The organism is Cyanobium sp. PCC 7001 (assembly GCF_000155635.1).
Classification (GTDB): domain Bacteria; phylum Cyanobacteriota; class Cyanobacteriia; order PCC-6307; family Cyanobiaceae; genus NIES-981.
Genome location: NZ_DS990556.1, coordinates 1 through 56,570, shown reverse-complemented (window position 1 = coordinate 56,570; position 56,570 = coordinate 1). Strand labels below are relative to the sequence as shown.

Genomic DNA, 56,570 nt, shown 5'->3' with positions numbered 1-56,570 from the left:
GCGCCATGCTTCACCCCGCCGAAGGAGCGGAACAGGGCATCGTCGTAATAGGCCGTGGAGGTCACGGCCTGGTTGTGGAAGGCCACCAGCGGTGGCGCGGCCTCCGGATTGGAGCAGGAGAACAGCAACGCCTTGCTGGTGCTGGCGATGGCGGTGAAGTTGGGCCCCGGGCCGCCACGGGCCGTGGCCCACTGGTCCGGTGGCACGAGCCGGTCGGCGGCGCCATGCAGGATCGCCACCGGCACGCTGAGAGCGGCTCCGGTGCTGGTGATCCGCAGCGGATCGGCGGTGAAGGGAGCCCCGAACAGCTTCAGCAGCCAGATCGCCAGGCGGGGGATGCCCATCTCGGAGCTGGCGGCCGGATCCGCCACCAGCACCTGGCTGGGCGCAAAGCGCTGATCGGCGCGGTGGCGGTAGGCACTGGGCAGGCTCAGGGCCAGCAGTCCGCCCAGGGAATGGCCGAAGGCCACGGGCTGCACGCACTGCCCAGCCCAGTGGCGGAAGTCGTCCAGGCCGCTGAGATCGGCCCAGGCCCCATCCACCCGATCGATCGCCATCTCGAGCCACTGACGCGGGGCAACGGCCAGGCTCAGGGCCACGGTGGACAGCAAGTGGATCAGGTTGCGGCCGTAGCGGCGGCGGAACCAGCTGAGCGCCTCCAGCAGGGCCAGCACCACCAGCAGGGGCCAGAGGGTGCGCCGCAGGGCAGCGGCCGGAATGCCGGCGCCACCGGAGTCGTCGGACTCAACGCCGAGAGCCTTCCGCAGGGTGGCGGGGAACACCTCCTCCTCGGCGTCGATGTCCGCGGTCTGCTGAAGCACGCCGCGCCAGAGGGCGGCATCCCGGCGCTCCTGCCGCACCGCCGCTGGGGCGCCGGGCGGGGTGTCCGGGTAGAGGCTGCGCTGGAAATCCGGGAAGAACACCAGGTTCCCCTGGCGCACCAGCTCCACCAGGTGGGCCTCGTAGAAGCTGGGCATGCAGAGGGCAAAGCCATGCAGGTAGGTGATGGCGCGCAGGGGCTCGGGCCTGGGGCTGCGGGCCTGTTCGGGCACGTACACCCGGATGTAGGTGCCGTCGGCGTGGCTGCCCCGCTGGTACACCGCGTAACCCGGGCCGGTGTGGTCGGCGGGGTGGTGAGCCACCTGCCAGTCCTGAGGCGCCGGCATGGGGGAACTGGCCGTCATGGCAGCACGTTCCGCGCTGGTGTCGCCACAGTCTGGGGTGTCCTCAACGCCCAGGGAGGCCGGGGTAGGGGTTCACAACGGATGTCCCGATCCTCCCGCCGCCGGGCAATCCGCTGGAGTGGGAAGCGATCGCAGGCGGGCGGGACCGCGACGGCCCTTCCCTTGCCGAGCGCCTGAGCCGAGCGCCTGAGCGTGTCAGAGCTCCCGCACCCCGCCCACCGGCCAGGGGCGCAGCGGCCAGCATGGGCCCGATCGGCACGCTCTCAGTCACCGCAGTGGATCTACGCATCGGCTGCCGACTGGAGATCGCCTGCGAGGCGCCCACGCCGATGCTCGCCCTCGTGCACCCCCACACCAGCCTGAGGGCCAACCTGCTGGACCCGGAGCAGGTGTTCCTGCAGCCGGATCGCCCGGTGGAGGTGCTCACCGACGGCAAGGGGAACCGCTGGTGCCGCTTCATCGCCGCCTCCGGCAGCACCCGCTTCGGCTACGACGCCAGCATCGAGCGGCCGGATGCAGGGGATCTCGTGGTGCCGGCGGCGGCACTGTGCCCGGTTCAGTTTCTGCCGATCGACACCTACCCCTTCCTGAACGCCAGCACCTACTGCGACACCGCGGCGCTGATGGGTCTGGCCTGGGCCACCTTCTCCCAGGTGCCCGCAGGCTGGGCTCGGGTGCAGGCCATCTGCGATTGGATTCACGCCCAGATCCGCTTCGACTACGACGCGGTGACGCCTGAGAAGACGGCCAGCCAGACCCTCGCCGATGGAGCCGGTGTGTGCCGCGACTTCGCCCACCTGGCGATCAGCCTGTGCCGCTGCCTCAACATCCCCGCCCGCTACTGCACCGGCTACCTGGGCTACACGGGCATTCCGGTGACGGAGGCGCCGGTGGACTTCTCAGCCTGGTTCGATGTGTTTCTGGGCGACCGCTGGTACACCTTCGATGCCCGGCACAACATGCCCCGCTGCGGCCGGGTGCTGATCGCCCAGGGTCGTGATGCCGGCGATGTTCCGTTCCTGCGGTCCTTCGGTGAGCACCGTCTGGTGAGGCTGGAGGTGATCACCGAGGCGATCGCCTCCACGATGGCGGTCTGAGGGTGGCTGACGCGAAGGCGTCCTCAGCTCTGGGAATAGAGGCCGATGGGGTTGCCTTCGGTGTCCATGCAGACGGCGATGAAGCCGTACGCGCCGATCTTCATCTTCGGCTGCAGCACCTTGCCGCCGGCGGGTTCCACCCGGGCCTGTTCCACGGCGCAGTCGTCGCAGGCGAAATAGATCAGGGTGCCGCCCGGGCCGGGCTTCATGCCCTCCATGGTGGTGAGAGCACCGCCGGCTCCCATGAGGGTGTCGCTCATGGGGAAGGTCCAGTAGTCCTCGCCCTCGGGCGTGGGCATGTTGGTGAGGGTGAGCGCGAACACGGCCTCATAGAAGCGCTTGGCACGCTCCAGGTCGGTCACGGCGATCTCGAACCAGGTGACGGGGTTGCTGGCCATGGCGGGCCTCGGGCGCGGATGGATTCACGCTAGGGACGGCTTCCGGAGCGGGCACCTACCCGTTCAGGGCAGCTCCAGCCAGCCCCGCAGGGCCAGATCCAGGTCCACCAGCACCTGGGGCTCCAGCTGCCCTACCACCTCACCCACCGCCTGGATCGGAACGGTGAACAGCTTGTCCACCATCAGCTGGGACGGTTTGCGCAGGCCATTGCGCGGCGAGGGCTCCACGGCAAGCCGCACCAGGGGAGCCTGCACCAGGGTGCTGGTGAGAGGACAGAGGGTGACGCTGGGATGGGCCTGGAGCCAGCGGTCCGCCTGAACCACCACTGCCGGCCGTGGTTTGCCGGAATAGGCACCGGGGCTGGCCACGGTCACCAACGTGCCGCGGCGTAGAGCGGCCGGCGTCATGCCGTCCAGTCGCTCCAGTCGGGCACCTGTTCTGTCCAGTGGGGCTGCTCCAACCGGGCCAGGTGTTCGGACTGCCGGCGTGCCTCCTCGGCATCGCCGTGACGGAGGAGGTACTGACGAATGGCCTCGCGGATGCAGGCACTGCGGCTCTTGCCGAGCTGCCGCGCCAGCTGATCGAGCTGCCGCTCCAACTCCGGTTCCACGCGCACGCCGATCACCATGGCGACACCTGTGAAACGTTTCGTAGAACAGCCTAGGTCAGGGTCCGCTGGCCGGCTGGCAAACCAGCCTCAGCACAATGCCCATGGCCCTGCCGCCCTCACCCTCCCCGATGCCCAGTCTCTTCTCGCCGATGGTCCTGGGTGCGCTGGAGCTCCCGAACCGGATCTGGATGGCGCCGCTCACCCGCTGCCGGGCTGAGGACGGACATGTGCCCGGGGCGCTGATGGCCGAGTACTACGCGCAGCGGGCCAGCGCCGGACTGATCATCGCCGAGGCCACCATGGCGATGGAGGGCCATTCGGCTTTCTGGCATGAGCCCGGCATCCACAGCCAGGCCCAGGTGGATGGCTGGCGGCTCACCACCGATGCGGTGCACCGCGCCGGCGGGCGCATCGTGCTGCAGATCTGGCACGGCGGCCGCGCCTGCCATCCGCTGCTCAACGGCGGCCGGGTGCCGGTGGCGCCCAGCCCGATCGCCATCACCGGCGATACGGTGCGCACGCCCGAGGGCAAGCAGCCCTATGTGGTGCCGCGCGAACTGGACGACGACGAGATTCCGGCGATCGTGGAGGGCTTCCGCCTGGCGGCGCGCAACGCCATGGCCGCCGGCTTCGACGGGGTGGAGGTGCATGGCGCCAACGGCTACCTGCTCGATGAATTCCTGCGCGACGGCAGCAACCACCGCAGCGGCCCCTACGGCGGGCCGATCGCGCAGCGGGCCCGGCTGCTGCTGGAGGTTCTGGAGGCGGTGGCCGGCGAGACGCCGCTGATGGGCCTGCGCCTGTCGCCCCTCAACAGCTACAACGCCATGGCCGACAGCGATCCGATCGGCCTGATCACCTGGCTGGCCCGGCGCCTCAACGATCTGCCCCTGGCCTATCTGCATCTGATGCGCGGCGATTTCCTCGGCCGCCAGCAGGGTGATGTGCTCAGCCCGGCCCGCGAGCACTACCGCGGCGTGCTGGTGAGCAACATGGGCTACGACGCCACCGAGGCCGAGGCGGCCATCGCCGCCGGCGCCGTGGATGCGGTGGCCTTCGGCACGGCCTTCCTGGCCAATCCCGATCTGCCCGCGCGCATCCGCCGCGGCGCTCCGCTCAACGAACCCGATCCGGCCACCTTCTACAGCCCCGGGCCGGCGGGGTACACCGATTACCCCACGCTCGCTTCGGTCTGAGGGAGGGTGGGTTCGATGGGTGGAGCAGCGCTCGTTGCTGGGCTAGGCCCTGTAGATCCGCCTCCACCAGGGCCTCGAAGCGTCCTGGCTCGGCCGCTTCCAGCAGGGCATGGTGATCCTTGACAGGCTGATCGGGATAAGCCGGCAACCACTTAGGCAGGCAATTCAGAAAGTAGTCACTGTTTATCTAACGCTTGCCATCACCTGGCCGCAGAGAGAGGCAAATCTGTTGAATAACTCTCAGGTGGCGGCTCAGGTGCATGGCCGTGTTAGGCCCCGTATACATCCGAGATAGAGTGTGATTCCTCATGTTCGAGCAAGACAGCATGCATCCGTAAATGCCAGGCAGCTCCGAATGGTCTGACGCACTCGAGCAAATCAGGAGCGTATCGGATCGAATCAAAATGCTTCTTCTTGGCGAGTCTGGATGTCCTCGAAAAGTCAGTAAAGGAACTATGTGATCTATCAGCTCATTTACAAGTAGGATCGCATCGGGATCACCATTGGCCGGATACGCTATCTCCTAATGCTCCTCAACTGTCGGTCAGGAAATGGAGGCGTATTTGGCTCGCTCTAGCCTATTGCCTGACCTGACGGCGCCTAGCTCTCCGCAGACTTTCGATTCACCTAGCTACATTTCGATCAACGAATACAACAAAGAAAAGCTTAGGCCAAATCCGAACCAACGCTATAATGCTCAGCTCTCCGTGAACAGCCCGATCATCATTTCATGCCGGTGGAGCACCTCAATCCAGCTGAGCACCTACAGCCAAGGAAGCTCCATATATGCTGAGATTGATCGCGTCCATTTCTGGGGCTGAGTCGACGCACGATTGTACTTAGCGACGACAATCCAGGCCGTCAATCTCGTGGGCCGCTCTTTGGGCTGGTTCTGACGTCGAGCTTTAGGTGCAAACCCGCACGCTCAAGGCCTTAGAGTGGCTAGAACAAACCTACGGGCTACTCGCACGTAAGCGATGGAGATGGCCAGTTTTCCAACTCTCTATGCCATTGCTGCAGCTGCAGCCGCAGCACCATCACCGTATGGAACGAAGATAAGATCCAGCCGGCTGTGTGGTCCGGCTTATCGACGCACTAGTCAACAGCCGAGCCGTTCGATACGCGTTAAGTAACTCTATTGTCTATGGCGAAAAACAACTCCGAGCAGTAAACGGCACTCTTCTAGTAGAATGAACAGAGCTTTGACTGAAAACTCGATTTCACGAGGCGTAACCAACGTGTCCCAAAGCAATCCAATCATCAGTGACGAATTCGAGGCGCCCGATAATCTGCGCCTTGATCTCCAGAATCCGCGGATTCCTGACGAGTCATTCGAATCCGAAGAAGAGGTTCTAGAGTATCTGCTCGACCACGCGGATATTCAGGAGCTTATTCAATCGATTTTGACCTCTGGCTGGCTGGATTACGAACCACTGATTGTCCTTGAGCAAGACAACGTCGTTCTTGAGGGCAATCGTCGTCTCGCCGCACTTCGAATCTTGGCGGACGAGGCAACTCGTGAGCGCTTTGGCATTGAGCTTCCAGAAGAACCTGGGCCTAAGTCACAGCCTCAGATGGTGCGCGTGCGCCGCGTGAATTCGCGAAGCGACGCTCGTGACTTCATTGGATTCAAGCACATCAATGGCCCATTTAAGTGGGATGCGTTGGCCAAAGCAAAGTATGCTGCGGAGTGGCTAAGTGACGGTGCAACTATCGATCACGTTAGCCGGCGCCTAGGAGACAATCATAACACAATCCGGCGACTTGTAAACGGATGGAATGTCCTTCAACAGGCACTTGCAGAGGGCTTCAACCGTGAGGATACCACTAAAAAGTCGTTCCCCTTTTCGCACCTTTATACAGCTGTCGCAAGGCCAAATGTAAGGTCATACCTTGGCTTGTCAGATGACAATTTGTCTGAGGTGTTGCCAGTGCAGCCAGTACCAACAGAGCGAAGCGATGAGCTTCGTCAGCTAATGTCTTGGTTATATGGGCAGAGGAACGAGCCCGCAGTTGTAGCGAGTCAGAATCCGGATCTGAACCGTTTGGTGGAGGTGCTTGGTAACGACAATGCGACAACAATGCTGGAGGCGACTCGTGACCTGCATATCGCGTACGATCAAGTAGAGGACAAGAGCTTGCAATTCAGCCGCTCTCTAATGCTGACTATCAAGCAGGCGGAGGATACTCTGCGATTGGTTGGCAATTTCGATGGACGCCCTGACTTGATGACGGCGGGTGACAACCTTAGGAGGACTGTGCAATCCCTGCATGGGGCTATGAAAACCACCACGGAGCGACTTGAACAGGGAGAGGATGACAATGCCAATTAGAGGTCCTCTGCCACAGGACACGCGAAGCCGGCTGGCAGATTGGCTCGAGGTTATGGCTCTTACAGCAAGTCGTGGAGTAGCAACGCGAGCGGATGTTGTTCGTCTGTATGATCGTTTGGCCGACGACGGACATGATGTCCGATATGACCCATCGAACGGGGACAGTTTAGAAAGTGAAATATTGGAGGACGACCGGCACGAGGCAGCAGATGTTGTACTCGACGAGCTGGAGCATCGCAGCGCTGTTGTCGGAAGTTATTACCCGTTTCAGATCAGGAGCCGAGGCGCCAACTGGAGCATTCGATGCGTTTCGACCCGTGACAGGCAATCCAATGAATCATCTACGGGCCAGGAATGCTATATCTTCTGCCTTCTGACAAGCGCCATCCGTGATCGGCGTATTCAGGGCCAAGGCATTCCGGATTTGGAACGTGCGATGGCTCGTCACTTTCAGGAGATTGCCTCCGAGGCTGCAGCTGATGTGATTGGCGGTGTTTCGGTTTCCTTTGGGTGGCCAAGGAAGGAAGGGACTGCTTTCCGCCCTGCTTTGCAGGACTTGAACCGGCAGCTTCGGCTTGGTACGGTTCACGACAGCGTTCCCATTTGGTCGAATGGCAGAGAAAAGGATTCCGGAATTGATGTTGTGGCTTGGCGTGAGTTTGACGACAAACGGCCGGGTAAGCTGGTGTTATTCGGGCAAGTCGCCTCTGGCAACGACTGGACCAAAAAGTCAGTAAAAGCAGATACACCTAGGTTCTTGAGCTGGTTCTCACAACAGCCTACCCACCACTACATCCCAGCAATATTCATTCCTTTCCCACAGCATCATGAATGTGCTGGGAGCAGTGAAGCCGCCTTCGAAGACGTCGCATCAGCCCAAGCCTGGCTCCGCGAACAGGAGTTTGGTCTCGTGATCGACCGACTGCGAATTGTCGGTGCAGCTGCAAGGCGCTTGACGAGCTCGGCATCGCAATCAGGTGGTAATACGCTTACCTCTGTAAGGGAGTGGATTGACAGTGCACTCAACGAAGCAAAATCTGCCGCATGAGCAATAGACATCCTTTTCATTCGCTTTGTCCCTACTTCGCCATGTTCCCAGAGGAATTTGTGGAACATCAAGTTCTTACATATACAACCCCGGGAGACGTTGTATTTGATCCCTTTTGTGGACGTGGGACAACAGTCTTCGAGAGTTTGCTTCATGGCCGTCCTTCGTACGGGGTGGACATCAACCCCGTAGCCGCTTGCATTGCAGGTGCCAAAGCGGAAGCTCCATCACTACAATCGATCTTCAGAAGAATAAATGAATTGGAGGAGAGCTTCACCAGCGACCCGATTTTATCAGTAGCGCCTAGTCCATTTTTTGAGGCGTGTTATGAACGCAATACTTTGGCAGAGATTCTATTTCTTCGTGAACATCTCCAGTGGCGTCACGATCAAGTGGATCGGTTTATCGCTGCCCTAACCTTGGGCGTACTCCACGGAGAGTCGCACCGTTCTGATTATTGCTTGAGCAACCGCATGCCCCGCACAATAAGCACTAAACCAGATTACTCCATACGTTGGTGGGCTGAGCGTGGGCTCCAACCGCCACGACGGAGGGTGTTTGATGTTCTCCGTAACACCGCGACGTTTCGATTCAGAGCCCCCTCAGCCGAGATAAGGGGGATGGTCCGCCAAGCAGATGCGAGAGACTCAGCAGCTTCGTTCCCGGAAATATGCGGGAAGGTGCGCCTGGTTGTGACGTCACCTCCATACCTGGACACTACCGATTATGCCGAAGACCAATGGCTAAGATTATGGTTTCTAGGTGGTGCACCATTTCCTGAGCTGCGCAAGAACCCTGATGACAGACACACCCGAATCGATCGATACTGGCAGTTCCTGTGTGAAGCGTGGGCAGGTGTGATTCCTTTGCTAAGCGATCATGCTGTTATCGTAGTTCGGATTGGAGGGGCAAAACTTACCAAAGATGATCTTTTTCGTGGGGTAACTCAGAGCTTGCGCGATGCCGCCGAAAGTGATCACGGTCGAAGTGTTCAGCCGGTTCACGAGGGGGTGACCTCCTCTATAAGGCCACGTGAAGTTCGTGCGTTTCGGCCAGCGACTTCGCGGGCTAACGTTGAACACGACTTTGCCTACGAGTTGTCGTACTGTCCAGCAGCGTAGTAAATCTAACTAGTCATTGGTCGGTTCCGTGAACCAAGGCAGAGCGATGCGCCCTTTCCGATAACCACACTGGAGCAATAGCTGGTGAGACGCAAAACCCAGGTGCGGCATTGCTTCTAGCTTCGACACTCCACAGGGTAGGCGTGGTTATCGGACCCAAGAACCACTGGTTCAGCCAGCTACAGAACAGCTGTGCAGGATCTTTCAAGAAGGGGAACAAACCTCACCCCAACACCCACCGCACTTCCTCCGCCACCCGCAACGCATTGGCGATCACCGTCAGCCCAGGCCCCACCGCCGGGCAGCTGGGGAACACGCTGGCATCGGCGATCCACAGGTTCTCCAGTTCGTGGCAGCGGCCCTGCAGGTTCACCACGGACGTAGCCGGATCGGGGCCCATGCGGCAGGTGCCGCAGGCCAGGCCCATCACGCTCAGCGGGGCCTCGCCGCGGGGGTAGATCGGGGCCCGCTGCACCACCGTGGTGGCGGGGTCGGCCTCGGTTTTCTGGATCGTGTCCAGCCAGCGGTACACCAGCCGGTCGTGGGCTTCGCGGTTGTTGGCGATGTAGGCCACATCGATGCGCTCGCCCCGCACCGTCACCCGGTTCTCCGGGTCGGGCAGCACCGCCGTCATCGCCCACCAGGTGATCGAGCGGTCGGCCAGCCACTCCAGCGCCGGATCCGGCAGCAGCCGGCTCACCAGCGACAGCAGCGGCGGCGACTCGGCGAACAGCGGATCCTGCAGCACGCCACCGCCGTTGCGGATCGAGCCCAGCGCGTAGCTCACGTTCTTGTCGCCCCAGTAGTAGTCGGTGAGACCCAGAGCAGGTGAGTAGCGCCCCGAGTTGGGGCTGCTGGCCCGCTGCAGCAGGGCCGTGAGCTGGGGCTTCATCAGGTTGCGGCCCACCTGATCCGAGCCGTTGGCCAACCCGCTTGGATGCCGCTCCCCGGCCGAGCGCAGCAGGATCGCCGCCGTGTTCACCGCCCCCGCCGCCAGCACCACCTGCTGTCCCTGGAACAGCCAACGGTCCTCCCCGATCCGCGCCTCCACCCCCTTCACCTGGCGGCCGGAGGGGTCCACATGCAGCGCCTCCACCTCCGCGCCGCTGCGAACCGCCGCCGGCGTGGCGGCCGCCAGGGCCCGCTCCACGCCGAACTGCTCCGCATCGCCGGTGGGATCCGCCGCGTTCTCGCTCCAGCTCAGCGGCAGGTGATACGGCCGCAGCCCCTGGCGCGCCAGGTCGGCATGCAGCTGCTCCAGCACCGGCTCCATCGGCCGCGGCTCAAAGGGATAGGCGCCTGAGCGGGGCGGCGCCGTGGGGTCTTCGCCGGCCTGGCCGTGCACCCGGTAGAGCGCCTCGGCCCGGTCATACCAGGGCTCCAGATCGCCGTAGTGCAGGCCCCAGGCCGGCGAGCGGCCGTCCTGCATCGCAACCCCCTCGAACTCCGCCTCCCGCAGCCGCTCCAGCACCGCCGCCCAGATCTTGGTGTTGCCCCCCAGCGCATACACCATCTGGGGATTGAAGGGATCGCCGTCGCTGCCGAACCAGGGCTGCTCGGGGTGGTAGCGCTGCTTGCGGAACAGGTCCACATCCACCACGTTCTGATCCACCAGCGGCAGCCGCTCGCCCCGCTCCAGCAGCAGCACCTTCCTCCCCGCCTCGGCGAGTTCAGCCGCCAGCGTGCCGCCGGCCGCGCCGCTGCCGATCACCACCACGTCGTAGAGGGTGTCGTCGATGATCATCGCGGGGGCCTCCTCAGCGCTGCCACACGTAGATCAGGGCGAACAGCACCACCCAGATCACATCCACGAAGTGCCAGAACAGCGACACGGCCGTCACCCCCACCGAGCCGGCGTCGTAGTTGCCGGGGCGGAACGAGCGGGCCAGCATCAGCCCCATCAGCAGCACGCCGGTGAGCACGTGCAGGCCGTGGAAGCCGGTGAGCAGGTAGAAGCTGGCGCCATACACGCCATCCCCCAGACCGAAGGGCAGCGCCGCCCACTCCAGCCCCTGCCCCACCAGGAACACGGCGCCCATGGCCATCGTGAGCAGCCACCAGGCGCGGAACTGTCGCAGCCGGCCCCGGTGCAGGGCCCGCTCGGCGAGGTAGATCACGCCGCTGCTGCTCACCAGCACCACGGTGAAGCGCAGGGGCATCGCCACCTCCAGCCCCTCCACCCCCGGCGGCAGCCACAGAGGGGAAGACGTTTTATAGATGGCATAGCCGGCGAACAGCGCCAGGAAGATCACGCTCTCAGAGAGCAGGAAGATCACGAAGCCGGTGAGGGTGTGATCGCCGTGGCCAGCGTGCTCGCCGTGCACGGGGACCTCCGTCGGTGCTGGGTTGAGGCTGGTCATGGGGTTGCTCCGGCCTTGGCGGCCTTGGCCACGTAGCGCTCCTCGTGTTCCACCAGCGGCCGCCCCAGGCCGTAGCCGTAGGGGCCGCTCACCACGGTGGGCACGTCGTGCTCGAAGTTCTCCGCCGGCGGCGGCGAGGGCAGCAGCCACTCCAGGCCGATGGCGTGCCAGGGATTCGGCGGCGCCTTCTCGCCCCGCACCCAGGAGCTCACCAGGTTGAGCAGGAACGGGATCGTGGCCACCCCCAGCAGGAAGGCGCCGAGGCTGGCGAGCACGTTGGCGAAGGCGAACTCCGGGTCGTACGACGCCACCCGCCGCGGCATGCCCAGCAGCCCGGCCGCATGCATCGGCAGGAAGGTGAGCTGGCTGCCGATGAAGGTGAGCAGGAAGTGCAGCTTGCCCAGGCCCTCATACATCATCCGGCCGGTGAACTTCGGGAACCAGTGGTAGATGCCCGCGAACACGCCGTAGGTGATGGTGGAGAAGATCACCGTGTGGAAGTGGCCCACCACGAAGTAGGTGTTGCCCACGTGGATGTCCACCGGCACCGTGGCCAGCATGATGCCGGTGATGCCGGCGAAGATGAAGTTGAACACCCCGCCCAGGCAGAACAGCATCGCCGTGGTGAGGCGCAGCTTGCCGCCCCAGAGGGTGCCGATCCAGGCGAACACCTTGATACCGGTGGGCACCGCGATCAGCATCGTGGTGACCATGAACAGGTTGCGCATCCACTGCGGCGTGCCGCTGTAGAACATGTGGTGCACCCACACGATCAGGCTGAGGAAGGTGATCGCGAACGAGGCGATCGCCACCACGTGGTAGCCGAACAGGGGCTTGCGGGCATACACCGGAAACAGTTCCGAGAAGATGCCGAACACCGGCAGCACCATCACGTACACCGCCGGATGGGAATAGAACCAGAAGAAGTGCTGATACAGCATCGGATCACCGCCGCCCTCGGGCCGGTAGAAGCTGGTGCCGAAGCTCAGGTCGAACAGCAGCAGCACCGCCCCGGCGGTGAGCACCGGCAGGCCGATCAGCTGGATCGCCTGGGCGGCCACCGCCGTCCAGCAGAAGATCGGCATCCGGAACCAGCCCATGCCGGGCGCCCGCATGCGGATGATCGTGGTGATGAAGTTCACCGCCCCCATGATCGAGGAGATGCCCGAGAGCGCCACCGCCAGGATCCACAGGAACTGGCCGTTGAGGAAGTGCCCCAGCGGGTTCTGGATGCTCTGGGGCGGATAGGCCCACCAGCCCGCTCCCGAGGGGCCCCCCGGCACCAGGAAGCTGGCCATCAGGATCACCCCGAACACCGGCACCATCCAGAAGGCGGCCGCGTTCAGGCGCGGAAAGGCCATGTCCGGCGCGCCGATCATCGGTGGGATCAGCAGGTTGTTGAAGCCGTTGAGGATGGGGAACAGAAACAGGAACAGCATCACCGTTCCGTGCATCGTGTAGAGCCCGTTGTACACGCTGGGATCCACCAGATCCGCAGCCGGTGTGATCAGCTCGCCGCGCATGATCATCGACAGCAGGCCGCCCACCAGCAGAAAGAACAGTGCGGTGATCATGTACTGCAGACCGATCACCTTGGCGTCGGTGTTGAAGCTCAGGAAGCGCCGCCAGTTGTTGGGCGCGCCGGGCACCGGATGGGGTGCCTTGAGCACACGGGGATCGAAGGAGGGAGCGGGGGCGGGTGCCGGGGTGGTGCTGGTCATGGTCAGCCCTCGTGACTGGCGGTGGGATCGGCGCTCACGTGCACCAGCGGCGGCGGCGCCGGCGGCACGGTGGCCCAGCCCCGGTCACCCCGGGCCAGGCGCTGGGCATAGAGATCGGTGGCGGCATTGGCGGCCGGCCGCAGCGGCTGGCGCAGGGCCTGCTTGAGCCAGGCCGCATGCACCTCGGGCGGCTCCACCACCACATCGGTCTGGTTGGAGGCGAAGTAGCCGCCGCTGAACATCGAATCCCGCAGCCGGTAGCGGCCGGCGCGGGTGGGGATGAGGCTGTAATCGATCACGCTGCCGGGGATCAGGTCCTGCTTGAGGCGGAAGGCCGGCACGTAGAAGCCGTGGATCACATCGGTGGCGCTCAGCCGCAGGAAGCTGCGCTGGCCTTCCGGCAGGTGCAGCTCGCTGCTGTGCACGCCGTTGGGGTAGATGAACTCCCAGCTCCACTGGCGGCCGATCACCTGGATCGGGGCCTCGGCGGCCGGATCCTCCGCCGCGAGCTCCGCAGCCATGGGCCCCTCGGCGCCGTGCATGGCGGCATGGCCGCCGCTCACCCGCACCTTGCCGCCCAGGGTGGCGAGGGTGTCGCTCACGTCGATCGCCTTCCAGGCGATCAGCATCACGATCACCAGCGGGATCAGGGTCCACACGATCTCCAGCTTGAGGTTGCCCTCGATCGGATCGCCGTTGTCCAGGTCGTACTTGGGGGCGCGGTTGAACAGCAGCGTCCACAGCATCACGCCGCTGCAGCCGAAGAAGATGAAGCTGCCGATGCCCACCTCCAGGGCGAACAGATCGTCCACCGGGCCGGCAGCCGCGGAGGCCGGCACCGGCAGCCAGCGGTGCGACTGGGCAGCCATCCAGAAGCTGGCGGCCAGATCGGCCAGCACCGCGGCCAGCAGCAACGCGACGGCCCAGAGCCTTGGGGAGCCCGATGGGGTGGCGGTGGTCATGGCAGGGCCTCCCGCAGGTTCAGACCCGCCGCCACCAGTTGATCGGCGGTGACATGCACGCCGAACTCACCGGCCAGCTGGGCGCCGAGGGTGCCGTGCACGCCGATCAGCACGAACAGGCCCAGGCCCGCCACCAGGTAGCTCCACTGCACCTGCCGGCCCAGATCCCGACGCCAGCGGAAGCGCTGCAGACCGCGCCACACCGTCATCGCCACGATCAGCAGCAGCACCACCACGCCGCCCACGCCATGCCAGAGCATGGTCGAGGCGCTGCCGAGGCCGAAGTCGCTGCGGCCGCCCGGGATCGGCACCGCCAGCAGCATCTCGTAGAACCCCGCCGCCACCGTGAGGAAGCTCACGGCCGCACAGGCCAGCAGGTTGTACCAGCCCACGTCGTGGAAGCCGGCCCGCGTCACCGGCAGGGCCAGGAAGCGGAACAGGCGCTTCTCCAGCGGAAACAGGGCGCCGGCGATGTCGAACACGATCGCGATCACGAACAGCCCGATCGTGAAGTGCACCAGGTTGGGGTGCACGGGCATGCCGTAGGGCAGCTGGTTGGGGCCCAGCTGATCGGCCACCGGCGTGAAGGCACGGAGCGCAGCAAAGGCTGTCTTCCCGGCAACAAAAGCCATCACACCAGCCCCGCGCGCACCGCTTCCACCACGGGCACCGTGTGGAGCCCATACACCCACACCAGCTGGTTGCCCAGCAGCACCTGCACCACCACCAGCACGCTCAGCAGGGCGCCGGCACCCAGGAAGGCCGGCGGCAGGCGCAGGGGATCACGGCTGCGGATCACGTAGCGCCAGCCCGAGAGCAGGGCCAGCACCCCCGCAAGCGACCAGCCCAGGGTGCTGTGCAGGTTGAGGATCGTGCTGGCTGCGCCGTAGGGATTGGCCAGGCCCGCCTCGATCTGGCCGAAGATGATCGCCACGAAGATGGCCACGGTGGCCACCAGCAGGTTCCAGAAGCTCACCTCGTAGAGGGCCGGCCGACGGCCGAAGCGGCCGATCAGATCGAACACCACGCTGATCAGGGCCATGGCGATCACGAAGTGCACCACGATCGGATGGATCGTGTCCATCCACGGCAGGTTGCGGTCGTTGAGCGCGGGGAGCAGCTCCAGCATCGGGGCGGGGTGAGCGCAGAGGTTGGCTGGTGGGGCGGGTACTCAGGCCGAGGGCCCGGAGGCAGAAGGCCCGGCCGGAGATCCGGGCGCTGAGGCTTTGCCTGCTGAAACCTGGACGGAGGTGGACGCCGAGCGGCACGCACCATCCACGATCGGCAGACCACGGCCGCAGCGCGTCGGGTTGTGACGGAATGCAACGGCCCTGTGGGGATTTGGAGACCTCCAACAGGCGGTGAAGTACCGGTTTAAGGTTCGCGCGACGGCGCGATGGTGGATTGGCGATCCGAGGCGGCAGCTGGAGAGAGACGCTCCCCGGCACCGCCCTCGTTGGCCTGGTGAGTGCGCTGTCCCTGGCCCCGGGCGCGGCTCTCGCGGATGACCCCCCGGTGGCAGAACCCGTGGCCGCGGAACCGCCTGCGGCGTCCGGCAGCGAGCAGGAGCTCTCCGCCCAGGCGCGGGTGCTGCTCGACCAGGTGGCCTGGTGTCTGGCCACCACCTGTGCGGAGGATCCGGGGCCCTGGCTGGCGGCTGCGGAGGAGATCGTGCGCGGCCAGCCCGCCTCGGAGTCCCAGGTGGACGACTGGCTGACGATTGCTCGCCTGCGGGCACAGCTGGGCGAGGCCGAGGCCGCCAAGGCTGCGTTGCAGGAAGCCCGCAAGACCGTGGAGGCCATCACCCCAGCGACGTCACGCCGGGTGTGGCAGAGCAGGCTGGCGCTGGGATACGCAGCCCTTGGGGATGTAGACACCAGCCGCGCTCTGCAGCAGGACGCCCTGGCCCAAGGCGATGCCAGCGAGCAGACCGTGGCCTATCCCTTCCCGGAAGGACCCGGCCGATTGAAAGCGGGCTTAGGCGTGACGGGAACGTCGTTCGACGAAACGACCATGCTCGGCAGCCTCAGCTTCAGCCTGTTCAAACCCTGGTCACGGCAGGATCTGAGCGCCGATGGCCTGTTCGTGATCGACTACGACAGCGGCAGGGACAACAACCGCATCAAGCCCAACATCGCCTCGAGTTTGATGTACCGCTATCACCTCAATGACGACTGGCACCTGTTCGTGAGCAACTTCACCAATGTCAATTCCGGTGTGTTCGCCAGCGGAAGCGATGACGAAGACACCTCCGCGTTGGTGGCCTCCTATGTCGGCCCGGGAATCAACCTCTGGAGGGGGCGGAGCACCGAACACTTCCTTGATCTTCAGTTCGGCATCCTCGGCGCTCGTTATGAGTACGAAGATCTGAACTTCAAGCTGGAAAGGAATGAACTCACGCCCTCCGTCGTGTTGATCCTGTTCGGCCGCGGGATCCCCATCGGTCGTGCCACCCTCTCCCCCACCCTGGCGGTGGGGGCCGGCTCCGATCAGCTGGATCAACTGGTGATGTACTCCGACGTGAATCTGAACGTGCCGATCAGCAAGCGCTGGGCCTGGAGCAGCAGGGTCGTGTGGCGGTACACGACCAGACCGGTGAGAGACAATCCCAATCTGAACCTCCAGTACGTCACCGGCCTCACCTACACCTTCAAGCCGTGAGCAGGCTCCGAATCCGGCAGCTCCGGCAGTGGCGGCTCCAGCCGGTAGGTCTGACGGGGAGTGCCGATGTCGATCCTGTGCTCGGAAAAGGCGCGTCTCACCCGCAGCCGGAACTCACGACCCACGGCCCATTGCTGGGCCGGCTCCGTCTGAATCCAGGTGGTGATGGCGATTCCGGTGGAAGTGACGCTATCGATGCCCAACACCGTGGGTTCAGACACGATTTTGTCATGCCAGTTCGGATCTTCATACAGCTGACGGGCAACGTCGTTCAGCACACGCAGGGCCTTATCCGGATCGGTCTCGTACGCCACACTGATGCTGAAGGCCACCCTGGACCAGCTTCGGGTGAGGTTCTTGATCTGGGTAATCGTGCTGTTGGGGATGGTGATCAGCTCGCCATCCACACTGCGTAACTGGGTGACACGCAGGTTGAGGTTTTCCACCAGGCCAGCCGCGGCACCCGTGTCAACGACATCTCCGATGGCGTATTGATCCTCGGCCAGAATGAGCACCCCATTCACCAGATCCTTCACCAGACTCTGAGACCCGAAGGAGAGTGCCAAGCCGAAGATTCCCCCGATGGCCAGCACTGAGCCCGTGGGCAGGCCCAGAACACCAAGTGCCAGCAGGAGGCCGAAGCCAATCAGCAGAATGGTCGCAAATCCTTTGGCTGCGCCCGCGATCGTGGAAGCCCGCAGCTGAAGACGCTTGGCATCCCCTGCAGCCAGCACACCCACCAGGCTGCCCCCATCCTGAACATTGGTGAAACGGTCAATCAACCGGCGACACAGACGGATGGCAAATCCGGTGAAGAACCAGATGAGCAGCAGCCTGATCGGGATTGCCAGCACCTCCTCGCTGTACTTCTCGAGCACAGGAAACTGCTTGGACAGCTGGTACAACCCGAAGTACCAGACCAGAACCAGCGACCAGAACAGCAACCATTGCAGAAAACTCAGCACACTCAAGCGACGATCCAGGCTGGCCACCTGATCCAGTCCTTGGATCAACGCCTCGCGCTGCTGTGCCCTGCGCTCATCGCGCTCTAGAGCCTCGCGGCCTTCCTGGGGATCCAGGGCAGCCTGCGGCCCGGCTGACTCGGCAGCGGCCTGGAGTTCATCGCGGAGCCGGCGCAGGCGCTGTTGCCGCCGGCCCAGAAGATGCTTCGCCACGGAGAGCCCAACCGTGAGCGCCACCAGGAGCAGCAGGATTCGTCCCACGGAGACCAGATCCTGGAGAACAACCTCGCTGGAGAGTTCCTTGAGCCCTGTCCTGATTTCTGTGGTGAGGATGCCCCGCCACTGGCCAGCCAGCTGTGCAATCGGAAGGCCGTGGTAGTTGCTGTCAACCCGGGTGACGGAAACCAGAATCAGGGGCTGGGTGTAGTGATCATCCTTGGCCGTGATCACCGTGACGCCGTTGAGCACGCCGACATCGACAGCCAGGGTTTCCGGATTCATCGGCGGTGTCAGCCGATCGAGGACGGCGCGGCGCAGACGGGCACTTACCTCGGCGGCGCGTTCTTCAACGGCGGCAGTCAGGTCGGCCCGCTCCAGGTTGCGATCCGTGATGGTTGGGGACGCCACGACGAACAAGTCCTCGCCGGTAATCGGAGAACGCACAGGGGCCACCTCAATGCTTCCCAGACGTGTGACCTCGGGGGGTGGGTTACGCCGGTTCGCCTGGCCAAAGTCCGGCAGGGCCAGCTGGGCGGCGCCTGGCTGGCTCAGACCGGCCAGCAGCACAGCGGCGAGCAGAACAGACAGGAACAGGCGGGGAAGAAGCCGTCGAGACCATCGCTGCCGTGGAGGACACCGTTGTCGAAACACTCTCATGGGCACACGCGTTCCCTTGAAAACAAACAAGCTCAGCAAACAGGCTCAGCACCGGACTGGCGGTGGCCGGAGTGGATCCACGGCAGAGAGCCCTCCACCTTGGACACCTCCACAGACCACTGAACGGAACCCAACCTGGGGACTTTCAGCCGCGGCCTGCGCTGGCTGTGATGGATTGCCACAGCCCTGTGGGCATTCCCCGATGAACAGGCCAGCACACCCTGCCTAGGGTGTCGCCAGCTGCTCCCACACCCTTGGCCGCTCCCTCCTCCCCCGTGCTGCGCTGGCTCACCGCCGGCCTGCTGCTGGCTGCGGCGGCTCTGGCGATCGCCCTGCCGTTCGTGTCGGCCACCCTGCTCACCATCGCCATCGGCGGTGTGGCGATCGCCGCGGGGGTGTCCCAGGGCCTGCGCCTCACCGGCGAACCCGATGTGCAGGGCAAGCTCTTTCGCCTGCTCTCCGCCCTGCTCTATGCCGGCGGCGGCATCTACATCCTGCTCTACCCCCTCGCCAGCGAGGTGAGCCTCACCCTGTTCGTGGGATTCCTGCTCGCCTTCCAGGGGGTGATGGAGCTGGCCGGGGCGGCCGCCGGCCAGGGCCCGGCCCGCGGCCTGGTGCTCCTCGATGGCATCGTCACCACCGTGCTGGGCGGCATGCTGATCGCCGAGTGGCCCAGCGACAGCGTCTGGGCGATCGGCACCCTGCTGGGGGTGGGCCTGGGCATCTCGGCCGTGAACATGCTCACCACCCCGGGCCCCCAGGCCGGCTGAGGGCTCAGCCTTCCGGCTTCATTCGCCGATAGCGAGCCCTTCGGCCTTGCGCGGATCCACCACTCCCAAGCTGCCATCGGCCGTGATCTCCACGCTGTTGGCGGCCCCCATGGCGGAGCTGCGCACCAGCTGGTGCCCCTTGACCTCCAGCAGCCGGCGGGTGTCCGGGCTGAGGCCCTCTTCGAAGAACAGGCGATCCGGCAGCAGCTGGGCGTGGATGCGCGGAGCCGCCACGGCCCCGGCCAGATTCAGCCCGTGCTCGATGCGGTTGAGCAGCACCTGCAGCACCGTGGTGAGGATGCGGCTTCCCCCGGGGCTGCCGGTGGCGAACCAGGGCCGGCCGTCGGCATGGAACACCAGAGTGGGGCTCATCGAGCTGAGCGGCCGCCGCCCCGGCGCGATCGCATTGGAGGCCCCCTGCACCAGTCCGAAGGCGTTGGCACTGCCCAGCTGGGCGGTGAAGTCGTCCATCTCGTTGTTGAGCAGGAACCCCGCCCCGGGCACGGCAATGCCATTGCCGAACGGGAAATTGAGGGTGGTGGTGAGCGCCACCAGGCCCCCCTGGCGATCGGCGGTGGAGAGGTGGATCGTGTCCTCGCTTTCGGGCAGGGGCGGCGGCCCCTGCTGCACCTGGGCGGCGGGCCGGTGCCGCTGCAGATCGAGGCTGCGGCGCATCGCCGCCACATACGCAGGGGCCAGCATCCGCGCCAGGGGGATCGCCACCTGGTCGGGATCGCCCAGCAGGGCATTGCGGTCGCGGTAGGCCAGGTTCATGGCCTCGGCCATGCGGTGCAGGCTCTCGGCCCCGTTCGCCCCCAGGCTGGCCAGCGGCATCGGCTCCAGCACCGCCAGCAGCTGCAGGATCGTGACCGCACTGCTGGGGGGCGGCGGCACCAGCACGGTGCTGCCGCGGAAGCGGCCCGCCAGCGGACGCACCAGCTGGGCCCGGTAGCGCTCCAGATCCTGCAGGGTGATCAGCCCGCCTCCGCGGCGCATCAGGCCGGTGATGGCCTCCGCCGTGGGGCCGGCGTAGAAGCCCCGATCACCCTGCTCGGCGATCCTTCGCAGGGTGAGGGCCAGCGCGCCCTGGCGCAGCCGGGCACCAGGGCGGTCCGCCGCCAGGAACAGGGCCCGGGCGGTGGGGTCGGCCTCCAGCCGGGGCCGGGCGCGGCGCAGATCCTCCGCCAGCACCCGGCTCACCGGAAAGCCCGTCTCGGCCAGGGCGATGGCGGGGCGCAGCACCTGCTGCAGCGGCAGACGGCCGTAGCAGCGCTGGGCCAGCACCAGTCCCGCCACCGAGCCGGGCACCGCCGTGCTCAGCAGGCTGCCGGTGGCCAGGGCCCGATCCACCGTTCCCTCCGGCCCCACGAACAGATCGGCGCGGGCGGCCGCGGGGGCGGTCTCGCGGAAGTTCACCGCCACGGCGGTGCCCCGGCCGATGCGGAGCTCAGGGTTCTCGGCGTTGCCAACAGCGCTGGCGGGGCCCTGGTCGTCCGGCAGGCAGCCACGGGCCCGCGCCGGGGAGGCTCCGGGCAGCCACAGCACCAAAAAGCCGCCGCCGCCCAGATTTCCCGCCTGGGGATGGGTCACCGCCAGGGCGAAGGCGGTGCCGATGGCCGCATCCACCGCATTGCCCCCCTCGCGCAGCAGCTCCGCCCCGGCAGCCGCCGCCAGGGGCTCCTGCACCGCCACCATCCCCCCGGCCGACCACACCGGATGGGAGCGCTGCTCCCGCTCCTGCAGCACATCGGCGCGAAGGGGCCCCGGCAGGGTCAGGAGGGCGGGGGCGAGCAGCACCGGGCCCAGCCGCCTCCAGGCCGGTCGAAAGCCCTGGGGTTGGGGGCGTCGAGGCGCTGCGGTCATGGAGAACGGGAACGATGAACTGAGGAGACGCCCCATGTTCGACGGTTGGAGCGCCTTCTTCACCACCACCGGAGCGGCCGGTGGAACGCTGGCAGGGTTGCTGTTCGTGGTGGTGAGCCTCGGCACCGGCCTCCACAACGTGATCCTGATCCTGGCCAGCGCCGTCCTCATCGGCGGTGGTGCGGGATTGATCGCCGGCAATGCCTTGACCCCCTATGCCGTGGCCGGCTCCACCACCCTGTTCCTGGTGTCGGGCCTGGAAACTGAACAGGCGCCCGGATCGCGCTGACAACATCCATGCCACGACCCGCCCCGCCCGGCCACAGTTCAGAACTGCAGCGGACCATCGTGGACCTGGGCGCCTGGCTGCCCCGACCGACTGGCCTGTTGCCGCTGCGGCGGGATCAGGTGGCCGCCGATGTGCTGGCCGGTCTCACCCTGGCGGCCCTGGCCATTCCGGAGGTGATGGGCTACACCCGCATCTCCCAGACGCCAGTGATCACCGGCCTTTACACCATGCTGCTGCCCATGGTGGCCTTCGCTGTGCTGGGGGCCTCGCGCCATCTGGTGGTGGCGGCCGATTCGGCCACCGCGGCGATCCTGGTGGCCACCCTGGGCGGCGTGGCCCCGCCCGGTTCCGCCAGCTACCTGGGGCTCACCATGGCGGTGGCCGTGGGCGTGGCCCTGTTCCTGCTGCTGGCGGCCCTGCTGCGCCTGGGCTTTCTGGCCGACTTCCTCTCCCGCAGCGCCCTGATCGGCCTGCTCTCCGGCATCGGCGTGCAGGTGGCCGCCTCGGAGCTGGCGGGCCTGTTCGGCCTGCCGCGGCAGGGCCAGGGCGCCGTGCAACAGCTGCTGGCCACATTGGCCCGGCTGCCCCAGAGCCGGATCGACCACCTGCTGGTGGCCCTGGGCGTGCTGGGGCTGATCGCGGTCTGCCGGCGCCTCGACCGGCGGCTGCCGGGCGCCCTGATCGCGGTGAGCGGCTCGATCCTGGTCAGCGCCCTGCTCGATTTCCCCGGCCGGGGCCTGGATGTGGTGGGCGCCGTGCCCGGCGGCCTGCCCCATCTGGTGCTGCCCGTGGTGGCGCCTTCCCAGTGGAACGCCGTGCTGGTGAGCGCCGCCTCCTGCTTCGTGGTGGTCCTGGCCCAGAGCTCGGCCACGGCCCGCGCCTACGCCCAGCGCTACAGGGAGCGGAGCCTGGAGAACGTGGACCTGGTGGGGCTGGCCAGCGCCAACCTGGCCGCCGGGCTGAGCGGCACCTTCGTGGTGAATGGCTCCCCCACCAAGACCGAGATGGTGGATGCGGCGGGTGGCCGCAGCCAGCTGGCCCATCTCACCGCCGCCGCCGTGGTGCTGCTGGTGCTGCTGTTCTTCACCCGCCCCCTGGAGCTGCTCCCGGCAGCGGTGCTCTCCACGATCGTCTTTCTGATCGGCCTCAAGCTGATCGACTGGACGGGGCTGCGGGAGCTGTGGCGGCTGCAGCGCAACGAATTTCTGATCGCCCTGGCCACCGTGATCACCGTGGCCCAGGTGGGAGTGATGCCGGGCATCCTGCTGGCCGTGGTGCTGTCGCTGATCGAGCAGGTGCGGCACACCTACCGGCCGCGGACCTGCCTCTGGGCTCCCCGCGCCGATGGCACGGGCCTGCACACGGTTCCGGTGGCTCCGGGCGTGTTCGCCGTGCCGGGGATCCTGGCCTACCGCTTCGAGGCCAATCTCTTCTACGCCAATGCCAACCGCTTCACCGAAGAGGTGCTGGCCCTGGTGACCCAGCCCGGGGCGATCGTGGAGGGACTGGTGGTGGATGCCTCGGGCATTGACGATGTGGACTACTCGGCCGCCAAGGCCCTGCTGGAGCTGCGGGATCGCCTGGCGGGCTCCGGGGTACGCTCCGCCTTGGTGACCAATTCCCGGGCCATGGTGGAGGAACTGCACCGGTTCGGCCTCGGCCGCGGGCCGAACAGCATGGGCACCTTCGGGAGCGTGCCGGAGGCCATCGCGCAGCTCAGCTGCCCGCCTGGGCCGGAATCCTGATGGCCTGGGCCTCGGCCAGGTTCTGGATCTCCCCAAGAAAGCTGGCGTAGGTTGGCGATTCGAGTGGGGCGTAATTGAGGTTCTTGAACAACCCGGTGAGCCGGGTGAAGAACTCCCGCACCTCCGTCTTGTCGGCAAACTGGTAGGGCCGGTTCACCAGATCGCACACCAGATCGAAGGATGATTTCTGGCGCTCGATCGGGCAGCTGGAATCCACCGCATCGAAGGCATCCTGCTGCAGGTACACCATGTCGAGGAAGAGCGCCTTCTGATGCAGGATGAAATCCTCCAGAGTCACCCCTTCCTCGCCGGTCACCTGGATCATCTGGTTCACGGCGTCGCCGCGGCGCAGCAGGGCGTTCATCGCCTTCACCCGTTGCACCCAGTCCGGGGAGACATGCCGGGCGAACCAGTCTTCCAGCTGGCCGAAGTAACGCGACCATGACAGCAGAATGTCCACGGCGGGATAGAAGCGCTTGTAGGCCCGATCGGCGCTCAGCCCCAGAAAGGCCTTCACCGTGCTCAGGGTCGACTGGGTGACCGGCTCCTCGAAGTTGCCGCCGGCGGGCGACACTGTGCCGATCATCGTGAGGCTGCCCACACTGCCATCGTTGGTGCGCAGGATCCCGGCCCGCTCATACACGCTCTTGATCGAGGAGTCGAGATAGGCGGGAAAGGCCTCCTCACCGGGAATCTCCTCCAGACGCCCGGAGGTTTCGCGCATCGCCTGGGCCCAGCGGGAGGTGGAATCGGCGATCAGCAGCACGTTCACCCCCATCTGGCGGTAGTACTCACCGAGGGTGAGGCCGGTGTAGATCGAGGCCTCCCGGGCCGCCACGGGCATCGAGGAGGTGTTGCAGATGATGATCGTGCGATCCATCAGCGATCCGCCGGTCTTCGGATCGGAGAGCTTGGGGAATTCGGTGATGGTTTCCACCACCTCACCGGCCCGTTCACCGCAGGCCACCACGATCACCACGTCCACGTCCGAGTGGCGGGAGATCATGTTCTGCAGCACGGTCTTGCCCGCCCCGAACGGCCCCGGGATGCAGCCGGTGCCGCCGCGGGCAATGGGCAGGAAGGTGTCCACGATCCGCTGGGTGGTGATCATCGGCTCCTGGGGATAGAGCCGCTCGCACAGGCGCCGCTCCAGCAGGCCCTGGGGCAGGGGACGCCGCACCGGCCACTCCTGCGTGAGGGTGAGGGAGCGGGTCTCGCCCCGGGCATCCCGGATCCGCGCCACCGCGGTGGTCACGGTGAAGCTGCCCTGCTGAATCCACTCCAGGGTCACCTCCCCGGGCTCCGCGAAGGGGATCATGATCTTGTGGGTGAAACGCCCCTCCTGAACGGTGCCGATCACGTCGCCGGCCCTGAGACGATCGCCCATGCGGGCCGTGGACTGGAATGACCACTTGCGCTCGGTGTCCAGCGGGGAAACCGTGGCCCCCCGGGGCAGAAAGGTGCCATAGCCCGCTGCCAGGCCGGCCAGAGGGTTCTGGAGACCGTCGTACACCTGGCTGAGCAGGCCCGGCCCGAGGGTCACCGACAGCAGTTCACCGGTCTGCTCCACCGGATCCCCCACCCCCACGCCCCTGGTGCTCTCGTACACCTGGGCATCGGCGGTGGTGCCGTTCACCCGCAGCACCTCGGCCTTCAGCCGCTCCTGCCGCTCCCCATCCAGACGGCTCGGCAGGATGTAGATCACCTCGTTCTTGAGGATCGGCCGCGGATCGGTGTCGGCCATGGCGATGGTCACCAGATCGTCCTGAACGGCCACCACGCGGGCGGGATTGAAGGCGGCGGGCGTCATCGGCGGGGAACGGCGGGTGGACGGGCGCAAGCCGCATCGTGGTGAGCCAGCGCCGCCTCCACGAGCCCGGTGAAGCGGGCCTGGGCCGCCTCGGCGTCGTAGTGGGACCACCGATCCACCAGCGCCCAGCGCGCGACGTACACCACCACGGCCTCGAAGTCGAAGTGGTGGCCGAAGACGAGGCGATCCAGATCCCTCCAGATCACCCCGAACAGGGTGCGTTCCAGCGCCACCAGATCCCCGCTCTCCAGCAGCCCGCTCACCTCCGGGATCCAGGGGAACACCGCCTCCAGCCCGAAGGCGGGCTCGCTCCAGCGGCGCGCGATGGTGGCCACCCAGGGCCCGAACCCCCAGGCCTGGCCCGTGGGTGGTTCGCTCTCGCCCCGATGGCGCCGCCGCAGGGCCGCCAGGATCGTGCGCAGATCGAGCCGGTGCGCCACCAGCTGCCGCAGGGTGGGATTGGACACCGCGGCGAAGAACTGCCGGGCCGATTCCAGCAGGCGCTCATCGATCGGTCCCGCCAGGCTGTCGTCATCCCGCATCGACTGGGACAGAAACCCCGTCATCAGCTCCAGGGTGTGCCGGTCGTCGGGATGGAGCAGGCTCAGCCGGCTCTCCAGCTTCAGCAGCGAGATGGCAGGCGTGCGCGCCTCGAACAGGCCGCCCAGCGGGGGCAGGCTGCCCATCAGCAACGTGTAGCGGGGGGCGCAGAGGGAGACGGTCATGTCACACGGTCATTTCACGACGCCCTCCAGCAGGGCGCGAAAGCGCGGCTGCAGGTGCTGCAGGATCGCTTCCGACACGGCCTCATCGGTGAGGTCGAGCACCACGTCGCGATCCACCAGGCGCAACCGCAGCCCCTTCTGCTGATCGGTGGCGACGCCGAAGCTCACGCCTTCCCGCAGCATGCCCCGGGACACCAGCTGCACGAAATGGGTGAGCACGCCGTGTTCGAGCTCCTCGGGGTTCTGGCTCAGTTCCTCCAGCCCGGCGATGTGGCGGGGCAGGATCACCTCGCTGTGGGCGGAACGGTCGGCCTCCTCGCGCACCCGGCCCACCACCTCCTGAATCATCCGCTCGAGGATCTCCTGCTTCTGCTGCTCCTCCCCCACCAGCTGGCGCACCTCACCCCGGAACCGCTCCATCAGCTGGGATTTCAGGGCCAGCACGGCATCCCGCAGAGCCAGGTCCAGGGCCTGTTTGCCGGAGCGCTCGAGCGTCTCGGCCTCAAGTCGGGCGTCCTTGACGATCTGGTCGGCCTGCTGCCGGGCCTGATCGAGCATGTGCTGGGCCTGGGTCCTGGCATCGGCCAGAAGCCTGTCCGCCTGGTCACGGCCGGCGGCCACCCCCTCATCCCGCAGGCGGGCGATCAGTTCCTCCACGCCGGAGGCCACGCGGGCCGGGTCGTCATCGCGGTGGGTTCGGGACCTGGGCATCGAAGGCTGGAGGGAAGGGGATCAGGCGCAGGGGATCACTGGCTGGGAATGCCGCCGGCAGCCACCAGGGCGAACACGAAGGCGAACACCGCGAAGCCCTCCACGATCGCCGCCGGCGCCAGGGCCAGGCCGAAGATCTCCGGCTTCGACTTCGACCCGGAAATGGCCGAGGCGCAGCAGAGCCCCTGGTAGATGGCGGCCAGCAGGAAGGTGAGCCCGGAGAGCACGCCCAGTCCGAACAGGGCGCCGGCATTCACCGGCAGCACCGGCCGGTTGAGGATGAACATCACCACGATGCCGTAGATCGACATCGAGGAAGGAAGCGCCGAGAGACCAACGAATCGGCCATAGCCGCTGTTGACCTCCATCATCGCGCCGATGGCCGCCTGCCCGGCAATGGTGCAACCGATCGCCGCCCCGATGGCACCGAGGGCCACCGGGGCATAGATGCCGATCCAGCCGAGTCCGAGGAGAGCGAAATGGTCGTTCACGAGGCAAGCTCCTTTTTGATGAAAGGCCTGAAGGGAACACCTTCGCCGGAGAGTCCCCAGTTGAAGAACTCGATGAAGTTCAACCGGAGGCCATGCACGAAGCCGCTGATGATGGCCAGCAGCAGGTTGATGCCATGGCCCAGCACCAGGATCAGCAGGGCGATCGGCACCCCCAGGGCGATGTCCGAGCGCGACACCTGGCCGGCCAGCTGGTTGAAGGTGATCGCCAGCGACGCACTGGCCAGCCCCAGGGCAAACAGCCGGAGGTAACTCATCACATCACCGAACAGCTTCGAGATGGCCGTGAGCGATCCAGCCCCATCCAGCAGCCGCAGCAGCAGGTCCATCGGATGGTGAACCTGCCGCTCACTGCTGAGCAGCAGAACGGTGAGCAGTCCCCCGGCAATCAGACCCAGGCCCACATGCAGAACGGGTGGCGCGGCATTGCCGAGATAGAGCGTCAGCCCACCCACGATCACCGCCATCCAGCCGATCGGTGGCGCCGTCTGGGCCAGGGAGCGGCCCCGCACCGCCACCACCCCGTTGGCGAGCAGCAGATGGGCACAGCCCACCAGCAGCGAGAGTTGCATCATCGCCGGGAAATCGTTGAGATCCAGCAGCTTGATGGCCGCCAGGGGCGAGCCCTGCGGTGGCTCGATGCCGAAATAGCTGCCCGCCAGCATTCCGTACACCAGGGCCATCACCAGGCCAAAGGCCGCCAGGATGCGGAAATGGCGGCCGCCCGCTGAACGGCCCATCGACTTCCACTTCAGCGCCAGCACGACGCCGAGCACCAGCGCGTAACCCGCGTCCGCCATGATCATGGCGAAGAAGAACGCGAACGAGAAGAACACCACGATCGAGGGATCCCAGTCGCGGTAGGCCGGTGTCTCGTAGAAGGTCACCAGATCCTGGCCGCCGCTGAGCGAAGCGGGATTGCGCAGCAGGGTCGGCGGACTGTCCCTGGGCTCGGGCACGTCTGCCAGGTAGGCCAGACCCTGCCGCGCCGCGAAGGTCTGCAGCCGCGGCAGCAGCGGCCGGGGAATCCAGCCCTGCAGCTGCACCAGGGTGCTGTCGTCGCGCGCCATGGCGCTGGCCTGATGGCGCGCCTGGGCATCCTCGGCCCGGGTGAGATGTTTGGAGAGCAGAAACAACCAGCAGCTGAGCGATTCATGCTCGGCCTCCACATCCTCGAGGGCGGTGCGGGCCAGATCGCACTCCCGCTGCACCTCCCGGTAGGACTGCGAACCGACATGGGAGCGGGGAACCGGCAGCAGGGCCGGATCGGGCTCCTCCTCGGCAATCAGCACGACATAGGCATGGCGGGCGGTTTCGTGCAGCCGCTGCCAGGGCACACCCAGACCCTGCAGCGCCTGGCGGAAGGCGGCGGCCTTGGGATGGGGCACCCGGTAGAACCACAGACGGCACCCCCCCAGGGCATCGAGCGCCGGCAGGGTGAAATCCCCCCAGGGCCTCAGCTCCTCCAGCCGTTTGCCGAGGGCAAGCAGACGGTCTTCGGCCTGCTGTTTCCGGCGGCGGTTGGCGAGAGCCTCCGCCACGATCCGCTCGAACGCGAAGTCGGCATCCACGCGCGTCTGATGGCGCCGCCGGCGCACATCCATCAGATAGCGCAGGGCCTGGCGGGCATCCTCGCTGGGGCGATCCAGCACGAAGCCCTCGTCCTCGCCCGCGTCAGCCAGGGGGATCAGATGCAGACAGCCGAGGCTCTGCAGACCGTCCAGCAGGCGCTCCCGGTCGGCGGAGAGCCCCAGCACCGTGACCTTGGCCAGCGGAATGATCGTCATGGGGCGGCCACCTGGTCACGCTCCTTCTTGCGCTTGGCGATCTTGGAGTTCACCACCGCGGCACGCTCCGCATCCGCCAGGTAGATGGAGATCCTGCGGATGTTGCGGCGGGTGCCAGGAATCAGCACCTTGTCGAAGAGATTGAAGCGCTGGGTCACCTTGCGTTCGGCCAGCTGCAGCAGCTCCAGCCGCTGTTCGGCCGCCCGCAGCTCCAGCTGATTGCGCAGGGCCGCCTGCAGCCAGCCCACCACGGCATCCACCCAGAATGGCCGGGTGAGCAGGCCATACGCGGCCACGTTGAAGTCGACGCGATCCAGCTTCGGCAGCCTGGTGCCCATCAGGTTCTCCTCCACCTGTTGCACGGCCGCGATCGTCACCAGATCGGACAGGTCAATGCGGGCATGGGCCAGCATCGGGCAGGTGTTTCCCACCTCGGCCGCGATGGCCGCCCCGCGGGCGCGGGCCTCCTCCAGCTGACGCCGGGCCGTTTTCCGTTCCGCCGCCAGCTGGCGGCGTTTGAGGTCCAGCGATGGCAGCACGTCGTTGTAGGTCTTGAGCAGCCCCTTCTGGTGACTCAGGGACGCCTTGGTGAGCGAGAGCCTGCTCATCGCACCTCCGCGGCCCCCGCAACGGTTGGGTCATCGCGCTGGGGGAAGTACTTGTCAATCAGCTCCTGCTTCATCAGCAGCTCCTGGGGTTCGAAGCACTCGGCGAGGGTCTGCCAGGCCAGATCCAGGGCCGCCTCCAGGGGCAGATCCACGTTGAGGTCCATGAAGCGCTGGCGGAACAGCTCACCGAAGCGGATCAGCTTGCCGTCGTACTCGGAGAGCTCGAACGCCATCGCCTGCTTCTGCTGCGCATCGCGGGCACCGGCATACAGGCGGATCGTGGTGTTCATGATCTGATTGTGATCCTCGCGGGTCACCTTGCCGATCACGTTCTGCTTGAGCCGCGACAGGGAACCGAAGGGATCGATCATGCCGTCGTGAAGATAGAACTGGCCCTCGGTGATGTAGCCGGTGTTATCCGGCACCGGATGGGTCACATCATCGCCGGGCATGGTGGTCACGGTGAGCAGGGTCACGGAACCTCCCTTGGCATAATCGGCGGCCTTTTCATAACGGCGTGCCAGCTGGGAATAGAGATCGCCGGGGTAGCCGCGGTTGGCTGGAACCTGATCCATGGCGATGCTGATCTCCTTGAGCCCATCGGCGAAGGAGGTCATGTCGCTGAGCAACACGAGCACCCGCTTGCCTTCCTCCACGGCAAACTTCTCGGCAACGGCCAGGGCCATGTCGGGAATCAGGATCCGCTCCACGATCGGGTCGGAAGCCAGATTCACGAACATCACCGTGCGGGGAAACACACCCGCCTCCTCAAACGTCTGACGGAATGCGTAGTAATCATCAAAGATGAGGCCCAGACCTCCGAACACCACCACATCGGCATCGGCCTGAATGCCGATACGGGCCAGGAAGGGATTGAAGGGTTCACCGGATACGGAGAAGATCGGGATCTTCTGACTCTCCACCAGGCAGTTGAAGATGTCGATCATCGGCACGTTCGTGCGGATCATCTTGGAGGCCAGGATGCGGCACATCGGGTTCACCGAAGGCCCACCGATCGCCACCCGCGGATCCTGGGAGAGATCGGGCCCTCCATCGATCGGCTCCCCCGTGCCCCGAAACACCCGGCCGAGGATGTTGCCGGAATAGGTGGCGGTCATCGGATGGCCGAGGAAACGCACCTCGGAATTGGTCGACACCCCCTTGGTGCCCCGGAACACCTGCAGGGCCACCGACCCCTGCTTGAGGTCGATCACCTGGGCCAGTGAAGAGCTGCCATCGGCGTTCTGCAGCACCGCCAGATCGTTGAAACGCGGCGCAGCCTCGCCACCCTCCACTCCGGTGGGCACCTCCACCCGGATGATGTCACCGACGATCTCAAGAATCCTCGAGTAACTGATCAGCGCGGTCATCGGGGCACGGCCGTGATCGAGCGGAATCGACTGTGCAGGCCGGTGCCGTGCTGGCGTCCATTCACTCCAGTGCCGTCAACCTAGGCAGCGGAACCGGATCGGTCAGGTGCCCTGGTGGTCCTTCACACCCCGATCCGGTTCCGGGGCAGGGCCGTAGCCCCCTCCGCCCGGTGTCTCGATCACGAGCAGGTCTCCTGCAGCGACCGTCACCTCGGTGGACCCCGGCAGCTCCACCACCGCACCGTTCCCGCGCTCCAGCCAGTTCCGCCCGGCCTGACCCGCCCCGCCACCGGCCAGGCCGAAGGGCCGCACCCGGCGGGAACCCGAGAGTAACGACACCGTCATCGGCGCCAGGAAGCGGATCCGGCGCTCCACGCCATCGCCGCCCCGCCACAGTCCCGCCCCGCCGCTGCCGTGGCGCAGGCCGAAAGCCTCGAGCCGCACCGGCAGCCGCTCCTCCATCACCTCCGGATCGGTGAGGCGGGAGTTGGTCATGTGGCTCTGCACGGCGCTGGCACCGTGGAAACCGCGGCCCTCGAGATCCCTGCCCGCACCGGTGCCGCCGCAGATGGTTTCGTAGTACTGCAGCCGGCCGTCGCCGAAACTCAGGTTGTTCATCGTGCCCTGGGCCGCGGCCTGGACGCCGAGGGCCGCGAACAGGGCATTGGCCAGGGCCTGGGACGTTTCCACATTGCCGGCCACCACCGCGGCCGGAGGCCGGGGATCGAGCAGGCTGGCCGGTGGCACCACCAGTTCCAGGGGCTCGAAGCAGCCCGCATTGAGCGGGATGGACTCCCCCACCAGGCAGCGGAACACGTAGAGCACCACCGCCCGGGTGATCGCCAGGGGCGCGTTGAGATTGCCGGGATGCTGGCCGGAGCTGCCGCTGAAGTCGATCCGGGCGCGACGGCGCAGGCGATCGATCCGCACCTGCACGGCGATGACGCTGCCGTCATCCAGGCTCACCCGGGCCTCGCCATCCTGCAGGCGTGCGATCACCCGCCGCACCGCCTCCGCCGCATTGGTCTGCACATGACCCATGTAGGCGCACACCTCCTCAAGCCCGGCCGCCTCGATCAGCCGCCCCAGCTCCTCCACGCCGAGGCGGTTCGCCGCCACCTGGGCCTGCAGATCGGCCAGCAGCTGATCGGGATTGCGCACCGGGTGGGGGCCCCGGGCGAAGCAGGCCCGCCAGGCGGCCTCATCCAGCCGTCCCCGATGCAGGAACAGCTGGTTGTCGAGCAGCAGCCCCTCCTCCTCGATGCGGCGGCTGAAGGCGGGCATCGAACCGGGGGAGATGCCGCCCACATCGGCGTGGTGGCCCCGGCTGGCCACGTAGAAGGCCGGTGCACCGCCCGGCTGAGCGGGCGCGAACACCGGGGTGATGGCCGTGATGTCCGGCAGATGGGTGCCGCCATGGAAGGGATCGTTGGCCAGCACCACATCGCCGTCGGCCAGCGGCGGCCGTTCGCCCCGGGCCACCGCCGCCAGCAGGCTGGCCACGCTCTGCCCCATCGAGCCGAGGTGCACGGGGATGTGGGGCGCATTGGCCACCAGCGCCCCCTCCCGATCGAACACGGCGCAGGAGAAGTCGAGCCGCTCCCGGATGTTCACCGAGCGGGCGCTCTGCTGCAGCCGCACGCCCATCTGCTCGGCGATGGCGGAAAAGCGGTGGTTGTAGAGCTCCAGCAGGGCGGGATCCACCGCGCTGGCTGTGGCACTGGCCAGGGGTGGAGTGGCCTCGAGGGCGCTCGCCTCCAGCAGCAGGGCCCGATCCGGCAGCATCCGCCCCTGCCAGCCGGGCTCCAGCAACGCAGTGCTGGTGGGATCCAGCAGCAGGGCCGGGCCCTGCAGCCGTTGACCGGGACGCAACTGATCCCGGCGCCAGAGGTGCACCTCCTGCCAGCCCCGCTGCTCATCCAGCCACACCCGGGCCGTGGCCGCCTCGCTCTCCCGCTCGCCCACGTCGTCATTCAGGGTCCCCCGCGGCGCCGTGGCAGCCGCAGAGTCCGGCGGAGCCACCTCCACCATCAGCCGTTCCACCACCAGCTCCAGCCCATCCCGGGTGGGTGCATGGCCGAAGCGCTCCCGATGCTGGATCAGGAAGGCCTCGATCAGCGCTTCGGTGGAGGTGTCAGGGGGCCAGGGCACCTGCAGTCCGTCCTCCCGGCCGGGCAGGCGCAGCTCCAGGGAGCGCCAGCAGCGCACGGCTTCCTGGTGCGCGTCGTTCAGGTCGCCTGCTGCCTGGAGGGACTCCCTGCCCTGGCCCTGCAGGGTGGTCGCCAACTGCTCCAGACGGGTCATGGAGGCCGGCTGCAGGGGCAGATCGGGGGCGCATTCCTGCAGGGAGCGCTGCTCGGCCTGGCCGATGCCATAGGCCGACAACACGCCGGCCAGGGGATGGAACAGCACCTGCCGGATGCCGAGGCAGCGCGCCAGGCTGCAGGCGTGCTGGCCTCCGGCACCGCCGTAGCTCACCAGCAGAGCCTGGCGCAGATCGTGGCCGCGCTCGATCGAGATGCGCCGGATCGCCGCCGCCATGGTTTCGATCGCGATCCGCAGGGCACCGGCGGCCACCTGCTCGGGGGAGATGCCGGGGGAGCTGGGGGCCATCGCAGCGGCCAGCTCGGCGAAGCGGTGGTGCACCGCCGCCAGATCGGCCGGCCGGTCGGCGCCGGGGCCGAACACCGGTGGCAGCGCCGATGCCGGCAAGCGCCCCAGCAGCAGATTGGCGTCGGTGATCGTGGCGGGGCCACCGCGGCGGTAGGCCGCCGGGCCTGGATCGGCGCCCGCCGATTCCGGCCCTACGATCAGCCGCTGGCCATCGAAGCGGAGGATCGAGCCGCCCCCTGCCGCCACGGTATGGATCGGCAGCATGGGGGCCCGCAGGCGCAGACCGGCGATCTCCGTTTCCGGCTGCCGCTCCCAGGCCAGGGGCCCGCGGCTCGGATCCCAGTGGAACACGTCCGTGGAGGTCCCCCCCATGTCGAAGCCCACCACGGGGATGGGGGCCTGGCCAGCGGCTTGCAGGGCTTCCTGGGCCACCGCCACCGCGCCCACCATGCCGCCGGCCGGTCCGGACAGGATCGTGTCCTTGGCCTGCAGGGAGGGGGACGCCACCAGGGCGCCGCTGGAGCAGAGCACCCGCAGCCGGGTGCCCGTTCCGAGGGACGCTTCCAGCTGCTGGAGGTAGGTGCGCAGCACCGGGGCCACCGCAGCCTCCACCAGGGCCGTGTGGCCCCGTGGCACGAGCCGGGGCTGGGCACTGAGCCGATGGGACAGGGCCACCGCCTCGAAGCCGAACGGCTCCAGCCAGGCGGCCAGCTGAGTCTCATGGCGGGCCTGGCGATGGCTGTGCAGCAAAGCCACGGCACAGCTGGTGTAACCCTCGGCTCTGGCCTCGCGCAGCTCGGCAGCAAGGGCATCATCGAGGCTCAGGGCTGACAGCTCCTGGCCTGCGGCATCGAGGCGCCCCTCCACCTCGATCACCCGCACCCGCAAGGGCTGGGGGCGGCGAATGGCCAGCGCAAAGATGTCCGGGCGGTGCTGGTCGCCGATGCGCAGCAGATCGCGAAAGCCACGGTTGATCAGCAGCACCACCGCCGCCCCGCGCTGCTCCAGCAGGGCATTGGTGGCCACGGTGGTACCCAGCCGCAGCTCTGCAATCGGCTGATCCCCGGCCATGGCCCGGATGGCCCTGGCGGCAGGATCACCAGGACAGTCCGGCTGCAGCGAGAGCACCTTCCTCACCTGGATGGGGCCCCAGGGGGGAAGACCGATCACATCGGTGAAGGTGCCGCCGCGATCGATCCAGAACCGCCAGCCATGGGATGGCCGGGGACGGGTGGTCACGGTGGGGAGGAGCCGGGCGACATCAGGCTAGGCGGGCTCAGCTCAGGCCCGGAGCCAGGCTGATGCACAGCCTCTCGAGGGGCGCACCGTTGAAGCCTTACACGCCGTTGACGTAGTTGAGCAGGTCCTTGAAACAGGCGGTTTTGCCGTTATCGGGCAAGCGCACCCCATCCTCCCGGCCGAAATTGGTCAGACTTCGCATTCTTGGTGATGGCGCTTGCCTGGCTGCCGCAGATCACGATGTCGCGGTTGCCACCGTGGGGATCTTGACGCGGGCCACCACGGGCTGTCCGGCCCAGCCGCGGGTGTTGCCCGCGCGCAGGTGCTTGGTCCCGTTCCGGAACTCAGCCGCTCAGCCGGGCAAAGTCTTGACGCGTCAGTGCTTGCTCACCTGCGGTGTGCGATCACGTAGTGCTTATCGCATGCCAGATTCAGACGGAACTGAATCTTCAACCAAACAAGGCACGTCAACCCGCCGATGCACGATCGGCCATGAAGACGGAGTGGTCAGAAATTCCGAACACACAACACCAGGCATGCCCGACAAGCGACGTTGCGAAGAAGCGCAAGTGCTGCTGCCAACGCATCTGCCTGGGAAGGCAAGGGCATGGCGATGGCTCGCCTGAACATCTCAGAGCAGCGCGTACCCCGTAGCCTGCCTGGAGGGGAGGTCGCGGGTGGGAAGAAGGAAATGCCTGGCCCAGGGAAACTCAGAACAGGCTGTTGATGTTCGCAGCGGAGACCTGGTCAAGCACAGCGACCAAATCATTCGGGTTGCGCTTGCTGACGATCGGCAGGCCACTCATCCCCGAAGGCAAAGCGGACGACCGGCCTATCCGGTACAGCTTCGGACCGGCGAATCCAGAGGCAAGTCGATCGGTTCCAACATCAAATCCCTCGATGAGAGCAAAGGTGTCCTTGGCGCCCTTCTTGAGCCCCTTGCCCTTGCCGAGGCCACGATCCTCGTAGTAGGAGCGATTCTTCTTGCCAATCACGAAGACATCTCTGGATGAGTCACTGTCGTCGATGAGGTGATCATAGTTTTTACCCTTTCGCCCGAAGCAACCCTTGCCGTCATAGCGATCGGAACCACCGAACCCCAGCATCACATCGGCCCGGCCTCGCTTGCCCCGAAGTTTGTCATCATCATCGCTACCGATGCTTGAGCCAAAGGTGACACTCTTGAACACCTCCTGATAGAGAAGCGTTCCGGGGGGCTGGCCAGGCAGCGAGAGACCCGGAACCAACTGCAGACGCTCCACCTTGGTGCGTCCGTTGGACTTCAGCTCAGTGATCTCGATCTGCTGCAGATCTGGGCTGATGCGGAAGGTCTTGTCACTGTCGAGATCCTCAAGGAGAAAAGCGCCGGTATCTTCCTGCTCCCAGTAGGCCAGCACATTCAGACCACTGAGACTGAAGGCATAAAAGTCATCGGGCGACGACGACGCGTCATCGTCACTTGACTCGGGGAGGCTGCCGCTGCGTCGCTCGAGAGAGGTGACCACTCGTTGAAGCCCCCAAATCTAGATTTCAGCCCTATCGTACTCCCCGTAAGGCGGGCTCCACAAGCTGGAGGGACGGGAGAACTGCCCTCAGGGGTCGTTATGGACCTGCCGGGTGAAAAGCCCAACAAGGGGGGGGGGCCAGCGTCGCTTCCAGATCCCCCAGAGACAGACGCTGACCTGCCGCCGGGGATCTTGAGCAGTATTTCCCTGATGGTCCTCGTTCTGCACCCCGATCAGGTGAATCCGGCGCCAGCCGGTTCTGTGAAACCCGGGCGGGGGGACCTTGGGGGCAGGATGGAAACCACCGTCAAGCACCCTGCCAGTGGCTTGATCAGGCGTGCTCGCGCAGCGATCAGTCGAGGATGTTCATGACCACCATTTTCGACGGATCGACGCCGGGGATCATGTAGCGCCCGTCAGCCATACGCCGCAGATCCCTTTGACGCACAGTCAGACCTAAGTTCCTAAGCCTGAGGAAATCCTTGGATCCAAAGTTACGAATCCTGAAGCGTTGCATGTGAACCACAGGATCTTTGGGGGTTGTATTTCTGAACACGAGCACGTCTCGCACGTCGTCCTTGCCGAAATTCACCACCGTGTTGGCACGCTTGGTGATCGCACCAGCCTGATTCCCCCAGATGAAGCGATTACGACCACGCGTCCCTTTCACGTTATAACTGGCCTGCATCATCCGATCAAAGCGAACGCCGGTGACGTCATCCTTGCCGGATAGCTTTACCTTGATTCGCCCAACAACCGGCTGCCCTTTCCAGCTGGCGTTACCGGAGAATCTGAGAATTCCTTTGCGATTGATCTTGCGGTTGACCCATGCGGGCACCCCACGAACCCTCAATGTCATGATTGGAAATAAGTTAGAGTTGCAAATAAAGTGTTAAAGAATCGAGCGAATCTCCCGGCAACTCACAACCAGAACCCAATCCGGTTGGAACAATCACCAGCGATCACCGCCCTGACGGCTGAGCGCAGGAGCTATCCAGCAACCATCAGCGAACCCTTCAGACCAGGCCAGCCGATCGGTAGGACGGACCAGGGCTGAAGACGGCCGATCCCACACAACACTGGAGAGAGGTCTCAGGGTCGGGTCTCTTGGTTGCTGTCAGTTCTCGCATCGGCGTGACGGCTGGACGCGCCAGACCTACCGATTCACTGGGTCGCACGCGTCCTTGATCTGACCGGTCAGCGCAGCCCGTCCACCAGCGTGATGTTCAGCTTGTCCGTGGGTACGCCGCTGAGTCCATAGACCCCATTGCCAATGCGGCGCAGGTCCTTGAAGCGGAACGTTCTGCCGATGTTCCGCAGCACGATCCGATCTTCCCTGCCAAAATTCTTGATCCGAATGCGCTGCATGTGATTGAACGGCCCATGCTTCTGGGTTGTGTTGCTGAACACCCAGACATCCCGGGCCTTATCGGCACCCAGGTCAAACACACTGTTGAACCGCTTGGAGATCGTTCCCGCCTGCGCTTTCATGATGATCACATCACGAAAAGCCTTGCTGCCGGGATCGAACTGGCTGTTGAGCGCGGACCTCCCCTTGCGTACAGCCTTGCTGGTGGGGTCAACAAGCGCATCCTTGCCCTGGTAGCTGAGGCTGGCGAACATGCCACGGTCAACCACCACCTTGTTGGGCCTGCCGTCCACACGCCCGGGGTTGATGACCGTGCGATCCACCACGGACTTGCCCGCCCATCCAGAGTTTCCTGAGAGTTTGAGAACGCCTCGACTGTTCTCTCGCTTGCTCATCCACCAAGGAAGCCTGCGAATCTTCCAGTCCGTCATAAAAACAGCAATAGTTGTTGAACCTACAAGTTACCGAAAGCGAGTGAGCTGTCGAGACCAGACAGTCGATCAACTGGATCGGGATTGTGGATGCAACAAAGGCTTGACATGGCTCCAGCCCAATGGCATGTAAGCGCCGTGTGCACGGCACGGAAGGACATCAGCCAACCCCGCATCGGGGGCTTGTCAAATCATTGGCTCAGCGGTAGTTCTCGAACTGCAGCGGCACATCCACATCCTGTTCCTTCAGCAACTGGATGGCGGATTGCAGATCATCCTTGCTTTTGCCGGTGATGCGCAGGCTTTCCCCCTGAATCGCCACCGACACCTTCTTGAGGTTGTCGCGCACCGTCTTGCTGAGCTCCTTGGCCAGCTCCTTGCTGAGGCCCTTGCGCAGCTTCACCTCCTGCTTCACCCGGTTGCCGCCCACGGCCTCGGGCGTCTGGAAATCGAAGATCTTGAGGGAGAGGTTGCGCTTGGTGGCCTTCTGACGCAGCACGTCCTCCACGGCCTGCAGGGTCATGTCGCTGGCGGTGGTGATGGTGAGGCTCGTCTCCTCCAGATCAATGGTGGTGGCGGAGTCCTTGAGGTCGTAGCGCTGGGCAACCTCCCGGCGCACCTGGTCGAGGGTGTTCACCAGTTCCTGCCGGTCGAAGTCGGAGACGACGTCGAAGGAAAAGGTGTCAGCCATGGGAGCGCGGAACCGGGTCAACCAGCTCCAGCCTAGAAAACGATCCCGGAGCCTCCCTGGCGGCTGGCCACCAGCACCCGATGGCGCGGGTCGCAGGCCTGGCTGCGCACCCCCTGGAAACCGGCGTGCCGCAGCGCTTCCGGCAGATCGAGGCGGAAGTAGTCCTCCAGGTAGGGCTCGGTGCTCTTCAGCAGGGTGGCGATCGGGGCGGGCAGCCGCCGGATCACGGCCGAATCGGGATCCTGGTCCACCAGGGCGATCACCCCACCCGGGCGGAGCAGGCGCGCCGACTCCCGCAGCACGGCAGCGGTGGCCGCGGCCGGCAGCTCATGGCAAACGAACTGCAGGGTGATCAGATCCACGCTGGCGTCCGGCAGCCCTGTGGCCTCGGCGGCGGCGTGATGCCAGGCCACGATCTCGCCGTCGGCGTCCCGCACCCGGGCCACCGCCAGCATGTGGGGCGAGAGATCCACGCCCCTTACCCGGACCGGCATGCTCTGGCGCTGCTCCAGCCAGCGCTTCAGCGCGAGGGTGCCCACCCCCACCGAACAGCCCAGGTCCAGCGCCTCGTGCACGGCGCGGCCGGCGAGGCTGGGGGCGATGGCGTCAAAGATCGCCTGGCGCAGCCGCTGCTGGGCCTGCTCGGGACTGAGCGTTTCCCCCGGCCACACCCGCAGCGCCATGGCATCGGTGGCCTGTTCGGCCTCGCAGGCCGCCGCCCAGCAGAGATTGCCTGCGCCATAGGCGTGGAAGCGGGCGCGGTAGTAGGGGGGTGTGGTGGTGAGCGGGTTGCCGGCCTCCTCCAGGAACGGCTCGGCCTGGCGCTGCAGTTGCTGGCGGCGTGCTCGCCAGGCGATGCCGCGTTGCTCCGCGGTGCGGATGATCAACTGGCGCGCCTGAAAGAACATCAGCTGCCGCAGCGGCTCCACCGCCAGCAGTGCCTTGATCAGGCGGCCGATGGGATGGCGGTCGTCGACCCAGTTGGGCGGGGCATCTTGGGCCGGAGTGGGGGCCGGGGAGGTGGCTGGGGTCACGGCTTGGGGCATCGCCGAGCGATCCTGGCTCCACGGACTGCGACCATCCTGGCCTCTGGCCGTGGCTGTGTCACGGTCTGCTGGTCACCGTCCCGCCCTCCGCCATGACGCCCTCTGCCATGACGCTCTCAGCCACCTCGGTGCCCTTCGCCTGGTCGCTGGTGCTGGCCGGAGCCCTGGTGGTGCTCAGCACGGTGCCGCTGGGAGCGGCCCGATCCCAGGCCGACTTCAGCCTGAGCGACCTGCAGGCGCCCCGGGCGATGTTCGAACGGCTCTCCCCCTGGGGCAAGCGGGCGGCCTGGGCCCACCAGAACAGCTTCGAGGCCTTCACCCTGCACGCACCGGCAGCCCTGCTTTGCCTGGTGGTTGCCCTGAGCTCGCCCGGAGCCCTGAGCTCGGCGCTCGTGGTGGCGGCCGCCTGGATCCATCCGCTGGCGCGGTTGGCCTACCTGGGGGCCTACATCGGCAATGTCCCCCCCCTGCGTGGGGTCTGCTGGGCCACGGGACTGCTCTGCAGCGGCGTGCTCTACGTGGAAGGCCTGCGGGCCGTGCTGGGCTGAGACGCCATGGTGACGGCACCTGCGACGGTGCTGACGACCGGGCTCAATCGAAGTACAGCAGGCTCACCACCTTGCCCATGTCCTCGGCCACGCGCACGCTGGCCAGGAGGGTTTCGCTGTCGTGGAAGGCGTAGCAGATCAGCTGATCACAACGGCTGATGATGTCCTGATTGCAGAGGCTGCTGGCCATGGGCAGAGGCAGCTCATCGTGCTCGGGCTTCTCCACCAGGTGCAGGACCCGCTCCAGCTGGTCCCGGGATTCCACGGGCTGGCGGTCCAGGCTCTGGGGCAGCAGCACGGTGAGGCGACCGGGATCGATCTCCAGCACGCTGCGGATCACGGCGGCATTCACCCCCTGGGACCCCGAAGTGATCAGGTTGTGGCCCTCCTGAGCCAGGGAGCGGGCCACCACCTCCACCAGGTGAATCGACACCACCGGCACATGGCGGCTGCCAAGAATGGCGATGCGGCGTTTGCTGCGATCCTGCAGCATCGCCAATTCCTGGGCCAGGGTGTCGATCCGATCGAGTGAGGGCAGATCGAGGGATCGGGTCACCGCAAGATCGCAGGCTGCGCCATGAAACTAGCAGCGCTATTGCGCCATTGCGGGCAGCCGTAGGCGAGTGAAAAGGCGCGTGAAATCACAGTGTTCCTCCACCAGCCGGAAGGCAAAGGTGGCCTTGACGGCCTCGTGCAACCGCACGTGGCCGAAGGCCTGCTCGATCACCTCCACCGTGGTGAGCGTGTCGTGCTCCACTTTCAGCAGCGGCACTTCCAGCTCCTCGGCACGGGTCAGCAGCTGGGGCAGGGGGTCGCCGGCGCCGGTGAGGATCAGGCACTGGGTGGAAGCCTCCAGAGCCGCCAGCTGAATGTCGGTGCGATCGGCTCCCGTCACCACCGCCATGTTGCGGCGTCGACGGAAGAACTCCATCGCCGAATTCACGTTCATGGCACCGATGGAGAGGGTTTCCACCAGCAGATCGAGCCGATCGCGGCAGCAGAGCACTTCGGCTCCCAGCCGCCGCGCCAGTTCCTCCACGGTCACGCTGCGCAACAGGGGGCTGCGGGGCATGACGCCCAGGATCGGGATCCCCAGACTTTCCAGCGCCGGCACCACATCCTCGGCCATCTGGCCGATCATCGAGGGGTTCACGGCGTTCAGCACCACCCCGGCCAGGTGCTCCCCCAGTTCGCTGCGGGCGGCCAGGAGGGAATCGACGCTGCGGCTGTCGGTCCAGGGCTGCACCAGCAGCACCGGAGCCTCCAGACCCCGCGCCAGCTGGGGCAGGCTCAGGCCGTACAGCAGACCTTCATGCAGGCTGCCGGCAGCTTCCAGCAAAGCCACGCCGCCGCTGGCCTGGGCCAGTTGGTCCTTGAGGGCCCTGAATCCCGGGCCTGGGGAGAGGTCCGCAGCCATCAGGCGCTGGCGGGCCAGAGCGGGCTCCATGGCATCCAGCGAAGGGATCAGCTGATGGTCCTCGAGGCCCAGGGTGGCGCCCACGAACCGCACGTCCGGATCCACCAGGGGCTCGCCCGCCGGCGGCAGCCCGTCTGCCTCCAGGCTGGTGGCCAGGGGCTTGCCGAACCGCACCTCCAGGCCTTGAAGTCGCAATTGGCGCGCAAGACCCAGCACCACTGCCGATTTGCCGCTGAACGGTTCACAGGAGCCGATCAGCAGGGTGGGAGCCATACGTTGATCTCGCGGAAGAGGATCTCGCTGTGGACTGCGGTCTCGCAGAGAACGCGGGTCCTGCAGAGGACTGGCGACGCGGTGTCGGTTCTGGCGCCAATGTAGGGACTCCCAGGGCGGGAGCGCCCGGACGACGCGGGGTTGCAGCCGTTCAGGCCGCTGCCGACGGCGCGTTCTCCCCCTCGAGAGGAACGCCCAGCAGCAACCAGCGCCAGAACGCTTCCGGCAGTTCCTGCTGGTGGCGCTGCATCAGCCAACGCACCAGCTGGTAACCCGGCAGCTCGAAGTCGTAGGCCACGCTGGGATGGGCGGGAAAGCGCAGCGCAAGGCTCAGCGTTTCCAGGGGAGCGGGCTCGCCGGACCAGTGCAGTTCAAAGGCATGGCTGCGTCCCCCCTCCAGGGGGCGCACGCCCGACCAGTGGCCGCTCATCAGCACGGCCACGGCCTCCTCCAGCCTGTTCTGCTGGGCCACACCACCGCAGTAGGGCGCAAACAGGGGGATCAGGGGCTCGAGTGCCTTGGAACGCTCCTGGGAGGTGTCGATCTGCAGAACGGCGTCATTGGTGAGGGTCATCGACGGTGGAGAACTCGACACGGAGCGTTGACGGAGGCGCGATGGAACGAAGCGTGGAAGCGAGAGGTGTGGAAGCGAGAGGTGTGGAAGCGGGTGGTGCAGGAGCGAAGCGCTGTGCCGCCGGATGGGAGAGGGCGGGTGAGGCTTCCCGGGCCGTGATGGGTCCGGGTGCGCACCCTGGCCAGGCTGGCCGTGCACAGAGGTCCAGTTGGGTCTCATTCATGCTGAGGCATGGACGCCGTTTTTTCCACCCCAGGAACCGGGGTGGGCGCTGCCAGCCATGATCCGGGCATGACGCAGCACAGCAGAGCGGCCACAGGAAAGGCGGCCACAGGAAAGACCGTGGCGATCACCGGAGCCAGCGGAGCGCTGGGCCAGGCGCTGCTGCAGGAATGGCATCGCCGCGGAGCCCAGCTGATCGCCCTCTGCGCCGGCGATCGCCCCCTCGACCTGCGCGACAGCAATGGCGCACCGATCCCCCTGCGGCAGGTGCAGTGGTGCGCCGGCCAGGAGAACGCCCTGCGCCCTCTGCTCGCGGAGGTGGACGTGCTCGTGATCAACCATGGCATCAATGTCCATGGAGCCCGCACGCCGGAGGCGGTGAGCAGCTCGCTGGAGGTGAACGCCCTCAGCGGCTGGCGGCTGCTGGAGCTGTTTGCCAGCGTGGTGCGCGAGCGGCAAGCGCTCGAAGCGAACGGCACTGCAGCGGTTCACGGTCAGCCCGAGGTGTGGCTGAACACCTCCGAGGCGGAGATCCAGCCGGCCGTGAGTCCCCTCTACGAGATCAGCAAGCGGCTGATCGGGCAGCTTCTGAGCCTGCGGGCTCTGGATCTGGGCAGGGAGCTGACGCTTCGTCGGCTGGTGCTGGGGCCCTTCCGGTCGGCCCTCAATCCGGTGGGGCTGATGTCTCCCGGTTTCGTGGCCAGCCAGGTGCTCTGGCAGGCGGAGCTGGGATTCCGCCTGATCATCGTGACCCCCAACCCCCTCACCTACGTGCTGATGCCCCTCACCACCGTCGGCCGTTGGCTGTACTACAGCCTCTTCAGCCGGGGCTCGGCCAGGGAACCAGCGGGCCCGTGCTGATCCACCCCTGAAGCTCCCGGGAAACCGGGCCTCAGAAACCGGGGGGCCTCAGAAACCGGGGCCCGGAGGTCGCGGCTCAGAAGTCCCGGTCGGTGAGGATCTCGCAGCCATCGCTGGTGACGGCGATGGTGTGTTCCCACTGGGCCGAGAGGCTGCCATCCACCGTCACCACCGTCCAGCGGTCCCGCAGGGTGCGGCAGGCCTTGCTGCCGGCGTTCAGGATCGGCTCCACGGCCAGCGTCATCCCAGCCCGCAGGGTCATGTTGGGCAGGTCGCGGGTGCGGAAGTTGAACACCGAGGGCTCCTCGTGCAGGTTCCGGCCCACCCCGTGGCCGGTGTAGTCCTCCACCACCGCGTAGCCATGGGCCTCCACGTGATCCTGCACCGCACCGGCGATGTCGAGCAGGGTGCTGCCCGCCTTGATCCGCGCCAGGCCCTGCATCAGCGACTCCTGGGCCACCCGCGCCAGCCGCTGAGCTTCCTCGGGGGTCTCCTGGCCCACGCAGATGGTCACGCAGCTGTCGCCGTGGTAGCCATCGAAATAGGCGCCGGTGTCCACCTTGAGCAGGTCGCCGGCCTTGATCACCCGCTTGCTGCTCGGGATGCCGTGCACCACCTCGTTGTTGATCGAGGCGCAGATGCTGGCGGGGAACCCGTGGTAGCCCTTGAAGCTGGGGGTGGCTCCCATCTCGCGGATGCGCTTCTCGGCGTGGGCGTCGAGGTCGCCGGTCGTGCAGCCCGGCACCGCCAGGTCGAACATCTCCCGCAGCACCGTGGCCACGATGCGGCTGGCCTGGCGCATCGTGGCGATTTCCCGGGCTGATTTCACCTCGACACCGCGGCGAGTCTTCTGGATCCGCGGCCCTGCTTCCACCAGCGGAGAGGGGGCTCCGGCGGCGCGGGTGGAGGCCAGCAGATCGGCGAACAGGTTCATGGCAGGTGGTGCTGGCGTTGGGCTGGCGTTGGGTGAGTCGGGCGCTGCGGGACGGGGAGCGACCCACCACGGGAAACGCCTGCGGGAGTCATTCCCTGGGCCGAATTCTGGCCTTGGGCCGATTCTGGCGGAGCCCGGTGCCCGGTGCAGGCCGGCAGGCCCTGCCCCTCGCCATCGGCCCTCACCATCGGCCTTCACCATCGCCGCTGACCATGGCCCCTGTGCGCATCATGGGGGCAGCCTGCCGCCGGAGACCATCAGCGCAGTGAAGCCTCTCGATCGGACGCCCGCGGTGTGGCAACCGCCGCGCTGGCGTGAGCTGCATGCGGCCCTGGCTCCGTTCGTGCTGCTGCCCCTCGCCCTCACGGTGGCCACGGGCATGGGCTACCGGCTGCTGCGGGACTGGGGAGGACTGAGCCGTGATCAGGCCCATGTGCTGATGGTGCTGCACGAGGGGGAGTGGCTGCGCCACTGGTTCGGCCCCAACGGTGAAACCGTGTACGTGCTGCTCAACGGTCTGGGGCTGACGTGGATGCTGGTGAGCGGCGGGGCGCTGGCGCTGGCACGGCTGCGCCGCGGGCTGGCCCGGGCGAAAGGGTGAACCGGTAGGTGCCGGTGAGCCGGTACACTGGCTGTTTGGCCAGGCGACGCGGAGCTGAGATGGCGGCTGAGGACAAGCAGAACGAGACGGCTCAAGACCCGATCACCCAGGACGAGAGCGCCCAGAGCGAGACAGCCCTGAGCGATGGCGCCCAGGCCGTGGCCGCTCCTGAGGACAGTGCCCCTGTGGCCACGGCAGCCAAACCGGTCGTTCAGGCCAAAACCGGCAGGATGAGCGCCCAGGCCCTGATCCAGGCGTTCGAGGCCGAGCAGCTCAAGGACGAACTCCCCGAGATCTACGTGGGCGACACCGTGAAGGTGGGCGTTCGCATCCGGGAAGGCAACAAGGAGCGCGTGCAGCCGTATGAGGGCGTGGTGATCGCCAAGCGCCACGGCGGCCTCAACGCCACCATCACGGTGCGTCGGATTTTCCAGGGCGTGGGCGTGGAACGGATCTTCCTGCTCCACAGCCCCCAGGTGGCTTTTGTGAACGTGGAGCGACGCGGTAAGGTGCGCCGGGCGAAGCTTTTCTACCTGCGCGATCGGGTGGGTAAAGCCACCCGGGTCAAGCAACGCTTCGACCGCTGACGAGCACTCCGCCAGGAGTTTTCCTTCCAGCTCGTCATTCTCATCCTGGGGACATCGGCTCTGCGCCGTTAGTTCAGTTGGTAGAACGCAGGTCTCCAAAACCTGATGTCGGGGGTTCAAGTCCTCCACGGCGCGTTCGATGTCCCCATCTGCTGTTTCGTGGTTCCGGACATGGAGTTGGATTTACAACCCGGTGATGTCGTCAAGGTGCTCGAATCCGCCGCCCTGGGCTGGGTCCGGGCGCGGGTCATCCGGGTCAAATCCGGTGGTCGGGTGGTAGTCCAGAGCGACCAGGGGCGTGAGTTCACGGCCCGGGGCAACCAGGTGCGGCTGATCGAACCGGCCGGATTCAGGCCCTGACCGGATTCAGGCTCTGAACAGTGCTTTGGCCCCATCACCCTGTCGGGGGTTGGTCGATTCCAATCTGTTGACGATGGGGCCAGTGATCGCGGATACTTTTCAGGTCGCCCGAGCGGCCCGAATCCAAGCCTGCCAGGCCTTCACAAGCCTGAACCCGTGCCTGAGCTGGGCCATCACCTGACGACCTCGCCTGAGGGCCCCTGCGCCTGAAGGTCAATCTGGGACTGTAGTTCAATCGGTTAGAGCACCGCCCTGTCACGGCGGAAGTTGCGGGTTCGAGCCCCGTCAGTCCCGTTCCCACCATCGGCCACTCTCCGATGGACCTCCAGGAGTTCAGCAGGTGAACACAGCTGGCGCGGTGCGTGTTCGTCTCGCCCCCAGCCCCACCGGCACCCTCCACATCGGCACAGCCCGCACGGCGGTGTTCAACTGGCTGTTCGCCCGTCACCACGGCGGGTCGTTCCTGCTGCGGATCGAGGACACCGACCGCGAGCGCAGCCGCCCCGAATTCACCGAGAACATTCTCGAGGGCCTGAGCTGGCTCGGACTGGACTGGGACGGCGAACCGGTGATCCAGAGCGCCCGGCTAGCGGAACACCGGGCCGCCATCCAGCAGCTGCTGGCGGCCGGCAAGGCCTACCGCTGCTACGCCAGCGAGGCCGAGCTCACGGCCATGCGGGAGCATCAGGCTGCCAGCAAGCAGGCGCCCCGCTACGACAACCGCCACCGCCACCTCACGCCGGAGCAGGAACAGGCCTTCATCGCCGAGGGGCGCGAGCCGGTGATCCGCTTCCGCATCGAGGACGACCGCACCATCACCTGGACCGACCTGGTGCGCGGGCAGATGCGCTGGAGCGGCGCCGATCTCGGCGGCGACATGGTGATCGCCCGCCGCGCCCCGGCCGATCGCATCGGCGACCCGCTCTACAACCTGGTGGTGGTGGTGGACGATGCGGCGATGGCCATCAGCCACGTGATCCGCGGCGAGGATCACATCGCCAACACGGCCAAACAGCTGCTGCTCTACGAGGCCCTCGGCGTGGAACCGCCCGTGTTCGCCCACACCCCCCTGATCCTCAACCAGGCCGGCAAGAAGCTCTCGAAACGCGATGGGGTGACCTCGATCAGCGACTTCCGGGCGATGGGTTACACCGCCCAGGCCCTGGCGAACTACATGACCCTGCTGGGATGGTCGCCGCCGGAGGGCATGGGCGAGCGCTTCACACTCGAGCAGGCCGCGGGGGTGTTCGGCTTCGAGCGGGTGAACCGGGCCGGCGCCCGCTTCGACTGGGACAAGCTCAACTGGCTCAACGGCCAGGTGCTGCGCGAGCAGGGTCCCGAGGCCCTGCGGCAGCAGCTGCTGCCCCTCTGGCAGGCCAGGGGCTGGGTGGATTCCAGCAGCGCCACCAACCCGGTGCACGCCGATCCTGCCTGGCAGCGGGACCTCTGCGAGCTGATCGGGGCCTCGCTCACGCTGCTGGCCGACGGGGTCGAGCAGGCCGAGCCGTTCCTGTCCCTGCCGCCGCTGCAGGAGGGGGCCAGCCAGCAGCTGGAGGTGGAAGGGGCCCGTCCCGCCCTGGCGGCACTGCTGGACCGGTTGCCGGAGGGGCCCCTGGCCGCGGATCAGGCCCAGGAGCTGCTCGGGGAAGCCACCAAGGCGGCAGGCGTGAAGAAGGGGGTGCTGATGAAGAGTCTGCGGGCCGCGCTGCTGGGCAGCCTGCAGGGGCCTGACCTACTCGCCACCTGGCTGCTGCTCCACCGCAGCGGCGACGATCGCAGCCGGATCAGCCGCTGCCTCTGACAGATCGTCGTCAGGCCCGTCCTGGTCTGCCCCCTGTGGCGCAGGTGTGGGTTCGTCCTCCTGGATCAGGTCCAGCCAACCGGCCAGGGGCCCCGCACTCAGTCCTTGCAGGCCCACCGTGAGCAGGATGGTGAGGAACACCAGGCCCTGAAGCCGGCCGGCTCCCACCACCCCGGCCTGCTCCAGCCGGATGGCGAAGAGGCTCGCCACGGCGGCGGTCACGATGCCCCGGGGAGCGAGCCAGCTCAGCAGGGTCTGCTGCTGCAGCGAGAAGCCCATGCCCCAGGTGGCGAGGGCGATCGCCAGCGGACGCACCACCAGCATCAGCGCCAGCACGCAGGCCACGCCGCCCCAGCCCAGCGGGCTGAGCTGGGCGAAGCTCACATCGGCGGCCAGCAGCGGAAACAGCATGGTGATCGCCAGCTGGGCCAGCTGGCGGATCAGGGCGTCGAGCTCGGCGGCCTCGCTCTCCAGCCGCCGGCCCACCACCACGCCCGCGGCCACCGCCGCCGGCAGGCCCGACTCCGCCAGCACCTGCTCGGCCCCGGTGAACATCAGGAACAGGGTGCCCAGGGTGAGCTGCAGCCGCAGGGGTTCGGTGCGGGGCTCCACCGGCAGGCGCTCCAGCACCACCGAGAGCAGGCCGCCGGCGGCGGCCCCGAGCAGCACCCCGCCGCCGAGGCGCAGCAGCAACCCGAAGGCCAGCTCCCGCCAGCCATGCAGGTTGCCCAGCACCAGCTCGAGCAGCAGCAGGGCCAGCACGGCGCCGATCGGCTCCAGCACGAGGCCCTCCCCCTCCAGCACCTCCCCCAGGGGGGCCCGCAGCCCGATCTGGCGCACCAGCGGGTTCACCACAGTGGGACCGGTGGCCAGCACGATGGCGCTGAACACCGCCGCCAGGGGCCAGTCCAGCCCTGCCAGGCCATGGGCCAGCAGCAATCCGCCCAGCAGGGCCAGCAGCAACCGCACCCCGGCAATGCGCAGCACCGCCTGGCGGGTGCCATCGGCGGGCAGGCGCAGGTTGAGGCCTCCGTCGAACAGCACCAGGCTCACGAACAGCCCCACCACGGTCTCGAGACCGTCCCCGAGGTCCAGGGGCTCCACCAGCCCGAGGCCCGCCCGGCCGATCAGCAGGCCGGCGCTGAGCAGCAGCACCACCCCGGGCAGGCCGGTGAGCCAGGCCAGAGCCTGGGCGATGGCTCCGGCAAAGACCGTGACCCCCCAGAGCAGACCGAGCCGCTCAGGGGTCATGCATCGTCGACTGCGTTGAACCGGGGTTCCACGTGGATGCCGATCACGGCGGAGGGACGCACCACGATGTACTCACCCTCCAGCTCCGAAATCGGCACGTTCACGAAGGTGTCCGGCGCCGACGCCGTGAGCACGCCGCTGTACCAGTCCTGGAAGGACTGGAGGGTCGGGAAGGTGACCGACTGCGTCTGTCCACCGCTCATGTGCAGATGGACGCTGTAGCGCCGGGGGATGCGGGACATGGCGGGAAGGGCCGGACGCTGGCCTCAGGTCTGCCCAGGATGCCCCAGCGCCAGCGGATCGCGCCAGCTCCAGCGCTGCAGCACCGCCGTGGCGGGCACATAGAGGGGATGGCGGGGATCGCCGCTGGCCGTCACCCCGACGGCATGGAGCCGGCGGGTCCGCAGCAGCGGCGCCAGCTGGGCCAGTCGCCCGGCGTCAAGCCCGCCGCCGGCTCCCCAGCCGGCCCACACCACCGCCTGCGGCTGCAAGGCCAGGCGCCGCCGCAGCCAGTGGTCGTTGGGCGCTCCCACAGGGTCGTCCACCCGCCGGAGCAGGGAAGGGCTGGCGCTGATGCGGCTGTAGAGGTTGAGCACCTCCAGGGAACCGAAGCCCCAGCCCCGGGCCAGCCCCACCAGGCGCCGCAGGGTGGGGTCATCACGGCGGCCATCGGCCATGGAGGGGTTCAGGCCGATGAACAGCAGCGGCGGCAGGGCGGCATCCCAGCGCCGCAGCAGCCACCAGCGGTAGAGCCCGCAGCCGCTGAACCGGGCCTTGCCCAAGCTGTTCGGGCCACGGGCGCCTGGCCCCCGTTCCAGTGCCATGCCCCTGCGGCGCACACCAGCTCCCAGCCTGCAACGCCCAGCCTGCCGGCGATGGCTGGCGAGTGGCAGGCTGGGGCGACGATCGGGCAGGAGCGGCGTGGCACCAGCAGAACCCAACGGCCCCAGGCCGCTGCTGTTGCTCATCGATGGCCATTCCCTGGCCTTCCGCAGCTTCTACGCCTTCAGCAAGGGCGGTGAGGGTGGCCTCAGCACCAAGGATGGCGTGCCCACCTCGGTGACCTACGGCTTCCTCAAGGCTCTTCTCGACCACTGCAAGGGGCTGGAACCGAACGGCCTGGTGGTGGCCTTCGACACGGACGTGCCCACGTTCCGCCACGACGCCGATGCGGCCTACAAGGCCCACCGCGATGAGGCTCCGGAGGCCTTCTTCCAGGACCTGGCCAACCTGCAGACGATCCTGCGGGAAAGCCTCGACATCCCCCTCTGCATGGCGCCCGGCTACGAGGCCGACGACGTGCTCGGCACCCTGGCCAACCGGGCCGCAGACGCCGGCTGGCGCGTGCGCATCCTCTCGGGCGATCGCGACCTCTTCCAGCTGGTGGATGACAGCCGTGACATCGCCGTGCTCTACATGGGCGGAGGGCCCTACGCGAAAAACAGCGGTCCGGTGGAGGTCCGCCGCGAGGGGGTGGTGAGCAAGCTCGGGGTGACGCCGGAGGAGGTGGTGGACCTCAAGGCCCTCACCGGCGACAGCAGCGACAACATCCCCGGCGTGCGGGGTGTGGGCCCCAAAACGGCCATCAACCTGCTGGCGGCCTACGAGCACCTCGATGGCATCTACGCGGCCCTGGAGGCGTTGGAGCGGAGCGGGCCGAAGGCCAAGGATCCCAAGGGGGTGCTCAAGGGTGCCCTGGTCGGCAAGCTGAAGGACGACCGCGACAACGCCTTCCGCTCGCGCATGCTGGCGGAGATCCTGGTGAACATACCGCTGCCGGAGGCTCCGCGTCTGGAGCTGGGGCGTGTGGATCGGGAGGCACTGCGCAGCAGCCTGGACGAGCTGGAGCTGGCCAGCCTGGCCCGCCAGGTGGACCGGTTTGCCGCCCTGTTCTCGGCGGACGCCGGAGCCGCGGACGCGACCATCAGCCAGGAGGCCAAGGCGGTTGCGGAGGAGGGGGCCCTGGCCGCTCCGGCTGCCGCGGGCGGCCCCCCGGATCTTCAGCCCCAGGTGATCCTCAGCCCCGAAGCGCTGGCCGCCCTGGTGCAGCGGCTGCTGGGCTGCACCGATCCGGCGGCGCCGGTGGCACTCGACACGGAAACCACGGCCCTCAACCCGTTCCAGGCGGAACTGGTGGGCCTGGGGGTGGCCTGGGGCGAAGGGCTGACTGAACTGGCCTACATCCCGATCGGTCACCAGCCTCCGGTGGCGGACGACCTGCTCAGCGAGACGCCCACGCCCCCCAGGCAGCTGCCGCTGGATGAGGTGCTCACGGCGCTCGCCCCCTGGCTGGCCAGCGCCGAGCACCCCAAGGCACTGCAGAACGCCAAGTACGACCGGCTGATCCTGCTGCGCCACGGGCTGCCCCTGGGCGGTGTGGTGATGGACACGCTGCTGGCCGATTACCTGCGCGATGCCAACGCCAAGCACGGCCTGGAGGTGCTGGCCCAGCGCAATCTGGGCTTCACCCCCACCAGCTACGGCGAGCTGGTTCCCAAAGGCGCCAGCTTCGCGGCGGTGCCGGTCGAGGCGGCCGCCCTCTACTGCGGCATGGATGTGCACGTGACTCGCCGGCTCAGCCCGCTGCTGCGCCGCCAGCTTGAAGAGCTGGGTCCGTCCCTGCCGGCGCTGCTCGATGGGGTGGAGCTGCCCCTCGAGCCGGTGCTGGCGCAGATGGAGGCCACCGGAATCCGCATTGACACTGCTTACCTGCAGGAGCTCAGCGAAGAGCTCGGGGCCACCCTGGCGCGGCTGGAGGCGGAGGCCCGGGCCGCTGCGGGGGTGGAGTTCAACCTGGCCAGCCCCAAGCAGCTGGGAGAGCTGCTGTTCGACACCCTGGGGCTCGACCGCAAAAAGTCACGTCGCACCAAGACCGGCTGGAGCACCGATGCGAACGTGCTGGAGAAGCTGGAGGACGACCACCCGGTGGTGCCGCTGGTGCTGGAGCACCGCACCCTCAGCAAGCTCAAGAGCACCTACGTGGACGCCCTGCCGAGCCTGATGGAGCCGGAGACCGGCCGGGTGCACACCGATTTCAACCAGGCGGTGACGGCCACCGGACGGCTCTCCAGCAGCAATCCCAACCTGCAGAACATTCCCATCCGCACGGAGTTCTCGCGGCGGATCCGCAAGGCGTTCCTGCCCCAGGAGGGCTGGAGCCTGATCAGCGCCGACTACTCCCAGATCGAGCTCAGGATCCTCACCCACCTCTGCGGCGAGGAGGTGCTGGTGGAGGCCTACCGCAACGGCGACGACGTGCACGCCCTCACGGCCCGCCTGTTGCTCGACAAGGAAGCGGTGACCCCGGACGAGCGACGGCTCGGGAAGACGATCAACTTCGGCGTGATCTACGGCATGGGCGCCCAGCGCTTCGCCCGGGAAACCGGGGTGAGCCAGAGCCAGGCCAAGGATTTTCTGAGCCGCTACAAGCAGCGTTACCCCAAGGTGTTCGCCTTTCTGGAGCTGCAGGAGCGGCTGGCCCTCAGCCGCGGCTACGTGGAAACGATTCTGGGCCGGCGAAGGCCCTTTGCCTTCGATCCCAGCGGACTGGGTCGTCACCTCGGCAAGGATCCGATGGAGATCGACCTGGAGGTGGCCCGCCGCGGCGGCCTGGAGGCCCAGCAGCTGCGGGCCGCCGCCAATGCGCCGATTCAGGGCTCCAGCGCCGACATCATCAAACTGGCGATGGTGCATCTGCAGCAGGCTCTCAGCCAGCAGGCCCTGCCGGCGCGGCTGCTGCTGCAGGTGCACGACGAACTGGTGCTGGAGGCTGCCCCTGAGGCCCTTGATCAGGTGTGCGATCTCACCCGCCAGACCATGGAACGGGCCGTGCAGCTCACGGTGCCGCTCGTCGTGGAGACGGGAGTGGGGCCGAACTGGATGGAAGCGAAGTAAACCTTCGAAGCTTCAGCTCAGTGGTGCTGCAGCTGGGTGGTTTGACAGCTGAATGGTCGGTCAACAACGTTGCCGGCCTTGAAATGAGCTGGGACGTGACGTGAACGGACGTGATGTGCACCAGCCCATGGTCACAAAAAAAGCCACCCGCAGGTGGCTGTCATCGCTGCCCGTACCGATGATCTGGCGCGGACCCTGAGACGGACCCGTGATGGCGGCCACACCCGTGGTCCTTCCATCACTGACCCATCACCGAACAGCCATGCCATCGGCGCACAACCACGCCGTGGTCGTGAAGTGGCCGGGAAGTGGCCCAGAAAAAGAGTTTTACCTGGCATCGACCTATTTTCTCAGGGGGCTACCCCCCAAATATCGTCGGCGCTGCAGCGTTTCACAACCGAGTTCGAGATGGATCGGTGTGGTTCCACTGCGCCATGGACACCAGGATAGTCGTTCTCTCAGATCGTCACTCAGCAGGTCGTCACTCAGATTGAATCCTGAGCGTGAACCCTGGGCGTGAACCCTGAGAACTGCATAGGTTAGATCCTGATCCCATCCCCAACCCCTCATCCCTTTCAGGTCATACCTTTCAGGAATCAGATTCGGTTCTGTGATCAGCATCCTCTGGATTTCAAGCAATCAAGAGCTCGAGTTGATGGTCAAGCCCTCGGTCTATTAGTACTCCTCCGCTTCACACATTACTGCGCTTCCACGTAGAGCCTATCAACGGGTGTTCTTCCCGTGACCTTACTGGCTAACGCCATGGGAATACTCATCTTGAGGTGGGCTTCCCACTTAGATGCTTTCAGCGGTTATCCACTCCGCACATGGCTACCCAGCGTTTACCGTTGGCACGATAACTGGCACACCAGAGGTGCGTTCCTCCCGGTCCTCTCGTACTAGGGAGAAATCCTCTCAATATTCCTGCGCGTGCACCGGATATGGACCGAACTGTCTCACGACGTTCTGAACCCAGCTCGCGTACCGCTTTAATGGGCGAACAGCCCAACCCTTGGGACCGACTTCAGCCCCAGGTTGCGATGAGCCGACATCGAGGTGCCAAACCTCCCCGTCGATGTGAACTCTTGGGGGAGATCAGCCTGTTATCCCTAGAGTAACTTTTATCCGTTGAGCGACGGCCCTTCCACACAGAACCGTCGGATCACTAAAGCCGAGTTTCCTCCCTGTTCGACTTGTAGGTCTCACAGTCAAGCCTGCTTCTGCTTTTACACTCGTCGGCTGATTTCCAACCAGCCTGAGCAGACCTTTGCGCGCCTCCGTTACCTTTTAGGAGGCGACCGCCCCAGTCAAACTGCCCACCTGATACTGTCCAGCACCCGGATAACGGGTTGCTGTTAGAACTCTAGCTCGGAAAGAGTGGTATCTCACCAGTGGCTCACCATCACCCACAAGCAATGGATCAAAGCCTCCCACCTATCCTGCGCATTCCGAGCCCGAGCACAATACCAAGCTACAGTAAAGCTTCATAGGGTCTTTCTGTCCGGGTGCACGTAGTCCGCATCTTCACAGACAATTCTATTTCGCCGAGCCTCTCTCCGAGACAGCGCCCAGATCGTTACGCCTTTCGTGCGGGTCGGAACTTACCCGACAAGGAATTTCGCTACCTTAGGACCGTTATAGTTACGGCCGCCGTTCACCGGGGCTTCAGTCGCTAGCTTCGCTTGCGCTGACCAGCTTCCTTAACCTTCCGGCACTGGGCAGGCGTCAGCCCCCATACATCGTCTTGCGACTTAGCGGAGACCTGTGTTTTTGGTAAACAGTCGCCTGGGCCTCTTCACTGCGACCACCTCGCGGTGGCACCCCTTCTCCCGAAGTTACGGGGCCATTTTGCCGAGTTCCTTAGAGAGAGTTACCTCGCGCCCCTCGGTATTCTCTACCACCCCACCTGTGTCGGTTTCGGGTACAGGCCATCATGCCTTAACGGGTATAGGGCTTTTCTTGGAAGCTTGACATCACCAACTTCGCGGCCGTAGCCGCTCGCACTCACGCCTCAGCTCAAGCTGTTTTCGCCAGCTCTCAACGCCTCGAACGCTTGGACCAGTAACCAACGTCTGGCTTGGCTAGCCTTCTCCGTCCCCCTTCCCAAAACATGACAGGTACAGGAATGTTGACCTGTTGTCCATCGACTACGCCTTTCGGCCTCGCCTTAGGTCCTGACTAACCCTCCGCGGACGAGCCTGCCGGAGGAACCCTTAGGGTTTCGGGGCATGGGATTCTCACCCATGTTTTCGCTACTCAAGCCGACATTCTCACTTCCATGCAGTCCACGCCCGCTTACGCTAACGCTTCACCCCACATGGAACGCTCCCCTACCATTTGAATGTTCCTAAGAACAATTAAATCCGCAGCTTCGGTACAATGCTTAGCCCCGTTCATTTTCGGCGCAGGATCGCTCGACCAGTGAGCTATTACGCACTCCTTTGAGGATGGCTGCTTCTAGGCAAACCTCCTGGTTGTCTGGGCAATCCCACCTCCTTTATCACTCAGCATTGATTTGGGGACCTTAGCTGGCGGTCTGGGCTGTTTCCCTTTCGACCATGGAGCTTATCCCCCACAGTCTGACTGCCTCGCTACACACAGGGTATTCAGAGTTCGTCTCGATTTGGTACCGCTCTCGCAGCCCGCACCGAAACGGTGGCTTTACCCCCCTGCTGGAGCACGAGACGCTACGCCTCAACGTATTTCGGGGAGAACCAGCTAGCTCCGGGTTCGATTGGCATTTCACCCCTAACCACAGCTCATCCGCTGATTTTTCAACATCAGTCGGTTCGGACCTCCACTTGGTATCACCCAAGCTTCATCCTGGCCATGGTTAGATCACCCGGGTTCGGGTCTATAAACACTGACGTTCGCCCTATTCAGACTCGCTTTCGCTATGGCTCCACCATTCCCGGTTTAACCTGCCAGTGCCTATAAGTCGCCGGCTCATTCTTCAACAGGCACACGGTCACCCGATCAGTCGGGCTCCCATTGCTTGTAAGCTCACGGTTTCATGTTCTATTTCACTCCCCTCCCGGGGTTCTTTTCACCTTTCCCTCGCGGTACTGTTGCGCTATCGGTCACACAGGAGTACTTAGCCTTACGAGGTGGTCCTCGCGGATTCACACGGAATTTCACGTGCTCCGTGCTACTCGGGATCCAGCTAGCTCAGTTCGATTTTCGGTTACGGGGCTTTCACCCTCTGTGGCGCGCCATTCAAACGCTTCTCCTAATCTCCCTGATGCACGTTGCTGTCCCACAACCCCGATGCTCGAAAGCATCGGTTTAGGCTTGTCCCCGTTCGCTCGCCGCTACTGAGGGAGTCGTTTTTACTTTCCTTTCCTCCAGCTACTAAGATGTTTCAGTTCGCTGGGTTGGCTCGCACCGCCCTATGGATTCAGGCGGCCGTTCTAGGGGTTGCCCCATTCGGAAATTCCCGGATCAAAGCGTGTTTCCAGCTCCCCGAGACTTATCGCAGGTAACCACGTCCTTCATCGCCTCTGTGTGCCAAGGTATCCACCGTGAGCCCTTTGTAGCTTGACCATATAAACTCCCAGTGCTTCAGGTTGTTGAGACCTATTCTCTCAGCATTCCCCTCTCACGCTCCGTCAACACCCTCAGCCACCCGGATCGGAT

At 65.9% G+C, this 56,570-nt stretch carries 48 protein-coding genes, 2 tRNA genes and 2 rRNA genes (1 of these 52 running past the window's edge); 18 read left to right on the top strand and 34 right to left on the bottom strand.

Features of this window, described 5'->3' with window-relative positions; translation table 11 throughout:
• A protein-coding gene (locus CPCC7001_RS00250; RefSeq protein WP_156796619.1) for a hypothetical protein crosses the window boundary here: on the bottom strand, nucleotides 1-1,184 show its 5' portion. It extends 130 nt beyond the left edge of the window; only the first 1,184 of its 1,314 coding nucleotides appear in the window; its start codon is at nucleotides 1,182-1,184; its stop codon lies beyond the left edge, outside the window.
• Nucleotides 1,185-1,426: 242 nt separating this feature from the next.
• Between CPCC7001_RS00250 and CPCC7001_RS00245 the strand changes: the two genes are divergently transcribed.
• Nucleotides 1,427-2,281 (top strand): transglutaminase family protein, encoded by an 855-nt coding sequence (locus CPCC7001_RS00245; RefSeq protein ID WP_006910554.1) that lies wholly within the window; start codon nucleotides 1,427-1,429, stop codon nucleotides 2,279-2,281.
• Nucleotides 2,282-2,304: 23 nt separating this feature from the next.
• On the opposite strand, the gene CPCC7001_RS00240 is transcribed toward CPCC7001_RS00245, so the two are convergent.
• The 3 genes from CPCC7001_RS00240 to CPCC7001_RS13840 all read right to left on the bottom strand — a co-directional run bounded on the left by CPCC7001_RS00240 (nucleotide 2,305) and on the right by CPCC7001_RS13840 (nucleotide 3,308).
• Nucleotides 2,305-2,679: a VOC family protein gene (locus CPCC7001_RS00240; protein WP_006909051.1), complete on the bottom strand. Its 375-nt coding sequence runs from the start codon at nucleotides 2,677-2,679 to the stop codon at nucleotides 2,305-2,307.
• Nucleotides 2,680-2,742: 63 nt separating this feature from the next.
• Nucleotides 2,743-3,087 (bottom strand): type II toxin-antitoxin system PemK/MazF family toxin, encoded by a 345-nt coding sequence (locus CPCC7001_RS00235; RefSeq protein WP_043368399.1) that lies wholly within the window; start codon nucleotides 3,085-3,087, stop codon nucleotides 2,743-2,745.
• On the bottom strand, nucleotides 3,084-3,308 hold the full coding sequence (locus CPCC7001_RS13840; protein WP_006911443.1) for a ribbon-helix-helix domain-containing protein: 225 nt from the start codon (nucleotides 3,306-3,308) through the stop codon (nucleotides 3,084-3,086). The genes CPCC7001_RS00235 and CPCC7001_RS13840 overlap by 4 nt, the downstream gene beginning before the upstream one ends.
• A 77-nt stretch (nucleotides 3,309-3,385) precedes the next feature.
• Here CPCC7001_RS13840 and CPCC7001_RS00225 point away from each other — a divergent pair, with 77 nt between their 5' ends.
• The 4 genes from CPCC7001_RS00225 to CPCC7001_RS15955 all read left to right on the top strand — a co-directional run bounded on the left by CPCC7001_RS00225 (nucleotide 3,386) and on the right by CPCC7001_RS15955 (nucleotide 8,988).
• Complete coding sequence (locus CPCC7001_RS00225; protein ID WP_006911523.1) at nucleotides 3,386-4,486, top strand: alkene reductase; 1,101 nt, start codon at nucleotides 3,386-3,388, stop codon at nucleotides 4,484-4,486.
• Between the two features lie 1,238 nt (nucleotides 4,487-5,724).
• Entirely contained in the window at nucleotides 5,725-6,819 is a 1,095-nt protein-coding gene (locus CPCC7001_RS00220) for a ParB/Srx family N-terminal domain-containing protein (protein WP_006910164.1), read from the top strand.
• Nucleotides 6,820-6,934: 115 nt separating this feature from the next.
• On the top strand, nucleotides 6,935-7,867 hold the full coding sequence (locus tag CPCC7001_RS14880; RefSeq protein ID WP_198006429.1) for a hypothetical protein: 933 nt from the start codon (nucleotides 6,935-6,937) through the stop codon (nucleotides 7,865-7,867).
• The gene (locus CPCC7001_RS15955) at nucleotides 7,864-8,988 is read left to right on the top strand and encodes a DNA methyltransferase (protein ID WP_071778237.1); all 1,125 of its coding nucleotides are present in this window, start codon (nucleotides 7,864-7,866) and stop codon (nucleotides 8,986-8,988) included. Before CPCC7001_RS14880 ends, CPCC7001_RS15955 begins: the two co-directional genes overlap by 4 nt.
• A 223-nt stretch (nucleotides 8,989-9,211) precedes the next feature.
• On the opposite strand, the gene CPCC7001_RS00215 is transcribed toward CPCC7001_RS15955, so the two are convergent.
• Genes CPCC7001_RS00215 through CPCC7001_RS00190 form a run of 6 tightly spaced genes read right to left on the bottom strand, consistent with a single transcriptional unit; the run spans nucleotide 9,212 to nucleotide 15,160 of the window.
• The gene (locus CPCC7001_RS00215) at nucleotides 9,212-10,732 is read right to left on the bottom strand and encodes a GMC oxidoreductase (RefSeq protein WP_006911128.1); all 1,521 of its coding nucleotides are present in this window, start codon (nucleotides 10,730-10,732) and stop codon (nucleotides 9,212-9,214) included.
• A 13-nt stretch (nucleotides 10,733-10,745) separates the two neighbouring features.
• Nucleotides 10,746-11,348, bottom strand: a complete 603-nt coding sequence (locus CPCC7001_RS00210) for a cytochrome c oxidase subunit 3 (protein WP_043368398.1) — start codon at nucleotides 11,346-11,348, stop codon at nucleotides 10,746-10,748.
• A complete protein-coding gene (locus tag CPCC7001_RS00205; RefSeq protein WP_006910601.1) occupies nucleotides 11,345-13,069 on the bottom strand; it encodes a cbb3-type cytochrome c oxidase subunit I in 1,725 nt (574 codons plus the stop codon). The genes CPCC7001_RS00210 and CPCC7001_RS00205 overlap by 4 nt, the downstream gene beginning before the upstream one ends.
• A 2-nt stretch (nucleotides 13,070-13,071) precedes the next feature.
• Nucleotides 13,072-14,031, bottom strand: a complete 960-nt coding sequence (locus tag CPCC7001_RS00200; RefSeq protein ID WP_006910661.1) for a cytochrome c oxidase subunit II — start codon at nucleotides 14,029-14,031, stop codon at nucleotides 13,072-13,074.
• The gene (locus tag CPCC7001_RS00195) at nucleotides 14,028-14,663 is read right to left on the bottom strand and encodes a DUF2231 domain-containing protein (protein WP_043368397.1); all 636 of its coding nucleotides are present in this window, start codon (nucleotides 14,661-14,663) and stop codon (nucleotides 14,028-14,030) included. The genes CPCC7001_RS00200 and CPCC7001_RS00195 overlap by 4 nt, the downstream gene beginning before the upstream one ends.
• Nucleotides 14,663-15,160: a DUF2231 domain-containing protein gene (locus tag CPCC7001_RS00190; protein WP_006909569.1), complete on the bottom strand. Its 498-nt coding sequence runs from the start codon at nucleotides 15,158-15,160 to the stop codon at nucleotides 14,663-14,665. The genes CPCC7001_RS00195 and CPCC7001_RS00190 overlap by 1 nt, the downstream gene beginning before the upstream one ends.
• A gap of 398 nt (nucleotides 15,161-15,558) precedes the next feature.
• Between CPCC7001_RS00190 and CPCC7001_RS00185 the strand changes: the two genes are divergently transcribed.
• Nucleotides 15,559-16,692, top strand: coding sequence for a DUF481 domain-containing protein (locus CPCC7001_RS00185; protein WP_225867126.1), 1,134 nt, complete (start codon nucleotides 15,559-15,561; stop codon nucleotides 16,690-16,692).
• Here CPCC7001_RS00185 and CPCC7001_RS00180 read toward each other — a convergent pair.
• Nucleotides 16,674-18,440: a mechanosensitive ion channel family protein gene (locus CPCC7001_RS00180; protein WP_006910819.1), complete on the bottom strand. Its 1,767-nt coding sequence runs from the start codon at nucleotides 18,438-18,440 to the stop codon at nucleotides 16,674-16,676. The two genes, CPCC7001_RS00185 and CPCC7001_RS00180, sit on opposite strands and share 19 nt — an antisense overlap.
• A gap of 344 nt (nucleotides 18,441-18,784) precedes the next feature.
• Here CPCC7001_RS00180 and CPCC7001_RS00175 point away from each other — a divergent pair, with 344 nt between their 5' ends.
• The gene (locus tag CPCC7001_RS00175) at nucleotides 18,785-19,300 is read left to right on the top strand and encodes an HdeD family acid-resistance protein (protein ID WP_043368385.1); all 516 of its coding nucleotides are present in this window, start codon (nucleotides 18,785-18,787) and stop codon (nucleotides 19,298-19,300) included.
• Between the two features lie 18 nt (nucleotides 19,301-19,318).
• On the opposite strand, the gene ggt is transcribed toward CPCC7001_RS00175, so the two are convergent.
• The gene (gene ggt, locus CPCC7001_RS00170) at nucleotides 19,319-21,163 is read right to left on the bottom strand and encodes a gamma-glutamyltransferase (protein WP_156796616.1); all 1,845 of its coding nucleotides are present in this window, start codon (nucleotides 21,161-21,163) and stop codon (nucleotides 19,319-19,321) included.
• A gap of 34 nt (nucleotides 21,164-21,197) precedes the next feature.
• On the opposite strand from ggt, the gene CPCC7001_RS00165 reads away from it, so the two are divergent.
• Nucleotides 21,198-21,452 (top strand): hypothetical protein, encoded by a 255-nt coding sequence (locus CPCC7001_RS00165; RefSeq protein WP_043368383.1) that lies wholly within the window; start codon nucleotides 21,198-21,200, stop codon nucleotides 21,450-21,452.
• An 8-nt stretch (nucleotides 21,453-21,460) separates the two neighbouring features.
• On the top strand, nucleotides 21,461-23,197 hold the full coding sequence (locus tag CPCC7001_RS00160) for a SulP family inorganic anion transporter (protein ID WP_156796615.1): 1,737 nt from the start codon (nucleotides 21,461-21,463) through the stop codon (nucleotides 23,195-23,197).
• Here CPCC7001_RS00160 and CPCC7001_RS00155 read toward each other — a convergent pair.
• The 13 genes from CPCC7001_RS00155 to CPCC7001_RS00095 all read right to left on the bottom strand — a co-directional run bounded on the left by CPCC7001_RS00155 (nucleotide 23,169) and on the right by CPCC7001_RS00095 (nucleotide 39,611).
• Nucleotides 23,169-25,007, bottom strand: coding sequence for a V-type ATP synthase subunit A (locus CPCC7001_RS00155; protein ID WP_006909984.1), 1,839 nt, complete (start codon nucleotides 25,005-25,007; stop codon nucleotides 23,169-23,171). The two genes, CPCC7001_RS00160 and CPCC7001_RS00155, sit on opposite strands and share 29 nt — an antisense overlap.
• Nucleotides 25,004-25,732 (bottom strand): DUF2764 family protein, encoded by a 729-nt coding sequence (locus CPCC7001_RS00150; RefSeq protein ID WP_006911277.1) that lies wholly within the window; start codon nucleotides 25,730-25,732, stop codon nucleotides 25,004-25,006. Before CPCC7001_RS00150 ends, CPCC7001_RS00155 begins: the two co-directional genes overlap by 4 nt.
• 9 nt (nucleotides 25,733-25,741) lie before the next feature.
• Nucleotides 25,742-26,443 carry an ATP synthase subunit A gene (locus CPCC7001_RS00145; protein WP_050757008.1) on the bottom strand — a complete coding sequence of 234 codons (702 nt, stop codon included), beginning with the start codon at nucleotides 26,441-26,443 and terminating at the stop codon, nucleotides 25,742-25,744.
• 35 nt (nucleotides 26,444-26,478) lie between these two features.
• Entirely contained in the window at nucleotides 26,479-26,934 is a 456-nt protein-coding gene (locus tag CPCC7001_RS00140) for an ATP synthase subunit C (RefSeq protein ID WP_006910706.1), read from the bottom strand.
• On the bottom strand, nucleotides 26,931-28,739 hold the full coding sequence (locus CPCC7001_RS00135; RefSeq protein WP_006911347.1) for a V-type ATP synthase subunit I: 1,809 nt from the start codon (nucleotides 28,737-28,739) through the stop codon (nucleotides 26,931-26,933). Before CPCC7001_RS00135 ends, CPCC7001_RS00140 begins: the two co-directional genes overlap by 4 nt.
• Nucleotides 28,736-29,347, bottom strand: coding sequence for a V-type ATP synthase subunit D (locus CPCC7001_RS00130; protein WP_006911590.1), 612 nt, complete (start codon nucleotides 29,345-29,347; stop codon nucleotides 28,736-28,738). Before CPCC7001_RS00130 ends, CPCC7001_RS00135 begins: the two co-directional genes overlap by 4 nt.
• Complete coding sequence (locus CPCC7001_RS00125; RefSeq protein ID WP_006911794.1) at nucleotides 29,344-30,717, bottom strand: V-type ATP synthase subunit B; 1,374 nt, start codon at nucleotides 30,715-30,717, stop codon at nucleotides 29,344-29,346. The genes CPCC7001_RS00130 and CPCC7001_RS00125 overlap by 4 nt, the downstream gene beginning before the upstream one ends.
• 102 nt (nucleotides 30,718-30,819) lie before the next feature.
• The gene (locus CPCC7001_RS00120) at nucleotides 30,820-34,569 is read right to left on the bottom strand and encodes a hydantoinase B/oxoprolinase family protein (RefSeq protein WP_006910916.1); all 3,750 of its coding nucleotides are present in this window, start codon (nucleotides 34,567-34,569) and stop codon (nucleotides 30,820-30,822) included.
• Between the two features lie 710 nt (nucleotides 34,570-35,279).
• Entirely contained in the window at nucleotides 35,280-36,074 is a 795-nt protein-coding gene (locus CPCC7001_RS00115; RefSeq protein WP_006910931.1) for a hypothetical protein, read from the bottom strand.
• 352 nt (nucleotides 36,075-36,426) lie between these two features.
• Nucleotides 36,427-36,912 (bottom strand): hypothetical protein, encoded by a 486-nt coding sequence (locus CPCC7001_RS14875; RefSeq protein ID WP_006909396.1) that lies wholly within the window; start codon nucleotides 36,910-36,912, stop codon nucleotides 36,427-36,429.
• 359 nt (nucleotides 36,913-37,271) lie between these two features.
• Entirely contained in the window at nucleotides 37,272-37,838 is a 567-nt protein-coding gene (locus CPCC7001_RS00105) for a hypothetical protein (RefSeq protein ID WP_198006427.1), read from the bottom strand.
• 235 nt (nucleotides 37,839-38,073) lie between these two features.
• Nucleotides 38,074-38,565: a YajQ family cyclic di-GMP-binding protein gene (locus CPCC7001_RS00100; RefSeq protein WP_006909252.1), complete on the bottom strand. Its 492-nt coding sequence runs from the start codon at nucleotides 38,563-38,565 to the stop codon at nucleotides 38,074-38,076.
• 32 nt (nucleotides 38,566-38,597) lie between these two features.
• On the bottom strand, nucleotides 38,598-39,611 hold the full coding sequence (locus CPCC7001_RS00095; protein WP_006909764.1) for a class I SAM-dependent methyltransferase: 1,014 nt from the start codon (nucleotides 39,609-39,611) through the stop codon (nucleotides 38,598-38,600).
• 107 nt (nucleotides 39,612-39,718) lie between these two features.
• Here CPCC7001_RS00095 and CPCC7001_RS00090 point away from each other — a divergent pair, with 107 nt between their 5' ends.
• Complete coding sequence (locus CPCC7001_RS00090; protein WP_006910261.1) at nucleotides 39,719-40,159, top strand: MAPEG family protein; 441 nt, start codon at nucleotides 39,719-39,721, stop codon at nucleotides 40,157-40,159.
• Nucleotides 40,160-40,202: 43 nt separating this feature from the next.
• Here CPCC7001_RS00090 and CPCC7001_RS00085 read toward each other — a convergent pair whose 3' ends face one another.
• The 3 genes from CPCC7001_RS00085 to ebsA all read right to left on the bottom strand — a co-directional run bounded on the left by CPCC7001_RS00085 (nucleotide 40,203) and on the right by ebsA (nucleotide 42,423).
• Nucleotides 40,203-40,715, bottom strand: a complete 513-nt coding sequence (locus CPCC7001_RS00085; RefSeq protein ID WP_006910726.1) for a hypothetical protein — start codon at nucleotides 40,713-40,715, stop codon at nucleotides 40,203-40,205.
• A 36-nt stretch (nucleotides 40,716-40,751) separates the two neighbouring features.
• On the bottom strand, nucleotides 40,752-41,849 hold the full coding sequence (locus tag CPCC7001_RS00080; protein ID WP_006911079.1) for a phosphotransacetylase family protein: 1,098 nt from the start codon (nucleotides 41,847-41,849) through the stop codon (nucleotides 40,752-40,754).
• Nucleotides 41,850-42,000: 151 nt separating this feature from the next.
• The gene (ebsA, locus tag CPCC7001_RS00075) at nucleotides 42,001-42,423 is read right to left on the bottom strand and encodes a type IV pilus biogenesis protein EbsA (RefSeq protein WP_006911029.1); all 423 of its coding nucleotides are present in this window, start codon (nucleotides 42,421-42,423) and stop codon (nucleotides 42,001-42,003) included.
• A 291-nt stretch (nucleotides 42,424-42,714) separates the two neighbouring features.
• On the opposite strand from ebsA, the gene CPCC7001_RS00070 reads away from it, so the two are divergent.
• The gene (locus CPCC7001_RS00070; RefSeq protein ID WP_050757007.1) at nucleotides 42,715-43,506 is read left to right on the top strand and encodes an NAD-dependent epimerase/dehydratase family protein; all 792 of its coding nucleotides are present in this window, start codon (nucleotides 42,715-42,717) and stop codon (nucleotides 43,504-43,506) included.
• 76 nt (nucleotides 43,507-43,582) lie between these two features.
• Here the strand turns inward: CPCC7001_RS00070 and map are convergent, their stop codons facing one another.
• Nucleotides 43,583-44,440: a type I methionyl aminopeptidase gene (gene map, locus CPCC7001_RS00065; RefSeq protein ID WP_006911717.1), complete on the bottom strand. Its 858-nt coding sequence runs from the start codon at nucleotides 44,438-44,440 to the stop codon at nucleotides 43,583-43,585.
• A gap of 265 nt (nucleotides 44,441-44,705) precedes the next feature.
• Here map and CPCC7001_RS00060 point away from each other — a divergent pair, with 265 nt between their 5' ends.
• The 6 genes from CPCC7001_RS00060 to gltX all read left to right on the top strand — a co-directional run bounded on the left by CPCC7001_RS00060 (nucleotide 44,706) and on the right by gltX (nucleotide 47,789).
• Entirely contained in the window at nucleotides 44,706-45,041 is a 336-nt protein-coding gene (locus CPCC7001_RS00060; RefSeq protein ID WP_225867124.1) for a peptidase, read from the top strand.
• Between the two features lie 59 nt (nucleotides 45,042-45,100).
• Nucleotides 45,101-45,628, top strand: a complete 528-nt coding sequence (gene rplS / locus CPCC7001_RS00055) for a 50S ribosomal protein L19 (protein ID WP_006911346.1) — start codon at nucleotides 45,101-45,103, stop codon at nucleotides 45,626-45,628.
• Between the two features lie 62 nt (nucleotides 45,629-45,690).
• A tRNA-Trp gene (locus CPCC7001_RS00050) sits at nucleotides 45,691-45,763 on the top strand.
• 36 nt (nucleotides 45,764-45,799) lie between these two features.
• Nucleotides 45,800-45,988 (top strand): hyperconserved protein Hcp, encoded by a 189-nt coding sequence (locus CPCC7001_RS00045; RefSeq protein WP_006043540.1) that lies wholly within the window; start codon nucleotides 45,800-45,802, stop codon nucleotides 45,986-45,988.
• 220 nt (nucleotides 45,989-46,208) lie between these two features.
• Nucleotides 46,209-46,282: transfer RNA gene (locus CPCC7001_RS00040), tRNA-Asp, on the top strand.
• 64 nt (nucleotides 46,283-46,346) lie between these two features.
• Nucleotides 46,347-47,789, top strand: a complete 1,443-nt coding sequence (gene gltX, locus CPCC7001_RS00035) for a glutamate--tRNA ligase (protein ID WP_006909751.1) — start codon at nucleotides 46,347-46,349, stop codon at nucleotides 47,787-47,789.
• Here gltX and CPCC7001_RS00030 read toward each other — a convergent pair.
• From CPCC7001_RS00030 to CPCC7001_RS00020, 3 genes are read right to left on the bottom strand one after another with little or no spacing between them, the layout of a single operon-like run.
• Nucleotides 47,721-49,040: a cation:proton antiporter gene (locus CPCC7001_RS00030; RefSeq protein ID WP_043368372.1), complete on the bottom strand. Its 1,320-nt coding sequence runs from the start codon at nucleotides 49,038-49,040 to the stop codon at nucleotides 47,721-47,723. The two genes, gltX and CPCC7001_RS00030, sit on opposite strands and share 69 nt — an antisense overlap.
• Nucleotides 49,037-49,282: a hypothetical protein gene (locus CPCC7001_RS00025; protein ID WP_043368371.1), complete on the bottom strand. Its 246-nt coding sequence runs from the start codon at nucleotides 49,280-49,282 to the stop codon at nucleotides 49,037-49,039. The genes CPCC7001_RS00030 and CPCC7001_RS00025 overlap by 4 nt, the downstream gene beginning before the upstream one ends.
• 24 nt (nucleotides 49,283-49,306) lie before the next feature.
• Nucleotides 49,307-49,822 carry a DUF1643 domain-containing protein gene (locus CPCC7001_RS00020; protein ID WP_006910327.1) on the bottom strand — a complete coding sequence of 172 codons (516 nt, stop codon included), beginning with the start codon at nucleotides 49,820-49,822 and terminating at the stop codon, nucleotides 49,307-49,309.
• 139 nt (nucleotides 49,823-49,961) lie between these two features.
• Between CPCC7001_RS00020 and polA the strand changes: the two genes are divergently transcribed.
• Nucleotides 49,962-52,934 carry a DNA polymerase I gene (gene polA, locus CPCC7001_RS00015; RefSeq protein WP_006911801.1) on the top strand — a complete coding sequence of 991 codons (2,973 nt, stop codon included), beginning with the start codon at nucleotides 49,962-49,964 and terminating at the stop codon, nucleotides 52,932-52,934.
• 329 nt (nucleotides 52,935-53,263) lie between these two features.
• Here the strand turns inward: polA and rrf are convergent.
• Both rrf and CPCC7001_RS00005 read right to left on the bottom strand, forming a co-directional pair.
• Nucleotides 53,264-53,380 (bottom strand): 5S ribosomal RNA (rrf, locus tag CPCC7001_RS00010).
• Between the two features lie 209 nt (nucleotides 53,381-53,589).
• Nucleotides 53,590-56,477: ribosomal RNA gene (locus tag CPCC7001_RS00005) — 23S ribosomal RNA — on the bottom strand.
• Nucleotides 56,478-56,570: the final 93 nt, after the last annotated feature.

Excerpts from the sequence above, each read along its gene's own strand:
- CPCC7001_RS00245 (WP_006910554.1), top strand. The coding sequence starts at position 1,427 with ATGGGCCCGATCGGCACGCTCTCAGTCACCGCAGTGGATCTACGCATC.
- CPCC7001_RS00240 (WP_006909051.1), bottom strand. The coding sequence starts at position 2,679 with ATGGCCAGCAACCCCGTCACCTGGTTCGAGATCGCCGTGACCGACCTG.
- CPCC7001_RS00235 (WP_043368399.1), bottom strand. The coding sequence starts at position 3,087 with ATGACGCCGGCCGCTCTACGCCGCGGCACGTTGGTGACCGTGGCCAGC.
- CPCC7001_RS13840 (WP_006911443.1), bottom strand. The coding sequence starts at position 3,308 with ATGGTGATCGGCGTGCGCGTGGAACCGGAGTTGGAGCGGCAGCTCGAT.
- CPCC7001_RS00225 (WP_006911523.1), top strand. The coding sequence starts at position 3,386 with ATGCCCATGGCCCTGCCGCCCTCACCCTCCCCGATGCCCAGTCTCTTC.
- CPCC7001_RS15955 (WP_071778237.1), top strand. The coding sequence starts at position 7,864 with ATGAGCAATAGACATCCTTTTCATTCGCTTTGTCCCTACTTCGCCATG.
- CPCC7001_RS00215 (WP_006911128.1), bottom strand. The coding sequence starts at position 10,732 with ATGATCATCGACGACACCCTCTACGACGTGGTGGTGATCGGCAGCGGC.
- CPCC7001_RS00210 (WP_043368398.1), bottom strand. The coding sequence starts at position 11,348 with ATGACCAGCCTCAACCCAGCACCGACGGAGGTCCCCGTGCACGGCGAG.
- CPCC7001_RS00205 (WP_006910601.1), bottom strand. The coding sequence starts at position 13,069 with ATGACCAGCACCACCCCGGCACCCGCCCCCGCTCCCTCCTTCGATCCC.
- CPCC7001_RS00200 (WP_006910661.1), bottom strand. The coding sequence starts at position 14,031 with ATGACCACCGCCACCCCATCGGGCTCCCCAAGGCTCTGGGCCGTCGCG.
- CPCC7001_RS00195 (WP_043368397.1), bottom strand. The coding sequence starts at position 14,663 with ATGGCTTTTGTTGCCGGGAAGACAGCCTTTGCTGCGCTCCGTGCCTTC.
- CPCC7001_RS00190 (WP_006909569.1), bottom strand. The coding sequence starts at position 15,160 with ATGCTGGAGCTGCTCCCCGCGCTCAACGACCGCAACCTGCCGTGGATG.
- ggt (WP_156796616.1), bottom strand. The coding sequence starts at position 21,163 with ATGACCGCAGCGCCTCGACGCCCCCAACCCCAGGGCTTTCGACCGGCC.
- CPCC7001_RS00165 (WP_043368383.1), top strand. The coding sequence starts at position 21,198 with ATGTTCGACGGTTGGAGCGCCTTCTTCACCACCACCGGAGCGGCCGGT.
- CPCC7001_RS00160 (WP_156796615.1), top strand. The coding sequence starts at position 21,461 with ATGCCACGACCCGCCCCGCCCGGCCACAGTTCAGAACTGCAGCGGACC.
- CPCC7001_RS00155 (WP_006909984.1), bottom strand. The coding sequence starts at position 25,007 with ATGACGCCCGCCGCCTTCAATCCCGCCCGCGTGGTGGCCGTTCAGGAC.
- CPCC7001_RS00150 (WP_006911277.1), bottom strand. The coding sequence starts at position 25,732 with ATGACCGTCTCCCTCTGCGCCCCCCGCTACACGTTGCTGATGGGCAGC.
- CPCC7001_RS00145 (WP_050757008.1), bottom strand. The coding sequence starts at position 26,443 with ATGCCCAGGTCCCGAACCCACCGCGATGACGACCCGGCCCGCGTGGCC.
- CPCC7001_RS00135 (WP_006911347.1), bottom strand. The coding sequence starts at position 28,739 with ATGACGATCATTCCGCTGGCCAAGGTCACGGTGCTGGGGCTCTCCGCC.
- CPCC7001_RS00130 (WP_006911590.1), bottom strand. The coding sequence starts at position 29,347 with ATGAGCAGGCTCTCGCTCACCAAGGCGTCCCTGAGTCACCAGAAGGGG.
- CPCC7001_RS00125 (WP_006911794.1), bottom strand. The coding sequence starts at position 30,717 with ATGACCGCGCTGATCAGTTACTCGAGGATTCTTGAGATCGTCGGTGAC.
- CPCC7001_RS00105 (WP_198006427.1), bottom strand. The coding sequence starts at position 37,838 with ATGAGCAAGCGAGAGAACAGTCGAGGCGTTCTCAAACTCTCAGGAAAC.
- CPCC7001_RS00100 (WP_006909252.1), bottom strand. The coding sequence starts at position 38,565 with ATGGCTGACACCTTTTCCTTCGACGTCGTCTCCGACTTCGACCGGCAG.
- CPCC7001_RS00095 (WP_006909764.1), bottom strand. The coding sequence starts at position 39,611 with ATGCCCCAAGCCGTGACCCCAGCCACCTCCCCGGCCCCCACTCCGGCC.
- CPCC7001_RS00090 (WP_006910261.1), top strand. The coding sequence starts at position 39,719 with ATGACGCTCTCAGCCACCTCGGTGCCCTTCGCCTGGTCGCTGGTGCTG.
- CPCC7001_RS00080 (WP_006911079.1), bottom strand. The coding sequence starts at position 41,849 with ATGGCTCCCACCCTGCTGATCGGCTCCTGTGAACCGTTCAGCGGCAAA.
- ebsA (WP_006911029.1), bottom strand. The coding sequence starts at position 42,423 with ATGACCCTCACCAATGACGCCGTTCTGCAGATCGACACCTCCCAGGAG.
- CPCC7001_RS00070 (WP_050757007.1), top strand. The coding sequence starts at position 42,715 with ATGACGCAGCACAGCAGAGCGGCCACAGGAAAGGCGGCCACAGGAAAG.
- map (WP_006911717.1), bottom strand. The coding sequence starts at position 44,440 with ATGAACCTGTTCGCCGATCTGCTGGCCTCCACCCGCGCCGCCGGAGCC.
- rplS (WP_006911346.1), top strand. The coding sequence starts at position 45,101 with ATGGCGGCTGAGGACAAGCAGAACGAGACGGCTCAAGACCCGATCACC.
- CPCC7001_RS00045 (WP_006043540.1), top strand. The coding sequence starts at position 45,800 with ATGGAGTTGGATTTACAACCCGGTGATGTCGTCAAGGTGCTCGAATCC.
- CPCC7001_RS00030 (WP_043368372.1), bottom strand. The coding sequence starts at position 49,040 with ATGACCCCTGAGCGGCTCGGTCTGCTCTGGGGGGTCACGGTCTTTGCC.
- CPCC7001_RS00025 (WP_043368371.1), bottom strand. The coding sequence starts at position 49,282 with ATGTCCCGCATCCCCCGGCGCTACAGCGTCCATCTGCACATGAGCGGT.